The 46,304-nt window shown below is 67.2% G+C and carries 43 protein-coding genes and 1 riboswitch; of the genes, 28 read left to right on the top strand and 15 right to left on the bottom strand.

Annotation, left to right across the window (positions count from 1 at the left end):
- The first annotated feature begins 5 nt into the window (after positions 1–5).
- The 4 genes from aroE to ASD86_RS11560 all read left to right on the top strand — a co-directional run bounded on the left by aroE (position 6) and on the right by ASD86_RS11560 (position 1,945).
- The gene (gene aroE / locus ASD86_RS11575; protein WP_056110480.1) at positions 6–875 is read left to right on the top strand and encodes a shikimate dehydrogenase; all 870 of its coding nucleotides are present in this window, start codon (positions 6–8) and stop codon (positions 873–875) included.
- A 75-nt stretch (positions 876–950) separates the two neighbouring features.
- Complete coding sequence (locus ASD86_RS11570) at positions 951–1,298, top strand: hypothetical protein (RefSeq protein ID WP_157476516.1); 348 nt, start codon at positions 951–953, stop codon at positions 1,296–1,298.
- A gap of 39 nt (positions 1,299–1,337) precedes the next feature.
- Positions 1,338–1,685 carry a DUF952 domain-containing protein gene (locus ASD86_RS11565; RefSeq protein WP_056110475.1) on the top strand — a complete coding sequence of 116 codons (348 nt, stop codon included), beginning with the start codon at positions 1,338–1,340 and terminating at the stop codon, positions 1,683–1,685.
- Positions 1,682–1,945, top strand: a complete 264-nt coding sequence (locus ASD86_RS11560; RefSeq protein ID WP_036108021.1) for a YkgJ family cysteine cluster protein — start codon at positions 1,682–1,684, stop codon at positions 1,943–1,945. The genes ASD86_RS11565 and ASD86_RS11560 overlap by 4 nt, the downstream gene beginning before the upstream one ends.
- Before the next feature lie 535 nt (positions 1,946–2,480).
- Here ASD86_RS11560 and ASD86_RS11555 read toward each other — a convergent pair.
- The 8 genes from ASD86_RS11555 to ASD86_RS11520 all read right to left on the bottom strand — a co-directional run bounded on the left by ASD86_RS11555 (position 2,481) and on the right by ASD86_RS11520 (position 10,555).
- On the bottom strand, positions 2,481–3,875 hold the full coding sequence (locus ASD86_RS11555; RefSeq protein ID WP_082578273.1) for a DUF58 domain-containing protein: 1,395 nt from the start codon (positions 3,873–3,875) through the stop codon (positions 2,481–2,483).
- A gap of 10 nt (positions 3,876–3,885) precedes the next feature.
- Positions 3,886–4,875, bottom strand: a complete 990-nt coding sequence (locus ASD86_RS11550) for a MoxR family ATPase (protein WP_056110472.1) — start codon at positions 4,873–4,875, stop codon at positions 3,886–3,888.
- Positions 4,872–6,086, bottom strand: a complete 1,215-nt coding sequence (locus ASD86_RS11545) for a DUF4350 domain-containing protein (protein WP_056110470.1) — start codon at positions 6,084–6,086, stop codon at positions 4,872–4,874. The genes ASD86_RS11550 and ASD86_RS11545 overlap by 4 nt, the downstream gene beginning before the upstream one ends.
- Positions 6,083–7,741 carry a hypothetical protein gene (locus ASD86_RS11540; RefSeq protein ID WP_056110468.1) on the bottom strand — a complete coding sequence of 553 codons (1,659 nt, stop codon included), beginning with the start codon at positions 7,739–7,741 and terminating at the stop codon, positions 6,083–6,085. The genes ASD86_RS11545 and ASD86_RS11540 overlap by 4 nt, the downstream gene beginning before the upstream one ends.
- Positions 7,738–8,751 carry a stage II sporulation protein M gene (locus tag ASD86_RS11535; RefSeq protein WP_056110466.1) on the bottom strand — a complete coding sequence of 338 codons (1,014 nt, stop codon included), beginning with the start codon at positions 8,749–8,751 and terminating at the stop codon, positions 7,738–7,740. Before ASD86_RS11535 ends, ASD86_RS11540 begins: the two co-directional genes overlap by 4 nt.
- Positions 8,748–9,431 (bottom strand): RDD family protein, encoded by a 684-nt coding sequence (locus tag ASD86_RS11530; RefSeq protein WP_056110464.1) that lies wholly within the window; start codon positions 9,429–9,431, stop codon positions 8,748–8,750. The genes ASD86_RS11535 and ASD86_RS11530 overlap by 4 nt, the downstream gene beginning before the upstream one ends.
- Positions 9,431–9,943 carry an RDD family protein gene (locus ASD86_RS11525; protein ID WP_056110462.1) on the bottom strand — a complete coding sequence of 171 codons (513 nt, stop codon included), beginning with the start codon at positions 9,941–9,943 and terminating at the stop codon, positions 9,431–9,433. Before ASD86_RS11525 ends, ASD86_RS11530 begins: the two co-directional genes overlap by 1 nt.
- A gap of 69 nt (positions 9,944–10,012) precedes the next feature.
- The gene (locus ASD86_RS11520; RefSeq protein WP_056110460.1) at positions 10,013–10,555 is read right to left on the bottom strand and encodes a gamma carbonic anhydrase family protein; all 543 of its coding nucleotides are present in this window, start codon (positions 10,553–10,555) and stop codon (positions 10,013–10,015) included.
- 300 nt (positions 10,556–10,855) lie between these two features.
- Between ASD86_RS11520 and ASD86_RS11515 the strand changes: the two genes are divergently transcribed.
- From ASD86_RS11515 to xth, 5 genes are all read left to right on the top strand, one after another.
- A complete protein-coding gene (locus ASD86_RS11515; RefSeq protein WP_056110458.1) occupies positions 10,856–12,283 on the top strand; it encodes a coniferyl aldehyde dehydrogenase in 1,428 nt (475 codons plus the stop codon).
- 30 nt (positions 12,284–12,313) lie between these two features.
- Positions 12,314–12,619: a hypothetical protein gene (locus tag ASD86_RS26685; protein ID WP_157476514.1), complete on the top strand. Its 306-nt coding sequence runs from the start codon at positions 12,314–12,316 to the stop codon at positions 12,617–12,619.
- A 156-nt stretch (positions 12,620–12,775) separates the two neighbouring features.
- Complete coding sequence (locus tag ASD86_RS11510) at positions 12,776–14,038, top strand: hypothetical protein (protein ID WP_157476512.1); 1,263 nt, start codon at positions 12,776–12,778, stop codon at positions 14,036–14,038.
- Positions 14,035–15,282 (top strand): hypothetical protein, encoded by a 1,248-nt coding sequence (locus ASD86_RS11505; protein WP_056110454.1) that lies wholly within the window; start codon positions 14,035–14,037, stop codon positions 15,280–15,282. Before ASD86_RS11510 ends, ASD86_RS11505 begins: the two co-directional genes overlap by 4 nt.
- Positions 15,283–15,310: 28 nt before the next feature.
- Positions 15,311–16,081 carry an exodeoxyribonuclease III gene (gene xth, locus ASD86_RS11500; protein WP_056110452.1) on the top strand — a complete coding sequence of 257 codons (771 nt, stop codon included), beginning with the start codon at positions 15,311–15,313 and terminating at the stop codon, positions 16,079–16,081.
- A gap of 579 nt (positions 16,082–16,660) precedes the next feature.
- Here the strand turns inward: xth and ASD86_RS11495 are convergent.
- Both ASD86_RS11495 and ASD86_RS11490 read right to left on the bottom strand, forming a co-directional pair.
- Positions 16,661–16,936 carry a GlsB/YeaQ/YmgE family stress response membrane protein gene (locus tag ASD86_RS11495; protein ID WP_056110450.1) on the bottom strand — a complete coding sequence of 92 codons (276 nt, stop codon included), beginning with the start codon at positions 16,934–16,936 and terminating at the stop codon, positions 16,661–16,663.
- 307 nt (positions 16,937–17,243) lie between these two features.
- Positions 17,244–18,641 carry an AMP-binding protein gene (locus ASD86_RS11490; protein WP_082578272.1) on the bottom strand — a complete coding sequence of 466 codons (1,398 nt, stop codon included), beginning with the start codon at positions 18,639–18,641 and terminating at the stop codon, positions 17,244–17,246.
- 218 nt (positions 18,642–18,859) lie between these two features.
- On the opposite strand from ASD86_RS11490, the gene ASD86_RS11485 reads away from it, so the two are divergent.
- From ASD86_RS11485 to ASD86_RS11450, 8 genes are all read left to right on the top strand, one after another.
- Complete coding sequence (locus tag ASD86_RS11485; protein ID WP_082578271.1) at positions 18,860–19,468, top strand: 4'-phosphopantetheinyl transferase superfamily protein; 609 nt, start codon at positions 18,860–18,862, stop codon at positions 19,466–19,468.
- Positions 19,469–19,675: 207 nt separating this feature from the next.
- Complete coding sequence (gene rsmG, locus ASD86_RS11480; RefSeq protein WP_056110448.1) at positions 19,676–20,341, top strand: 16S rRNA (guanine(527)-N(7))-methyltransferase RsmG; 666 nt, start codon at positions 19,676–19,678, stop codon at positions 20,339–20,341.
- Between the two features lie 189 nt (positions 20,342–20,530).
- Positions 20,531–21,349, top strand: a complete 819-nt coding sequence (locus ASD86_RS11475) for an AAA family ATPase (RefSeq protein WP_036107979.1) — start codon at positions 20,531–20,533, stop codon at positions 21,347–21,349.
- Positions 21,346–22,263: a ParB/RepB/Spo0J family partition protein gene (locus tag ASD86_RS11470; RefSeq protein WP_056110446.1), complete on the top strand. Its 918-nt coding sequence runs from the start codon at positions 21,346–21,348 to the stop codon at positions 22,261–22,263. The genes ASD86_RS11475 and ASD86_RS11470 overlap by 4 nt, the downstream gene beginning before the upstream one ends.
- A gap of 386 nt (positions 22,264–22,649) precedes the next feature.
- Positions 22,650–23,081: a hypothetical protein gene (locus tag ASD86_RS11465; RefSeq protein ID WP_056110445.1), complete on the top strand. Its 432-nt coding sequence runs from the start codon at positions 22,650–22,652 to the stop codon at positions 23,079–23,081.
- 513 nt (positions 23,082–23,594) lie between these two features.
- Positions 23,595–24,560, top strand: a complete 966-nt coding sequence (locus ASD86_RS11460; protein WP_056110443.1) for an NAD-dependent epimerase/dehydratase family protein — start codon at positions 23,595–23,597, stop codon at positions 24,558–24,560.
- Positions 24,561–24,901: 341 nt separating this feature from the next.
- Positions 24,902–25,627, top strand: coding sequence for a glycosyltransferase family 2 protein (locus tag ASD86_RS11455; RefSeq protein WP_056110441.1), 726 nt, complete (start codon positions 24,902–24,904; stop codon positions 25,625–25,627).
- Between the two features lie 10 nt (positions 25,628–25,637).
- Entirely contained in the window at positions 25,638–25,973 is a 336-nt protein-coding gene (locus ASD86_RS11450) for a lipid-A-disaccharide synthase N-terminal domain-containing protein (protein WP_056110440.1), read from the top strand.
- Between the two features lie 17 nt (positions 25,974–25,990).
- On the opposite strand, the gene ASD86_RS11445 is transcribed toward ASD86_RS11450, so the two are convergent.
- The gene (locus tag ASD86_RS11445; RefSeq protein ID WP_056110438.1) at positions 25,991–26,386 is read right to left on the bottom strand and encodes a GFA family protein; all 396 of its coding nucleotides are present in this window, start codon (positions 26,384–26,386) and stop codon (positions 25,991–25,993) included.
- A gap of 332 nt (positions 26,387–26,718) precedes the next feature.
- Here ASD86_RS11445 and rpmB point away from each other — a divergent pair, with 332 nt between their 5' ends.
- Both rpmB and rpmG read left to right on the top strand, forming a co-directional pair.
- Positions 26,719–26,955, top strand: a complete 237-nt coding sequence (rpmB, locus tag ASD86_RS11440) for a 50S ribosomal protein L28 (protein WP_036107951.1) — start codon at positions 26,719–26,721, stop codon at positions 26,953–26,955.
- 13 nt (positions 26,956–26,968) lie between these two features.
- Complete coding sequence (gene rpmG, locus ASD86_RS11435) at positions 26,969–27,133, top strand: 50S ribosomal protein L33 (RefSeq protein ID WP_031370656.1); 165 nt, start codon at positions 26,969–26,971, stop codon at positions 27,131–27,133.
- A gap of 555 nt (positions 27,134–27,688) precedes the next feature.
- Here rpmG and ASD86_RS11430 read toward each other — a convergent pair.
- Positions 27,689–28,933, bottom strand: a complete 1,245-nt coding sequence (locus ASD86_RS11430) for a serine protease (RefSeq protein WP_056110437.1) — start codon at positions 28,931–28,933, stop codon at positions 27,689–27,691.
- A 517-nt stretch (positions 28,934–29,450) separates the two neighbouring features.
- Here ASD86_RS11430 and ASD86_RS11425 point away from each other — a divergent pair.
- The 4 genes from ASD86_RS11425 to ASD86_RS11410 all read left to right on the top strand — a co-directional run bounded on the left by ASD86_RS11425 (position 29,451) and on the right by ASD86_RS11410 (position 35,041).
- Complete coding sequence (locus ASD86_RS11425) at positions 29,451–32,948, top strand: PAS domain-containing hybrid sensor histidine kinase/response regulator (RefSeq protein ID WP_056110434.1); 3,498 nt, start codon at positions 29,451–29,453, stop codon at positions 32,946–32,948.
- A gap of 196 nt (positions 32,949–33,144) precedes the next feature.
- Positions 33,145–34,020 carry a DUF2167 domain-containing protein gene (locus tag ASD86_RS11420; RefSeq protein ID WP_056110433.1) on the top strand — a complete coding sequence of 292 codons (876 nt, stop codon included), beginning with the start codon at positions 33,145–33,147 and terminating at the stop codon, positions 34,018–34,020.
- A complete protein-coding gene (locus ASD86_RS11415; protein ID WP_056110431.1) occupies positions 34,017–34,727 on the top strand; it encodes a hypothetical protein in 711 nt (236 codons plus the stop codon). The genes ASD86_RS11420 and ASD86_RS11415 overlap by 4 nt, the downstream gene beginning before the upstream one ends.
- Entirely contained in the window at positions 34,724–35,041 is a 318-nt protein-coding gene (locus ASD86_RS11410) for a J domain-containing protein (RefSeq protein WP_056110429.1), read from the top strand. The genes ASD86_RS11415 and ASD86_RS11410 overlap by 4 nt, the downstream gene beginning before the upstream one ends.
- 85 nt (positions 35,042–35,126) lie before the next feature.
- Here ASD86_RS11410 and ASD86_RS11405 read toward each other — a convergent pair whose 3' ends face one another.
- Positions 35,127–35,795, bottom strand: a complete 669-nt coding sequence (locus tag ASD86_RS11405) for a response regulator transcription factor (protein WP_056110428.1) — start codon at positions 35,793–35,795, stop codon at positions 35,127–35,129.
- Positions 35,796–35,938: 143 nt separating this feature from the next.
- On the opposite strand from ASD86_RS11405, the gene ASD86_RS11400 reads away from it, so the two are divergent.
- Positions 35,939–36,304 carry an endonuclease domain-containing protein gene (locus ASD86_RS11400; RefSeq protein ID WP_056110426.1) on the top strand — a complete coding sequence of 122 codons (366 nt, stop codon included), beginning with the start codon at positions 35,939–35,941 and terminating at the stop codon, positions 36,302–36,304.
- Positions 36,305–36,485: 181 nt separating this feature from the next.
- On the opposite strand, the gene acs is transcribed toward ASD86_RS11400, so the two are convergent.
- Entirely contained in the window at positions 36,486–38,438 is a 1,953-nt protein-coding gene (gene acs / locus ASD86_RS11395; RefSeq protein WP_056110424.1) for an acetate--CoA ligase, read from the bottom strand.
- Between the two features lie 363 nt (positions 38,439–38,801).
- Here acs and ASD86_RS11390 point away from each other — a divergent pair, with 363 nt between their 5' ends.
- The 4 genes from ASD86_RS11390 (at position 38,802) to ASD86_RS11375 (ending at position 44,884) form a co-directional block, all read left to right on the top strand.
- Positions 38,802–40,214, top strand: a complete 1,413-nt coding sequence (locus ASD86_RS11390; RefSeq protein ID WP_235567722.1) for a DcaP family trimeric outer membrane transporter — start codon at positions 38,802–38,804, stop codon at positions 40,212–40,214.
- A gap of 217 nt (positions 40,215–40,431) precedes the next feature.
- On the top strand, positions 40,432–42,096 hold the full coding sequence (locus ASD86_RS11385) for an MFS transporter (RefSeq protein WP_056110420.1): 1,665 nt from the start codon (positions 40,432–40,434) through the stop codon (positions 42,094–42,096).
- A gap of 173 nt (positions 42,097–42,269) precedes the next feature.
- Positions 42,270–44,228, top strand: a complete 1,959-nt coding sequence (locus ASD86_RS11380) for an FG-GAP-like repeat-containing protein (protein ID WP_082578267.1) — start codon at positions 42,270–42,272, stop codon at positions 44,226–44,228.
- 74 nt (positions 44,229–44,302) lie between these two features.
- On the top strand, positions 44,303–44,884 hold the full coding sequence (locus ASD86_RS11375) for a uracil-DNA glycosylase family protein (RefSeq protein ID WP_056110416.1): 582 nt from the start codon (positions 44,303–44,305) through the stop codon (positions 44,882–44,884).
- 138 nt (positions 44,885–45,022) lie between these two features.
- Here the strand turns inward: ASD86_RS11375 and ASD86_RS11370 are convergent, their stop codons facing one another.
- Entirely contained in the window at positions 45,023–45,628 is a 606-nt protein-coding gene (locus ASD86_RS11370) for a trimeric intracellular cation channel family protein (RefSeq protein WP_056110413.1), read from the bottom strand.
- Between the two features lie 191 nt (positions 45,629–45,819).
- A riboswitch (glycine riboswitch) is annotated at positions 45,820–45,927 on the bottom strand.
- Positions 45,928–46,304: the final 377 nt, after the last annotated feature.

Below are 46,304 nucleotides of genomic sequence, written 5' to 3'. Positions count from 1 at the left end.
CCTGCATGTCGATCGATTCGAATTCGTCCAGCCCGGTCCTGCGTTACGCGGTGTTCGGCCATCCGGTCGCGCACTCGCTGTCGCCGCGCATCCATGCCGCGTTCGCGCGACAGTTCGGGATCGGGCTGGAGTACACCGCGATCGATGCCGCGCCGGAACGTTTCGACGTCGCCCTGGCCGAGTTCGCCGCTGAAGGCGGGCTGGGCGCCAACATCACCCTGCCGCTGAAGACGCGCGCGGCGAGCATCTGTTCGCAGCTGAGCGAGCGCGCCCAGCGCGCCGGCGCGGTCAACACCTTGATCCGCAGCGCCACCGGCTGGGAAGGCGACAACACCGACGGCGTCGGCCTGATCCGCGACCTCACCGAGCGCCACGGCCTGGACCTGCGCTCGCGTCGCACCCTGCTGATCGGCGCCGGCGGCGCCGCGCGCGGGGTGGCGCCGGCGCTGCTCGATGCCGGCATCGGCGATCTGTACATCGTCAATCGCACGCCCGAACGCGCCGATGCGCTGGCCGATGCGCTGGGCCTGCCGGGCCGGGTGCATCCGCGCTATCTCGCCGACGTGAACACGCTCGGCAACTTCGATCTGATCGTCAACGCGACTTCGGCCGCGCGTATCGACGCGATGCCGACCTTGCCGATGAGCCTGGCCACGCCGCGCACCGCGGCGGTGGATCTGAGCTACGGCGAAGTGGCGGTGCCGTTCCTGGCGTGGGCCAAGGTCGCCGGCGCGCACGATCGCGTCGACGGTCTGGGCATGCTGGTCGAACAGGCCGCCGAGAGTTTCGAACGCTGGCATCGCAAGCGTCCGGACACCGATCCGGTGTATGCGCAACTGCGTCAGGGCGCGTTGGCGCTGGTCACCGCCGACTGAAACCCGCTGACGCTCGCATCGTTCGGCGACGACGAACGGTCGCGTCAGCACAGCACGCCGCCTTTGGAAACCGCGATGAACTCCAACGATCTGTTCGTGGCGATGCTCGGCCCGCTGATGAGCTCGGCGCCGCACGTGCTGGTGTGCACGGTCGGTCTGGTGCTGTGCCTGGCGCGGCGAACCGCGCTGGGCACCGCCGGTACCTATGGCAGCCTGGGTTTCGCCCTGTTGATCGGCGGTTCGCTGGTCGGCCTGGCCGGTCAGGCTTGGTTTCTCTGGGGCCAACTGCACGACGCAGCCACTCCGCACTCGATCGCGATCCGCATCGGCGCATTCGGCGTCGTCACCACGGTGATGCATGCCATCGCGATGGGATTGCTGGTCGCCGCGATCATTGCGCGGCGACCGGCGCAGGCGGCATGAGCGCCGTCGCGCGCGCTGTGTCCTGCTGAGGCGATACCGATGTCGATACCAACCACACAGGCGGACGCGACGCACCCCGACACCGTCTACCACTACGCCGATCCGGCCGATTGGGCGCGCGCGCAGGCAGCCGGCGTTTACGCGCCCGATGCGCTGCATCGCGAAGGGTTCCTGCATTGCGCGACCCAGGCGCAACTGGCCGGCGTGGTCGAGCGGCATCAACGCGGCCGCGGCGCGCGGGTGTTGCTCACTCTGGACGCCGCGGCATTGGGCGACGCCCTGCGTTACGACTGGAGCGAGCGCAGCGGCGATCATTTCCCGCACGTCTACGGACCGATCCCGTTATCGGCGGTGCGTTCGGCCGAACCGTTCCTCGCGCCGCCATGAACGCGATCTGCCGCGACCGCTGCGGCGCGTGCTGCATCGCGCCGTCGATCACTTCGCCGATTCCGGGCATGCCGAACGGCAAACCGGCGGGCGTGGCCTGCGTGCAACTCGACGAGCAACTGCGTTGCCGATTGTTCGGCAAACCGGAGCGGCCGAAGTTCTGCGGGTCGCTGCAGCCTTCGTTTGAGATGTGCGGGCGCGATCGCGGCGAAGCGATGAGGGCGTTGGATGCGTTGGAGCGGATGACGGCGCCTGGCTGAGGATGGTGATTGATCCGGCCGGGTTCGTCGGCGTCTCGATCGCAACGTGCTGTGCTGTTGCCCCTTTGACAAAGGGGGCGAACGGCCACGAAGCGGACGTGGGGGATTTGCTGTTGCTGTTGCTTCTTTAGGAGCAAAAGCGAATCCCCCCTGCCCCCCTTTTACAAAGGGGGGAAAAGCAGATGCGAATGAGCTGGGATGGGCGCCGAGGTTTGAATCGGCTCCGCTCGTTCGGGTCGGCTCCGCTCGTTCGGCCAGTTCGGTCCGGTCCAGCTAGTTCGGTTCGGTTTGAACCGAAGTCGGTAAACGCCGTGCGGCCATCCAGATAAATCGCAATGGCGAGGCAGCCTCGCAGGCCTGCGTGCCGATGATCGTAGTGTCCGGCGACGCCAAGGCCCGTGCTTTTGCCCCCTTTGACAAAAGGGGCGAACGGCCGCGAAGCGGACGTGGGGGATTTGCTGTTGCTGTTGCTTGCTTCAGGAGCAAAAGCGAATCCCCCCGGTCCCCTTTTGCTAAGGAGGGAACAGCAAAAGCCTTACAGCAACCCGTCGCGCTTGACCGCCAGATACTTCTCCACCAGCGACGCGGCCAGTTGGTCGCAGCTCACGTCCAGCACCATCACGCCGTGATTGCGCAGCGCTTCGTGCGCGGCCACGCGCAGTTCCAGGTATTGCGCGGTCGAGCCGGCGCGGATCGCGCCGGACAGGTCTTCGACGTCTTCGCTCAAGGCCTGGTCCAGCGAGCCTTCGCGCAGACTCGCCACGCACACCAGATGCCGGCCGCGCAGCATGCGCACCGCGGCGAGCAGGTCGTCCATATCCTCGTCGCGCAGGTTGGTCACCAGCATCACCAGCGAACGCCGGCGCTGGCGCAGCGAAAGCTCGGTCGCCGCGGCCAGGAAGTCGGTCGCGATCGGCTGCGGCTGCAAGGCGTAACTGGCGCGCAGCAGGTTGTCGATCGCGCCGACACCACGTTGCGGCGGCACCCAGCGGCTTTCGCCGCCGCTGGCGAGCAGGCCCACGCCGTCGCCCTGGCGCAGCGCGAGATACGCCACCACCAGGGCCGCATCGAGCACATGATCGAAATGCGAGTGCTCGCCGTCGCGCGCCATCAGGCGGCGGCCGGTATCGAGCATCAGCACCAGTTGCTGGTTGCGTTCGTCCTGGTACTCGCGCGAGATCAGCCGGCGCGCGCGCGCGGTCGCTTTCCAGTCGATCTGGCGCAGGCTGTCGCCGACTCGGTACTCGCGCATCTGATGGAAGTCGGTGCCTTCGCCGCGACGGCGCTTGACGTGCGCGCCGACCAGGCGCGAGGCCTGTTCGGCGCTGAACATCGCGAACTTGGCCAGCGGCGCGAAGTTCGGAAACACGCGCACGCGCTGCAGGTCGCCGGACACCCGCGATTGCCACCACAGGCCCCACGGCGAATGCATGCGCAGTTGCACGCCGTCGAACTGGAAATCGCCGCGGGTGTTCGCGCGCAGTTCGTAGTCGAAACTCGCGCGCTCGCCGCGGCGCAGATCGAGCCGGCGCGGCAGGTTGCGCAGCGCCCAGCCGCCGGGATGCAGATCGAACGCGTCCAGAAGTTGCCGGCGCGCGCTGGTTTCGAAGCTCAGGGTGACCGGGCGTTCGACGCCGATCGCCCAGGTGTCGTGCATGCGTCGCTCGACCGTCGGGGTCGGCGCGCGCAGCAGTCGTACTAAATCGACGATCAGAATCAGCGCGATCGCCAGCGTCAGCCACTGCCACACATACGGCGCCAGCCAACCCGCGCTCGCGGCCAGGCCGACCGCCGACCACGGCACCGCCAACCAGGCCCAGCGCGGCGACGGCCGCGCCCAGCCGCGTCGCGGCAATGCGCGATCGCGCGGCACCGACAGCGCGGCGGCCGGCGAGGCGACGGGCAACGGCGGCGGCACGCCTGCTTTCATCAAGGTGCACTCATTGACGCGGCGCTTCGACCGTGGCGAGCAACGCGTGCAGCACATCGTCGGGCGACTGGCCTTCGATCTGCAGCTCCGGCGCCAACGCAATGCGATGGCGCAGCACCGGCTTGGCGATTTCGCGCACGTCGTCGGGGGTGACGAAATCGCGCTCGGACAGCACCGCCTGCGCGCGCGCCGCGCGGATCAGGCCGAGGCTGCCGCGTGGACCGGCGCCGAGCGAGATGCCGGCCCAGTCGCGGGTCTTGCCGACGATGCGCACGACGTAATCGATCACCGCCTCGTCCACCCGCACTAGCGCGGTGCCCTGCTGCATCGCCACGATCTCTTCCGGACCGAGCACGCGCCGCACCTGCGACAGATCGAAATCCGACGCGCTGCGGCCCAGGCTGACCGCGGTGACCATGCGCTTTTCGTCGGCGCGGCTGGGGTAGTCGATCAGGATCTTCAACAGAAAGCGATCGAGCTGCGCTTCGGGCAGCGGATACGTGCCTTCCTGCTCGACCGGGTTCTGCGTCGCCAGGGTCAGAAACGGTGGCGGCAGTTCGAAGCTGTGGCCTTCGATGGTCACCTGCAGTTCTTGCATCGCTTCGAGCAGGGCCGACTGGGTCTTGGCCGGGGCGCGGTTGATTTCGTCGGCCAACAGCAAGTTGGTGAAAACAGGGCCGCGACGGATATTGAAGCTCTCCGTTTTAGGGTCGTATACCGCGTGGCCGCTGATGTCGCTCGGCATCAGGTCAGGGGTGAACTGCACGCGCGCATAGCCGCAGTCCAAAGCCTTGGACAAGGCGCGCACCACCAGGGTCTTGCCCAGGCCGGGCACGCCTTCGAGCAGCGCGTGGCCGCCGGCGAGCAGCGCGATCAGGATCTGGTCGAGCACGTCGGCCTGGCCGATGAAGGCCTTGCTGACTTCGTCGCGCACGGCGGCGGCGCGTTGCGCCAGCGCGGTGCCGGTGATCGGAACGAGCGGGGCGGCGTCGAGGCTCATAAGCGGTTTCTCATGCGGATCAAAGTGGCGATGCGGGTGCGGAACGCGGCGTGGTCGCGCGTCAGCGGCTGGGTCAGGGCGTCGCCGATCGCGGCGGCGCCCAGGGTCGGGTCTTGCTTGTAGCGTTCCACCAGCAGCGCGACCTGTTCCTGGCCCTGCTGCGCGGCGGCGTAGGGATCGCGGCGGCGCAGACGCAGCAGGAAGGCGCGGCGCGCGGCTTCGTACAGGATCGCGCCGTAGCCGTAGCGGTAGATGTGTTCGCCGCTGGCGACGATGTGTTCGAGCAGCGAGCGCCGCTCCAGCGCCGGCGCGGGCCGTAGCGGGCCGAAGCGCTGGGTGCGCTGCCACAGCCAACCCAGCAGCCACAACAGCAACGGCAACCACGCCATCCAGCTGTTGAAGATCAGGGTCTTCCACAGCGACGGCACTTCCGCCGCGTAGATCAGATAGATGGTGCCGGCGCGGTAGTTCGGCGCCAGCAGCTGCCGTGCGAACGCCGCATTGGCCGGCGCGGCGATTTCGTCGGTGCCGAAATTGAACGCGCTCAGCAAGGGATTGGCATTGCCCCGATTGGACAGGAAGTCCATGTCGGCGAGCACGTCGACCGAGCCCTTGCCGCGCGGGAAGCGCGCATAGACATAGGCTTCGTCTTCATCGCCCCAGGCGTAGTCGGGATCGACATCGCTGTTGTAGTAGTAGAACCGGCGCGCGTTGCAGAACAGGCTCTGCTGCTCGAGTCCGCGTTCGTACAGGCCGACGCAGTCGTTGCGCTGGTCCTGCGGGTTGCTGTCCTCGGCGTCGAGCAAGGTCAGGCCGAGCGTATCGAGCACCGGCACCGGCGATTCGCCGAGCTTGTCGCGCAGCGGCGGCGTGCGCACGATCAGATGACCGCCGCGTTCGACCCAGCCGAGCAGTTCGTCGGCATCGGCCTTCGACAGCGTGCGAGGGTCGCGATAGATCAGCACCGTGTCGCGCGGCTGCAGCGGGTGCAGGGCCAGCGCCAGGCGCTGACGCGCGTCGACCTTGACCGCGTCGTTGCGCAAGGCCAGCTTGAGGATGTACAGCGGGTTGCTGGCCGCTTCGCCGCTGCGCGGCTCGTCGATCTCTTCCTCGACCTTGACGTAGTTGCTGCGCCACAGCGAAACGCCGAGCAGCAACGCGGCGATCAGCACCACCGCGCCGACGATGGTGAACACCAGATTGCGGTTCATACCGCCCACCCGAAGCGCTGGCTGAGCTGGCCGACCAGATCGTCGAAGTCCTGCGACTCGGGCAGGCTTTCGGCGTAGGCCGCGTACTGCCAGGTGCGCACGGCGCGCGCGAACACGTCGCGATCCTCGGCCGAGCCGAGTTTGCGCGAGGCGCGCAGGCACTGCGCCTCGGTCGCGCCGGGCACCAGCACGATGTCGGCGCGCTTGGCCATCGACTCGACCGCCGCGCGGTACATCAATGCGAGCGCATCGCGATGGCGGCCGGCCTGCCACAGGCGGCGGATCGCGGTGGGAAGATTGTCGGGCAGTGGTTCGGGTTCGCTATGCACCGCGGTGCGCACGCCGGGCAGCACCTGCTCCTCTTCGCTGGCGCCGCCGCGGAACCAGCCCAGCCAGCGGCCGAGGCTGAACAACAGCAGGCCGACGATCACCGCCAACACCGCCCACATCAGCACTTTCGCCACCGCGGCCAGTCCGCCGCCGAGGCCTTCGAACTTGGACGGATCGACCGGCTTGGGCTCGTCTTTCTTTTTCCTGGCTTCGTGCTTGGGCTTCCACACCATCTGCTTGCGCTTGGGCGCGACCGTGGGGTCCTTCATCGCCTTGGCGACCGCATCGCGCATGGCGCGGTCGTCGCTGCGCTGCTCGCCGTAGATCTCGTTCAAGGTCGACGGCAGGCGCTTGGCTTTCTTGCCGTCGACCAGGCCACGGATCGGCGCGCTGGTGGGTTCGTACTGTTCTTCGTCGCTTTCTTCATCGTCGCCGCTCGCCTGCGCGGACGGCGCCTGCTCCGACGGTGCCTGCATCGCGGATGCGTCGGGCGATGCCGGCTCCTGCGCCTGCGCATCGGTCAACCAGCCGAAGGTCAGGCACAGCGCCAGAAAACTCGGCGCCGCCGCCGCGGCCAGGCGCGCGCGCAGGCGGCGGAACACGATCTCGATGTCCCAGCCTTCGATATCGGTGCGGCGATTGAGGTACAGGCCGAAACCGGCGCCGACGTAGAACGGCTCGATCACGCTGACCGCGATCCAGGCCACCAGGTTCAACATCGCGTTGAACCACTGCGACTGTTCGGTGAACGACTCCAGCAAGGCCTTGAAGGTGTCGGGCAGGTAGTCGAACGGGATGAACATCATCGCGCCGAGCAAGGTGCCGATCACCAGCAGGATTTCGAAATGCACGCACACCAGCGTCAGCAGCGCGCACATGCCGTAGACCGGCGCGCCCAACGCCGCGCGGCGCTGGCGCGCCTCGCTGCCGCTGCCGCCTTCGAGCAAATCCACCGGCAGGTACAGCGAACGCGCCGGGCCGAGCCGGCGCCAGGTCAGGTACGGCAGCCACCAACGCGCGCCCCAGCGGAACTGGGCGCGCACGGTCTGCTGCGTGCTTGGGGTTTCGCCGAACACCGCGCGCGAGATCACGAACAACGGGATGCGGTCGAACCACGGCTTGAGCCACCACATCAGCAGGCCCGACAGCCACAGCAGGTCCAGCGCCCAGCCGGCCGCGTTGAGCAGCACCAAGATCGGCACGGTCACCAGCAGCCAGGGTTTCCAGATCGCGCCGGCGTGGCGGCGCACCAGGGCCATGCCGAGTTCGGCGGCTTCCCAGGAGGTGCGCGGACGCAGGGTGACGGTGAGCGCTTCGAGTTTCATGCGGCGTCTTCGTCGTCGCGATGGATCGCGTTGCGGCCGCCGCGCAGCAGCCAGACGAACACCAGCACCCACAGCACCGCGCCGACCGCGTACTTGACCGGCGCCGGGATGCTGGAAATCGACGACCAGAACGCCTCGACGAAAGCCGCGAACACCAGCATCGCGAACACGCCGATGCAGATCTTGGCGCCGCGCCGGCCGCCATGGATCAGCGAATCGATGCGCCGGCGCTGGCCCGGCGCGATCAGGCTCAGACCCAGACGCAGGCCGGCGCCGCCGGAGATCACGATCGCGGTGAGTTCGGGCGCCGAATGGCCGGCGACGAAACGCCAGAACGGATCGCCGTGGCCGACCGCCTGCAGGTGGCCGGCGACGCCGCCGATCATGATGCCGTTGAAGATCAGCACGAACACCGTGCCCAGCCCGGCCAGCAGGCCGCTGGCGAAGGTCTGGAAACCGATGCCGACGTTGTTGCCGATGTAGTGGGCGAACATCTGCAGATCGTCTTCGTTGGTGCGGCCCAGGTCGCCCTTGCCGGCCGGGTCGTACATCTGCTCGAAGTTGGCCAGGCTCTGCGCGTCGAACAGGCCGGCGGCGAGGTCGGGCTTGATCTGGATGGCGATGAAGATGCTCACCAGCGGCACCACGAACAACAGCGTCGCGGCCAGCATGCAGCGCGCCTCGGCGCGCACCAGCCGCGGAAAGCCGGCCAGCAGGAATTCGACCGCGCGCCGCCAATGCACCGGCTTGGTCTGGTACAGCACGCTGTGGCCGCGCTGCATCAACTGCTGCAGGCGGTCGGTGACCACCGCGCTGTAGCCGCGCCGCCGCGCCAGCGCGAGCTGCTGGCACAGCCGGCGATGGCGCGCGGGCAGTTCGTCGTCGGCGATGCCGGTCCATTCGCGCCGATGGCGGCGCGCATCGCGCGCGCTGACCGCGCGTTTTTCCAGCCACAGCTCGAAATCGCGCCATTCGGCCTGGTGGCGTTCGACGAAGCGTTCCTGTCTCATCGGCGGCCCAGCAACCAGTTGGCGATGCCGTACAGGCGCACGACCGCGGCCTGGCCGCGCGACAAGGTCAGCGGTTCGACCAGCTCGGCCAGTTCGGCTTGGCGCGCGGCGGTCAAGCGCGGCGCGCGTTCGGCGAAGGCGACCACGGCCGCCTGTTCGTGCTGCAGCAGGACGATGGTCGGCGCGAGCGCGGGCGCGACCTGCGCTTCGTACAAAGTCTGCTGGCGCGCGGCGTGGACGACCAACGTGCCGGCGACCATGTCGCCCAGGCGCCTGCCCCACGGATCGATCAGGCTGGTCACCAGGCCGACCGCGTAACCGACCGGCAGTGCATCGACCACGCGCAGCAGATTGCGGGTGAACGAGGCCATCCAGCCGACCGGAGCGCCGTCGGCGGCGACCACGCGCAGGCCCAGCGCCCACTTGCCGGGCGTGCGGCCCTGCATCAGCACTTCGAACAGGACCATGTAGAACCAGCTCAGCACGAAGGTCACCAGCATCAGGATCGCGTAGCCGGCGCCGCCGAACAGCGCGGTCAGGACCTGATACAGCGCCAGGTAGATCGCGATGCGCGCGATCAGGTCGAGCACGTAGGCGAGCGCGCGCGGCAACGGCCCGGCCGCGCGCAGGTGCAGCGCCACGCCCTCGGGCGTCACCACATGGCGATAGGTGTCGAGCATCAGACGATGACGACCTTGGTGTCGGCGAGCAGGTCGTGCAGGCAGCGGCTTTCCTCGCCGAAGATCCAGCACACGTTGACGATGGCGAAGATCAGGCCGACGCACGGCACCTGTTCGAGCAGACCGACCACCAGCATGCGCAGGCCGAAGATGCGGCCGAAGCTGGCATCGGTGCCGTCGTTGCGCACGATCTTGATCCGCATCCAGCGCTTGCCGAGGGTCTGCGAGGACTGCGCCAGCAACACCAGTTGATAGATGAACAAGCCGACCATCGCCACCGGAACGATCAGCATGATCGCCATCTGCACCGGCGAGGGCTCCTTGCTGTGCGGGTCCACCGCCACCGCGATCAGCATCGGCAGCATGCAGACCATCATCAGGCCGCCGTCGATCAGGCGCGCGACCAGGCGAATCCACGGATCGGCCTTGATGGTGCGGTCGTCCACCCACGCATGGGCCGGCAACGGCGGCGGCGCGCTCGGCGCGGCGTACGGATTCTGCAAGTCTTCCATGCGTTACCGAGTCCTGAGTCCTGCTTTTTTTCCCCTGCCGCGACTGTAAACGCGGCCACCGGGCCATGGCTAGCCCGGCGTCATGCCCAGGTAACGGTCCTTCAGGCGCACATAGTGCTGCGCGCTGTATTGCAATTGCTCGATCTCGCGCTCGCTGAGCGTGCGCGCCAGCCGGGCCGGATTGCCCACCCACAGCTCGCCCTCGCCGACCACCTTGCCCGGCGCGATCACCGCGCCGGCGCCGACGAAGCCGAAGCGCGAGACACGGGCGCCGTCGAGGATCTTCGCGCCCATGCCGATCAGGGCGAACTCGTCGATGGTGCAGGCGTGGACGATGGCGCCGTGGCCGATGGTCACATCGTTGGCGATCACCGTCGGCAGGCCGCCGGGACGGGTGAACGGCCCTTCGTGGGTGACATGCACGATGGTGCCGTCCTGCACATTGGTGCGCGCGCCGATTGAAATCGAATTGACGTCGCCGCGGACCACGCAGCCGGGCCAGATCGACACATCGTCGCCCAGAGTGACCGCGCCGATGACGGTCGCGGCGGGATCGACGTAGACGCGTTCGCCCAGGCTGGGGAAGGTATCGAGATAAGGACGTAGGCTCATGCCGCTTAGTGTAAGCGGTGAGGCGCGATGCGCGTCGCCGCGAACGGCAGCCGACACGCAGGGCAAGCCGGCCGCGTCGGCCGATCTCCGCACATCGATCCGGCCCGTGGTGAAACCCGCGTTTTTCTGAAGGTGGCATCGGCCCGACTTCATCCGCGCCGATCGCGGCCCGGCATCGCCCCATCCAAGACCGACACCGACCCACCACCCGCACAACGGCCGCCGCGCCCCCCACGCCTGACCTCTGCCGCCCCACCGCGGGCACACTTCCGTGCGGCGCGGACGACTACACTGCGGCGTATGGATATCCTCGCCGACACGCCCGTGACCGACCTGCCCGCGATCCGCGAACGCCTGCGCACCGCCTGGCAGGCCCGCAAGCCCGACCTCGCCCAGCGCCGCGCCGACCTGATCCGCCTGCGCGACGCGTTCCGCGCCCGCGTGCCGCAGATGGACGCGGCGATCCGCGCCGACTTCGGCCATCGCTCCAGCCACGAGAATCTGCTGTCCGAAGCGATGATCACCCTGGCCGAGATCGACCACGCGATCAGCCATCTGCGCCGCTGGACGCGTCCGCGCGGCGCTTCGGTCGGCTGGCGCTTCTGGCCGGCGCGCGCGGAAATCCGGCCCGAGCCGGTCGGCGTGGTCGGCATCCTGTCGCCGTGGAATTACCCGGTGAACCTCGCCTTGGTGCCGGTGGTCTCGGCGATCGCCGCCGGCAATCACGTCTTTCTCAAGCCGTCCGAACACACCCCGCGCACCTCGCAGTTCCTGCGCGAACTGCTGGCCGAGGTGTTTCCCGAGGATCGCGTCGCGGTCGCGCTCGGCGGGCCGGAGGTCGGGGCGGCGTTCTCCGCTTTGCCGTTCGACCACCTGCTGTTCACCGGCTCGACCGCGGTCGGCCGCAAGGTCATGGCCGCGGCCGCGCCGCACCTGACCCCGGTGACCCTGGAACTGGGCGGTAAGGCGCCGGCGCTGATCTGCGCCGACTATCCGATCGAGCTGGCCGCCGCGCGCATCGCCAGCGGCAAATGGTTCAACGCCGGCCAGACCTGCATCGGCGTGGACTATGTGCTGGTCGACGCCGCGCGCCGCGACGAACTGGTCGCCGCGTTGCAGAAGCAACTGCACGAGCGTTACGGCGACCTGCGCGCGCCGCAGGACTACACCCGCATCATCAACGCCAGCCAGTACGCGCGCCTGTCGGGCTATCTGGACGACGCGCGCAGCCGCGGCGCGCAGGTGATCGAGCCGTTCGCCGATCCGGCCCTGCGCGAACAGCGCCAAGCCGAACGCATCTTCCCGCCGACGCTGGTGATCGACCCCGATCCCGAATCGCAGGTCATGCAGCATGAAATCTTCGGCCCGATCCTGCCGGTGCTGTCCTATCGCACGCTCGACGAAGCCATCGCCCGCATCAACGCGCTCGACCGGCCGCTGGCGCTGTACCCGTTCGGCAACGACCGCGCGCAGATCGAGAAGATCCTCGCCAACACCTTGTCCGGCGGCGTCACCGTCAACGACACCCTGCTGCATTTCGGCGTCCACGACCTGCCGTTCGGCGGCATCGGCCCCAGCGGCATCGGCGCGATCCACGGCCGCAACGGCTTCGACACCTTCAGCAAACTGCTGCCGGTGTTCCATCAGCGCCGGCTGGTCGCCAGCGATCTGCTCAAGCCGCCGTACACGGGCACGATCGACAAGATGATTCGCTGGCTGGCGAAATAATCGCCGCGATTCGAACGGCATCGAGCGCGCGTGGCGATGCCCGCGCGCGATCGGACGATCCACCGCAGCGGCCCGAGCGATGCCGCGCGGATGCAAGCCACAAAACCGCCGCGCGACCCGACCTGCATCGCGCCACGCAGCACGGCGCATCGGGCTTTTGCCCACTTTGACAAAGGGGGCAGCATTCGCGCAGCGAATGCGGGGGATTTGCTTTTGCTTTTGATCTTGCCGCGACAGATCACGCCCGCAAAAAACCGCTATCTCCACTATTTTTCAGCCAGCACAACCGCAACGGCCGAAGCCCCACGCTTCAATCCACGTGAATCGATGCGATGATCCCCCGGCCGGCCGCAACGCCGGCCACCGACACCGCACGAGACGCACGCCATGGCCGGCCCACCCTCGCTTCCACCAGAATCGCCCGTACCAGAGCCGCTTTCACAACAGCCGCCGCAACCCGCGCCCTTGCCCGCGGCGCGATCGGACTGGCGCGTGTTCTGGTACTCGCTGGCGGTCTACCCGATCGCCGCGGCGCTGTGGCTGCTGTGGATCACCCTGACCTACGGCACCGCCGAGGCCGAAGTCTTCGATTACGTCGATGCGGTCCTGGTCAGCCTCGCCGTGGCCGCGGCGCTGCCGGTGCCGGTGCTGATCTGGGGCGCGTACATGCGCAAACCGCTGCAAGCGCTGGCCGGCCTGGCATTCGGCGCGATCGCGGCGGTGATCGCGTTGCCGCTCAGCATGGAATTGGTCGGCAGCCGCCGCTACGGCCAGTTCGAACACGACAAGGCCCAGTTCGCCGCATTCGAACAGACCGTGCGCGGCGGCGATCGCGCGCGCATCCGCGCGCAGCTGCGCGCGTTGCCGGGCGGCTTCAGCGCGCCGCGCGCGCTGTGCGGGCTCGGCGGCGGCGCCACCTACACCTTCGAACGCTGGCTGTGGTTCAACGATCACGCCTACGGCGAAGCGCTGCCGAGCAAGGATCTGCACACCGCGGCGACCGCGGTGGTCGAAGGCGACTGGCCGCGCGCGGAGAAACAGGCCGCGTTGCTGACCGTGCTGCGCTACCTGCTCGATCGCGAGGAAACCGCGCGGTTTCCGGCGTGGGCGCGGCTGTGGCGAGCGACCCTGGAGCAGCCCGATGCGCCGGGCGCGATGCTGACCGCCCCGGATTTCGAAGGCGATTACGGCGGCTGTGATCTCGGCGACCCGGCCGGTCCGGTGTTCCGGCGCTGGCACGACGAGGGCTTGCGCATGTGGATGCAGGCCGGCTTCGTTTTCGCCGACGATCAGCATCGTCCGGCGCTGCGCGCGGTGCGTTCCAAGGCCATGCTCGACGCCTTATTCGCCGCCGATCCGACCTTCGCGAAGTTGCTCGGCGACGAGCATTACCTCGGCCAGGAAGCGCTGTCGGCGCAGGTCGACGAGCTGTCCGCACGGCTGGATCGCAGCGAACATCCGGGCGAATTGGCCGATCTGGTCGAAGCATTGGCGAAGGCCAGCGTCGATCCGACCCGTTCGGTATCCGGCGTATCGCCGTGCCGGCGCTTCGACCAGACCGAGGCGCAGCGCGACACGATCAAGGACGCGCCGCAACGCCGCGCGGCCGCCGAGCGCATCCGCACCGCGTTGTGTCCGGCCGGTTCGAAGCGTTCGATCGCGCCGGCCAGGCAACCCGAAGCCAAGGCCGAATCGGCCGCGACGCCAGGCGACGCAACGCAGCCGGCACCAACACAGCCCGCACCGCAGCCATGAATCAGACCACTCCGCCCGCCGCCACGCCGCTGTTGAAACTCACCGGCAAGCAAGTCTTCGCGCTGTGCCTGATCGTCGTCGCGATCGGCAGTTGGGTCGTGCTCGAACTGCTCGCCGACGCCGACTACCCCGCCGGCCAGCAGCGTTTCATGAGCGTGCTGTGCATCGCCGGCAGCGCGTTCACGGCCCTGGTGACCGGCGTGTTGGCGCGAAGCATCGGCGCGGCGCTGCTGGGCTGGGCGCTCGGGCTACTGCTCGGCGTCGCCAGCCACGCCCTCGTCGTGCAGATGCAGGCGCAGTCGGCGCAGGAGCTGCAAACCGCGCGACGCGATGCGATCGAGCATCTGCTGCGCGACGCCGCGGCCAAGCGCGAACCGGCCGCGCTCGGCGCGAGCATGAAGAACCTGCCGTTGTCGCTGCCCGGCGTGTTCTGCGTGTTGGCCGATCTCGACCGCAGCGAGGCCGCCCAGGCCTACGCGCCGGCCGAACCGGTATCGACCGACACGCTGATGCACCTGGGCGCCAGCATGGCCGCGGCCGGCGATCGCGCCGCGACCTTGGCGCAGCGACAACTGGCGCTGCGCTATCTGCTGTCGGTGCTGATCGATCGCAACGAACCCGCGCGCCTGCCGCAATGGTTGGAGCTGTGGCGGCGCAACCAGCCCGGCGGTCGCGCCGACGCGGTCGAACTGGTAGACAACGTAGGCTGGGATTCGCCTGAAAACTGCCCGAACAACACCGGCGCCGACGAACTGGGCGACGTGTTCCGCGCCTGGGGCATCGACGGCCTGCGCAGCTGGCGCCAGGCCGGCTTCCGCTTCACCGCCCGGCAGCAATACCAGTTGCTCGAATATGTGGTCGATGCACAGTCGCTGGACCAGCTCGTCGCCGCCGGCATCGACGTCAACGCCTCGCCCTACCCCGGCGCCGGGCCAGTGGCGCAGAACGCGTTGCTGTGGCACGCCGAACAACTCGGACAGCGTCTGGCCGCGGCCGAACCGGATATGGCGTTCGCCATGGACCTCGACCTGATCGCCGCATTCGTGCGCCATGGCGCGGACCTGCGCTCGCGCGACGAGCACGGCCGCGACGCCTGCGCGCTGTTGAAGGAAGGCCTGACGTCCGCGCCCGAGCGCGTGCCCGTGCACCCGCAGTTCGCGCAGGCGCAGGCGCTGCTGTGCCGCGCGCCGGCCAATGCGTCTATCAAGCCGCCGGCCAAAACGCCCGGCGCGTCCCCGCCATGACGGCGCTTCGCCGGCTACACTCACGCCCATGAAAATCGTCAGCTGGAACGTCAACTCCCTCAACGTGCGCCTGCCGCACCTGGAACAGTGGCTGGCCGGGTTCGCGCCGGACATCGTCGCGCTGCAGGAAACCAAGCTCGAGGACCCGCGCTTTCCCGATACCGCGCTGAGCGCGGCCGGTTATCGTAGCGTGTTCGCCGGGCAGAAGACCTATAACGGCGTGGCCATCGTCTCGCGCGAAAATGCGCAGGACGTGCAGATCGGCATCCCCGGGTTCGAGGACGAACAAAAGCGCGTGATCGCCGCCACCGTCGGCGGCGTGCGCATCGTCAACCTGTACGTGGTCAACGGCCAGGACGTGGGCACCGACAAATACGCCTACAAGCTGCGCTGGCTGGACGCGGTGCATGCGTGGATCGAACAGGAGATCCGCCAGTACCCGGACCTGATCGTGCTCGGCGATTTCAACATCGCCCCGGAAGCGCGCGATACCCACGACCCGGCGGTGTGGAACGAAAACCACATCCTGACCTCGACCGCCGAACGCGACGCCTTGCAGCGCTTGCTGTCGCTGGGGCTGCACGACGCTTATCGATTGCACCACCAGGAAGAGGGCCAGTTCTCGTGGTGGGATTACCGCCAGGCCGGCTTCCGCCGCAACCTGGGCCTGCGCATCGACCTGACCCTGATTTCCGAATCCCTGCGTGGCCGCTGCGTGGCCGCCGGCATCGACCGCGAACCGCGCACTTGGGATCGGCCGAGCGATCATGCGCCGGCTTGGGTGGAGTTGGCGGGGTAATACGCGCGGCGTGTTGATGCCGTTCAACTCGGACTGGATTCGGTAGCCGCGGCCTGAATATTTTGTCTTTGCTCGTCATTCCCGCGAAGGCGGGAATCCAGTGCCTTTCGTGCGAGAACGCTTGAAGTCGCTGGATTCCCGCTTTCGCGGGAATGACGACCTGGAGAGATGACGCTGAAGTCTCTGGATGTTCGGCTTCGCCGAAGTAAAGCGGAGCCCGCCTTCGCGGGAATGACGTTCTGGAGACATGACGCTGAAGTCTCTGGATGTTCGGCTTCGCCGAAGTAAAGCGGAGCCCGCTTTCGCGGGAATGACGGTCTGGAGAGGTGACGCTGAAGCCTCTGGATGTTCGGCTTCGCCGAAGTAAAGCGGAGCCCGCCTTCGCGGGAATGACGATCTGGTGAGATGTCGCTGAAGTCTCTGGATGTTCGGCTTCGCCGAAGTACCGCAGAGCCCGCCTTCGCGGGAATAACATCCATGAAGAATTTCGCGATCCCAGAAACGTAAAAGGCCCGGCAATCGCCGGGCCTTTTACGTTCACTCGTTCAACAACGCAAACCGTTGGAGCGCTTGGTGCGCTCAGCGCACCCGACCGCGACGGAACAGGTTCACGATCGCCAGCAGCACTACCGCGCCGACCAGCGACAGCACCAGGCCGCCGAGGTTGAAGGCGCCGCTGTTGATGGTTCCCGCGCCGATGCCGAGCACGCCGCCGAGCCAACCGCCCAGGAACGCGCCGACGATGCCGACGATGATGTTGAGGAACACGCCCTGCTGACCATCGGTCCTCATGATCATGCTGGCGATCCAACCGATGACGCCGCCTACGACCAGCCAAATGATGATACCGAGCATGTGCGTCCTCCTGGCAATTCGATGATGTCGAAACGTCGCGCGGCTAAGCGCGTCGTCTTGCCCTGACAGGGCGAGCGCAGTCTGGATCGCGCTGCGTGACGACAGCGTAAGAAAAACCCCGGATTGCAGGATGAATCAGTCACGATCCGCCGCCGTACGCGCGACGCATGCGCGGCGCACGCACAACGTGCTCACACAACGCGTGACCAGGCGTTCGCTTCTTGGATGCACGGGTTTTGCGTTGGCGACGACGCCGTGAAGAGACGATGCCGTGAAGAAACCGTCGCGCGAAATCCGCCGCGGCGCTTTACTCGACGGTTGAGTCGGCGGCGTGCAGCATCGCTTCGAGCGCATGCCGCGGTAGCTTGCCGGTCTCGTTGCGCGGCAATGCGCTCACCCGACGCAACGGCCGCGGCAGAAACACCGGATCGATGCTCTGGCGCAGCGCATGGACGATCTGCGGCTCGCTCAGCGTCGGCGCGACCACCAACGCGGCGATGCGGCGCACGCCGAACGCATCGGCGGCATCGAGCTGGAACACCACGCCGTCGACGACGCCATCGATCGCCAGCAGCTTGCGGGTCAGATCGCCGAGCGAGGCGCGCTTGCCGGCGATTTCCAGCAGATCCGCGCTGCGTCCGCGCAGCACGAAACGGCCGTCGGCCTCGACTTCCATCAGATCGGCCAGCACCACCGGTTCGGGCAGATGCGGCGCGTGGATCGCAGTGCCGTCGGGTTGCGGGCATACGCGCACGCCCGGCAACGGCGTCCACGCGCTTTCGCGCGCGGTGCGGCGGCGCGCGAACACGCAGGTTTCGGTGGAACCGAACACTTCGCGCACTTCGCAGCGATAACGCGCTTCGGCGGCTTGCGCGAGTTCGGCCGGCAACGGCGCGGTCGCCGAGACGATGCCGGCCAACGCCGGCAGTTCGATCCCGGATTCGACCAGCGCGCGCAGATGCACCGGCGTGGTCACCAACAGCGGCGGCGTCGGCGCATCGCTCAAGGCGCGCGCGACATCGCCGGGGAAAAACGGGCGCTGCGCGTGGACCGCGACCGGTCCGAGCAAGGGCAGCAGCACCGACATCTCCATGCCGTACATATGCTGCGGCGGCACGGTCGCGACCAGGAAGGTGACCTCATCGGCGCGCAGCAGATCGCCGAGCGCGGTCAGGTTCTGCGCGGTGCTGGTGCGGAACGCCTGCCAGGTCTTCGGGTTCGGCTTGGGCTGGCCGGTGCTGCCGGAGGTGAAGCCGATCGCCAACAGCGCCCGCGCATCGACCTGCAAGAGTTCGCCGTCGAGTTCGGCCAAGCTGGACGGCAATTGCAGATAACGCGGCGGCGCCGGGTCCAGCGCTTCGTCGCCGATGCAGTAACTGTCGGCGTAGCGCGCCAGCACGTCCTCGACCACCGCCGGCGCGCGCGAGGACGGCAACAGATTGGTCTGACCGCGCAAGGCCACCGCGCACAGCGCGACCAGGAAGCGATAACGGTTTTCGCACAGGTTCACCGCGTGCTGCGCCTGCGGCAGCGTGGCCGCCAGCGCGCGCACTTCACGTTCGAAACGGGCCCGCTCGACGATGCCGTCGGCGCCGAACGCGAGCGCGCGATGCGAAGCGCCGGCCACGAGGGCGAAGACGTCGGCCTCGGACGAGGCAAGATCCTGGCTGAGCGCGTTCTGGCTCGGATCGAAAACCGCTGACATCAAGTGTTTGTCCCGCGGCTATGGCCGCTTGTCGTGTACGCAACTTGCTCCGGTCCAGCTGAATCGCACGCTGACGGCCGATGGCCGCCCGAGCCTGCGCGATGCCCACGCCGCCGCGCCCCCGCGCTGCGTTCGTGGCCTGATCGCGTATCAACCAACCCGCCCCAAGGGTTTAGCTTACGCTGAGCGGCCCGGCGCCCGCCAAGAATCGCTCGTTCATGTCCCTGTCCGGCCGTTCACCTTTCCCCATCGATGCGATCCACCAATCCGACGATGGCGCGGTGCGCTGGACCGGCCTGGCGCATGCGCACGGGCAGCCGGCCGAACCCGAAGCCCGGCGCTGGCTGGCCGCGCAGCTGCGCGATCCGGACCTGTCGCTGTGGCGCGACGAACGTCAGCGCCCGCACCTGAGCCCGCCGCACCAGGACTACGACTGCAACTGGAGCCACAGCGGCGAACGCCTGCTGGTCGCGCTGGCGCCGCGGGCGCGGGTCGGGGTCGATCTGGAGCGATTGCAGCGCCGGCCGCGCGCGATCCAGATCGCGCGGCGCTATTTCACCGACGCAGAAACCGCGTGGCTGGCGACCCACCCCGACCTGGACCGCGCCTTCTTGCGTCTGTGGTGCGCCAAGGAAGCGGTGCTCAAGGCGCATGGCCACGGGCTGTCGTTCGGCCTGGAAAAACTGCGTTTCGCCGAACACGACGGTGCCCTGCGCCTGATCGAATGCGACCCGGCCCTGGGCGAACCGGCGCAGTGGCGGCTGAGCGAAATCGCGCCCGAGCCCGGTTACCTGGGCGCCCTCGCGTGGCGTCCCCACACGTCTTAGCGCAACGTCGATGCGCCCCTGTAGGAGCGGCGTCCTACTGGATTTCCTTCGGTCACAAGCCGCGACCGCGAACCCGCAACTACCGCGCAAACCCGGGACGACGGCGACACTCGCAATCGAAAAACACCCGCGCGCCACGCCGCTCCACACCCGCCATCGCTCTCGCCCCCAGCGAATCGCCCTTACGCGATCAGCGATAATCCCCGCATGACCGCTCCTATCCCCCTGCCGCCCGCACTACGCGCCGACCTCGAATCCGGCCTGACCGCGCTCGCGCTCGACCCGGCCCTGGCCGCGCCGCTGCTGGACTACCTGGCCCTGCTCGCGCGCTGGAACCGCACCTACAACCTCACCGCCGTGCGCGACCCGCACGAGATGGTCGGCAAGCACCTGCTCGATTCGCTGGCCATGCACCGCTACGTCGACAGCCTGGCCCAACGCGGCGGCGCGCTGGCCGACCTGGGCACCGGCGCCGGCCTGCCGGGCATTCCGCTGTCGATCGTCAAACCCGGCCTGCGCGTGACCCTGGTCGAGAGCAACGGCAAGAAGGCCCGCTTCATGCGCGAAGCACTGCGCCAGCTCGGGTTGAAGGACGCGCGGGTGGCCGAATCGCGGATCGAAGCGTTCGCCGAGCCCGGCGCCTATGACGCCATCACCGCGCGCGCGCTGGCGACCTTGCCGCTGATCCTCGAACTCGGCGGCCACCTGCTCAAGCCCGGCGGGGTGCTGCTGGCGATGAAAGGCCAGCGCCCGGACGAGGAAATCGCCGCGCTGCCGGACGGCTGGGAAGTGCGCGCGGTCGAAGCGCTGCAGGTGCCCGGGCTGGTCGGCGAGCGCCACATGGTGACCGTGGGCCGCCGCGGCGAAGGCTGATCGGGGCGTTCGCGCCGGGCGAGTACCATACGGCGACCCGTCCGAGCGTCTGTCGCCGGGCGTCTTGACGGCCCACCGCCTCCTGCGCAAGCGCGGGGCAGCCGGCGCGGGCATAATCCCCAGTCCGGCCGGCGCCAGGCGCCGTCCGCTTTCTTTCGTCATCACACCGAACAGCAGGGGACGAGCCGCATGGCCCGCATCATCGCCGTCGCCAACCAAAAGGGCGGGGTCGGCAAGACCACCACCGCGGTCAATCTGGCCGCCGCGCTCGCACGTACGCCCAAGAAGGTGCTGCTCGTCGACCTGGACCCGCAGGGCAACGCGACCATGGGCAGCGGCATCGACAAGCGCCAGCTGGAGAATTCGGTGTGCGACGTGCTGCTCGGCGAAGCCGACGCGGCCGCGACGATCGTGCGCACGCAGGAGGATTTCGACCTGCTGCCCGGCAACATCGACCTGACCGCGGCCGAAATCAGCCTGATGAACCAGGACGAGCGCGAGCAGCGGCTCAAGCGCGCGCTGGCGCCGCTGCGCGGCAGCTACGACTACATCCTGATCGACTGCCCGCCGGCGCTGTCGCTGCTGACCTTGAACGCGCTGACCGCGGCCGACTCGATCATCGTGCCGATGCAGTGCGAGTACTACGCCCTGGAAGGCCTGAGCGCGCTGGTCGACACGATCGAGGCGCTCAAGGCCAATCTGAATCCGTCACTGGAAATCGAAGGCGTGCTGCGCACCATGTTCGACGTGCGCAACAACCTCGCCAACGCCGTGTCGGCCGACCTGACCACCCACTTCGGCGACCGCGTGTTCCGCACCATCGTGCCGCGCAACGTGCGCCTGGCCGAAGCGCCGAGCTACGGCCAGAGCATCGTCGGTTACGACAAGGCCAGCCGCGGCGGCATCGCCTACATGGGCCTGGCCGGCGAAGTGCTGCGCCGCCAGCGCGAACGCGACCAGGCCGCCAAGGCCGGCGCGCGCCCCGCCAGCGCGGAGACCGCGGCATGAGCAATCCCGCCAAGAAGCGCGGCCTGGGCCGCGGCCTGGAAGCCCTGCTTGGCCCGAAGGCCGCCGCCGAGGCGCCGGCCCTGGTCGAGGCCCAGCCCGGCGACCTGCTGCGCAACCTGCCGGTCGATTCGCTGAGCGCGGGCAAGTACCAGCCGCGCAAGCACTGGGACGAAGCCAAGCTGGCCGAGCTGGCCGAGTCGATCAAGGCCCAGGGCGTGATCCAGCCCATCGTGGTGCGCGAGATCGGCGAACGCGGCGGCAAGACCTACGAAATCATCGCCGGCGAACGCCGCTGGCGCGCCTCGCGCCTGGCCGGGCTGAGCACGATCCCCGTGGTGATCCGCGAAGTCGACGACCGCACCGTGGTCGCGATGGCGCTGATCGAGAACATCCAGCGCGAAGACCTCAACCCGCTGGAAGAAGCGCAGGCGCTCAGCCGCCTGATCGACGAATTCGACCTGACCCACGCCCAGGCCGCCGAAGCGGTCGGCCGTTCGCGCGCGGCGGTGTCCAACCTGCTGCGCCTGCTGGAACTGCCGGCCGAGATCCGGGTGCTGGTGGAAACCCGCGCGCTGGAAATGGGCCATGCGCGCGCGCTGCTGACCCTGGCGCCGCAGGCCGCGATCGCGGTCGCGCGCCAGGCCGCCGAGGCGGGCTGGTCGGTGCGCGAAGTCGAGCACCGGGTACAGCAACTGGCCGCCGGCAAGATCCCGGTCGCCGGCAAGCCCAAGCCGGTCAAGGCCAAGCCGCAGGCCGACATCGCCACGCTTGAGCGCGAGCTGTCCGAATCGCTGAACACCAAGGTCAACGTGCTGCACGGCCGCGCCGGCAAGGGCCGGCTGGTGATCCATTACAGCGACCTGGATTCGCTCGAAGGCGTGCTGGAAAAACTGCGCGGCAAAGCGGTCGACTGAGTCCGCTCGAGGCTTCGATGCGGCCGGGACCAGCGCGTCGCGGCCGAAGCCCCACACCATCGTGATCTTGCGCGGCGACCATGTGCCTGCCCGTCGCTGGCACTCTCGGCGGTCATTCGCGGGCGCGGCTCTAACCGTGAGGCGCTCTGATCGGCCGTTCTCGCCGCGAGTCCAGAGCACCGGCTCGACTGATCCGCACTAGCCTGTCCTCGCCCGCCCTGCGCGGGTCGCCCGGAGCCGTCCTGTGACGTCCCGCCCGGGTGCTTGGGGATAATCCACTAAACTGACGCATTCGATCTCGTTAATGACGCCTGCCGGACTTGCTCCGGCCGGGCGCGAAACGTTGTCGCCGCAAACGATCCACACCACCGATAAGGAGATTGCACATGAAATGGTTGGCCGCCGCCGCATTGATGCTGGCACCGGTTATGGCTTTGGCGCAGACCGGGTCCTGCCCGGAACTGAAGAATCCGGAGTTGAAGTGGAGCCAGCGCCAGGGCGCGAACTACACGATCTGCTACCTGGAGCTGCCGTCCAGCCTGGGCTCGGGCAGCGGGTTCGGGGTCTACCTGGGCAATCGCACCTTCAAGCCGAACAAGAAGGCGCGCGCCGAGAAGGGCACCGTCGGCAGCCAGCAGGTGCAGTGGTTCAAGAAGCAGACCGTCAACAACGCGCGCCCCTACTCGCGCGAAGCGCTGGTCAACCTGCCGGGCGACAAGCCCAAGAGCAAGCTCCGGATCTACACCTGGATCGACGCGGCCACCGCCGAGCAGTTGGACGAGGCCTTCGGCCTGGCACGCCAGGTCGCGGTGCAGTAAGTCGGTACGCAGTAAACCGGCATGCAGTAAACCGGCATGCAGTAAATCGGTCGAGCGGCGACGGGCGCACCATGCGGGCCGTCGCCGCGGCCCGCCGAGTCGCACCAGCCCGGCCGGCGGATAGGGAAATCCCCGAATAATCAAAGCCCTGCTGCCGAGCGTCGTGCTGGAAGCGGCGCCTTCGCCGCCGCTTCCGCCGATGTGTCCCGGCGAGGTGAGCCATCGCCCGCCGCTGCCGGAACCGTCGTACCCGTCGGTTCCGGACACCCTGATCGATGTCCCGCGGCAGCCCGGGCCGGATGATCCGCTGTAGCGCCAGCCCGTCGCCGAGGGCGCCATCGACGGCCGCCCGGCGCGTTGGTTCCAGACCCGCGACGACGGCGCGTAGGCCCGCGAAACCCTGTTCTCGCCGCGATCCGCGCGCTACCCGTGGACCGTGCATCTGCGGATCGATGCAGCCAATGCAAACGAACTGAGCGACACTTTGCGCATCGTCAGCCAACTTCCCCTCGAATGACCCTGCTAGTCACCGGCGCGGCCGGCTTCATCGGCGCCAACGTCTGCCGCGCCCTACGCGCGCAGGGTCGCGACGTCGTCGGCCTCGACAACTACAACGATTACTACGATCCCCAGCTCAAGCGCGATCGCGTGCAGGCGCTGTGCGCGGACGTCGACATCCGCGCGCTCGACCTGGGCGATCGCGACGGCCTGGCCGCGCTGTTCGACGAATTCGCCTTCGAACGGGTCGTCCACCTGGCCGCGCAGGCCGGCGTGCGCTATTCGCTGAGCAACCCGCATGCCTACGTCGACAGCAACCTGGTCGGCTTCGTCAACCTGCTCGAACTGTGCCGCCATCGCGGCGTGCAGCACCTGGCCTACGCCAGTTCCTCGTCGGTGTACGGCGACTCGGCCAAGCCGCCGTTCTCGGAAGACCAGCGCATCGACCAGCCGCGCTCGCTGTACGCGGCGACCAAGGCCGCCAACGAGCTGATGGCGCACACCTACGCGCACCTGTACGGCCTGCGTTCGACCGGCCTGCGCTTCTTCACCGTCTACGGCCCCTGGGGCCGGCCGGACATGGCGCCGCTGCTGTTCTCGCGCGCGGTGCTCGCCGGCCGCCCGATCGAAGTGTTCAACCACGGCAGGATGCGCCGCGACTTCACCTACATCGACGACATCGTCGCCGGGGTGATCGGCGCGCTGGACCATCCGCCCGAGCAGGACCCGCCGCACCGGGTGTTCAACCTGGGCAACCACACCCCGGTCGAACTGGAACGCTTCATCCAGGTCATCGCCGACGCCGCCGGCCGCCCGGCCGAAAAGATCTACAAGCCGATGCAGCCCGGCGACATGATCGAAACCATGGCCGACACCTCGCGCGCCCGGGCCGCGTTCGGATTCGAGCCGGCGACCGCGATCGAACTGGGCCTGCCGCGGGTGGTCGCTTGGTGCCGCGACTATTTCGGCGACGATGCCTGACATTCACTGCCATTACAGCGAAGTATCCCGATCCTGATCCCGCCCGAACCCGCCCGTCGAGGCCATCGCGTGCCGTCGGGCACCGCCAAGCCACGATGTCGGCGAGCACGCGGCGACCGCCGCCGATGTCCGCGTTTTCATGATCGCCGGCCGAATGCCGGAGCCCCGGCCGTTCACGTCAGCGCGGCCGGGGCTTAAGCTGCCGGTGTTTTTCGCCGACGACGGCCCATCCTCGCCGGCGAACCTGACGTCCACTGCCCCGGGTCCGCCACGCCGGCATCCATCACTCCACGCCGACCACGCCCCGGGCTGAAATACCCGCACCCTCGCGAATCCCATCGATGACCCAATCCCCACACCTCTCCGTCGTCGTGCCTGTGTTCAACGAACAGGACAACGTCGCGCCGCTGATCCAGGAAATCGTCACCGCGCTGCGCGGGGTGACCGATTTCGAGATCGTCTACGTGGACGACCATTCGCGCGATGGCACCCTGGCGGCACTCGAAGCGCTCAAGGCCGGCGTGCCCGAGCTGCGCGTGCTGCACCACGTGACCCAGAGCGGCCAGAGCACCGCGGTGCGCAACGGGGTCAAGGCCGCGCGTGGCGCCTGGATCGCGACCCTCGACGGCGACGGCCAGAACGACCCGGCCGACATCCCCAAGCTGCTGGCCAAGCGCGCCGAATCCGCCAGCGACGTGCGCCTGTTCGCCGGCTGGCGGGTCAACCGCCAGGACTCGGGCAGCAAGCGCTGGGCGTCGAAATGGGCCAATGCGATCCGCCGCCGCATGCTGCGCGACGACACCCCCGACACCGGCTGCGGCATCAAGTTGTTCGAACGCGCCGCGTTCCTGGAACTGCCGTATTTCAATCACATGCACCGCTACCTGCCGGCGCTGATGCAGCGCGCCGGCTGGAAAACCCTGAGCGTGCCGGTGAATCACCGCCAGCGCAGCACCGGTGTGTCCAAGTACAACAACCTCAACCGGGCCCTGGTGGGCATCAGCGATTTGCGCGGGGTGGCCTGGCTGATCCGTCGCGGCAAGCTGACCCAGATCGTCGAACGCTGAGGTCGTCGCCATGGACTTCATGAATTCGCCGATCGAATGGCTGACCTGGACCGGTCTGCACATGTCGCCGTGGAAGCTGATCGGCCTGGTCGGCGCGCTGATGTTCGGCGGCCGCTGGCTGGTCCAGTTCGTCGCCAGCAAGCGCCAGGGCAAGCCGGTGATCCCGCGCGCGTTCTGGTACATGAGCCTGGTCGGCAGCGTCATGACCCTGAGCTACTTCGTGTTCTCGCAAAAGCAGGACTCGGTCGGGGTGATCCAGAACCTGTTCCCAGCCTTCACCGCCGCCTACAGCCTGTACCTGGACATCAAGCACCGCGGCTGGCACCGCGACCGCGCCAGTCACTGAGGCGTGGGCCGGCCGGGTCAGTCGATGATCTCGCAGCCCCGCGGCATCTGGATCCAGCCCGAGCGCCTGCCGTCGTAGACCGATACCCCCGGCGGCGGAAAATCCGGATCGGCGAAGGCGCCGACCGCGACGGTGACGAACGCTTCCAACCCCTCGGCCCGCCAGTAGACGGTCGACGCGCAGACCGGGCAGAAGCCGAACCGGGCCGAACTGCCGCTGTCGCCTCGTCGCACGTATTCGCGCGACTCGCCCTCGATGGTCACCGCTTCGCGCGGAAACCGCGCTTGCCAGCCGAACGCGCTGCCGGTACGGCGTCGGCAGGCCAGGCAGTGACAGACCGAGACACGCACCGGCTCGCCTTCGCAGATCAGGCTTAACTGGCCACAGTCGCAAGATGCGGCGCGACGGCTCATGCGGGTCTCCTTGCTGAGGCGGGGCGTGGATGCGGGATGGGATAAGGCGCTTGCGGCCCGGCCCGGGAGAGTATCGCGCCTTGGCCGCCGCCCCTCGCGATCGTGATCGCCAAGTGCTTGTTCCGGCTTGAATTTACCGGCATAATTCGCGGCTCGCTGCGTCCGGCTGCCCTTAGGGGCATCACCGGGCGGCCCCGGAAGCGCGATTCCGGACCGCCACGTGCGGCGTGAATTCCTTACCTGTATCGCGCGGTGCCCGGCTTCGAAAGAGCGCGGTGCCGGGGCCGCCGCCTCCCTGGCCAAGGGAAGCAAGACTCCTCTCGAGGTGCGTAATGTCCCGCGTATGCCAAGTAACGGGCAAGCGAACGACGACTGGCAACAACGTCTCGCATGCCATGAACAAGACCCGCCGCCGTTTCATGCCCAACCTGCACGAGCGCCGCTTCTGGGTCGCCAGTGAGAACCGTTGGGTGAAGCTGCGTGTTTCCGCCAATGCCCTGCGCACCATCGACAAGAACGGTATCGATTCCGTCCTCGCCGAACTCCGCGCACGCGGCGAAAAGATCTGAGGAGGATCGAACCATGGCTTCCAAGCGCGACAAGATCCGCCTGATCTCGACGGCGAACACCGGTCACTTCTACACGACCGACAAGAACAAGAAGAACACCCCGGCGAAGATGGAGGTCAAGAAGTACGACCCCGTCGTCCGCAAGCACGTGATCTACAAGGAAGGCAAGATCAAGTGATGCAATGGCGCGTTCGCGCATAGCGCAAACGCCTTTGCCATTGCTTCATCCCCGCGAAAGCGGGGATCCAGAGCCTTCAAAAGCGAACCCGCCTACATGGCGGGTTTTCTTTTGCGCGAGGTTTTTACCAAGGATCGACGCGAAGCCGCCCGCCTGGCCGAGCGAACATGCGCGCCAACCATGCCCACTTTGCAAAAGGGGGCGAGCGCCCGGCACAGGCTCGAAGTCGAATCGAAACCGCAGCGCGGGGGATTCGCTTTTAGCGCACGCACGTAGAGCACGAGCAAACGCCTCGCGCATTTCGTGGGCAGGCGACGAAAGTCGCTGGATTCCCGCGTTCGCGGGAATGACGAGCCTGAGGTGAGCCGACCTGCCTAGCGCATCGTGCTTTCGTGCTTCGATATTTTCCGAAGTAACACCACCACAAATTCAAACATCCCCTCAAGACCGTCATCCCCGCGAACGCGGGGATCCAGCGACTTTTCCTTAGCGTCCCCAAACAACAAGCCCGCCAATCGGCGGGCCTGTCGTCGCAACAAAACAACCCTCAAGACCTCAGGGAATCACACCGCCGAAATACGTAGACACCTGCGGCCAGATCAGCGAAATCTTCGCGCCCGAATTGAAGCAGCCGCCGAAGTGATGCAGCGCCAGCACCTTGCCGCTGGAACGCGCGAGCACCGGCGAACCCGAGCTGCCGCCCTCGGTGTCGCAGTAATAGCCGACATCGCTGTTGGCCGCGTTGCCGGTCACGCTCGGCGCATCGACGCGGCATTTGCCGCCACTGTTCTGGGTGTCGGCGACGCTGAGCTCCTTCATCCGCCCACCGGGATGGCCGGCGATGAAGATGCCTTCGTTGGCCACCGCCGCGCGCGGATCCAGGCCGAGAAAGCCGAAGCTGGAAATGTTGGCGAAGTTCTTCACCGTGAACAGGGTGTAGTCCAGCGTGGTGTTGGTCTTGAGCATCTGGTCGCCCGCGACCTTGGTCACCGTCGCCTGCGCGCCGGTGCAGGTGCTGCGCTGGTAGTTGAACCAGAACTCCGCGCCGGCCACGCCCGCGGCGGTGCTGATGCAGTGGTTGTTGGTGAACATGCGGTTGCTAGAACTCACCCGCCACGCGGTGCACAGGCTGCCGCCGCTCATGACCGCGCGCGCGACCGGCTTGGAACCGTTGAACGCTTGAGTGTCGCTGGTCGCATAGCAGGCCGCGGCCTGCTTGTTGTCGGTGCCGCAGATCGATTTGCCGCCGACCTGGGTGCCCAGCAGTCCTTCGTTCTGCAACTGCGGCAGCATCTCCTCCGGATAGCCTTCCAGATAACGCGACACCTTCACGCCATGGCCCGCGCGCCACGGCTCGCGCGCGGTGCCGACCAGACGCAACACCGCGACCGGGCCGGAGATCGACATCGCCGAGAAGCTGGTCTTACCGTCCTGGCCGAGATCGGCGGCGACGGTGTGCGGGTCGAGCTGCTGCGCGCTGTAGCGATACACCTCGCGGCCATCGGGACTGGCGACTTCCAAGGTCACGCCCGCGGGCAGCGAGAAATGATCGAAATGCACCTTGATGAAAGACGCATCAGGGGTGCGGATCTCGACCTGCTTGCGGCCGGCGTCGACGCCGGCGCGACCGACCCGGCCGGGCTGCTCGCCCAGTTGCAGATCGATGCTGCGCTGATCGGCGATCTTCAACGGCACGGGCGCGCCCGGTTCGGTCTGGGCGACGGCGGTGGCCGGCAATGCCAGACACAAAGCGCTGGCCAGCAGCGCGGGCATCAACAACTTCGACGGTCCATGGTTCATTCGCTGTTCCCTCCTGGGATCGAGACGGCGACCGGCCATCGAACAAACGCGCGCGCGTCCGCGCGCCGCATCTGCGGCGACGACGGGCGTGGCGATGGCTGCGCCGGAGTGTGGGTTTGAGTTGATGCGCGAGAACCGAGGGTTCTGCGCGCGGCCGACACTGGCAAATGCCCGCCGGGCAAACCGTGACCGCAGTGGGTTCCGCGCCGCGGCGGTGCGGAAGCTTGATCGGCCGCTCAGCGCGATTGTGCGGGGCGTGGGCGATGTTCAGGCGTGGCTGTTGCCGATGGCGCGGGGCAGCAAGCGGCTGCGCGACGCCGGCTCGTCTGCCCTCATCCGCCCTGCGGGCACCTTCTCCCGCAAGCGGGAGAAGGGACAAGCGAAGCCCCTCTCCCGTGTACGGGAGAGGGGTTGGGGTGAGGGCCGCATCCCCATCCAAAGTCGCATCCCCACCCAGACCCGAGCCAATCGCCAAGGCCGTACACTTCACGCCACTCGTCCTCGCGAATCCGCGCCCTTGATCCCAGGCTGGATCCTGCTGCTGGTATCGGCCGGTTACGTCGGCCTGCTGTTCGCGGTCGCCTACTACGGCGACCAGCGCGAACGCACGCCGCGCGCGCGCTGGCTGCGCACCGCGGTCTATTCGTTGGCGCTGGCGGTGTATTGCTCCTCGTGGACCTTCTACGGCGCGGTCGGCACCGCCGCGCGCACCGGGCTGGGGTTTCTGCCGATCTATCTCGGCCCGCTGCTGATGCTGGCCTTCGGCTGGCGCATTCTCGAACGCCTGGTACTGATCTCCGGCGAACAGCGCATCGTCTCGATCGCCGACTTCCTGTCCTCGCGCTACGGCCGCGCGCCGGGCCTGGCCGCCTTGGTCGCAACCGTCGCGCTGACCGCCGCGGTGCCCTACGTCGCGCTGCAGTTCAAGGCCGTGGCGATGAGCGTGGAAGTGCTGGCCGGGGTGCCGTCCGACAGCGGCCTGCTCGCCGATCCGGCGTTCTACGTGGCGATGATGCTAGCGGTGTTCGCGATCCTGTTCGGCACCCGCCAGGTCGATGCGACCGAACACCACCACGGCATGGTCCTCGCGGTCGCGCTGGAATCGCTGGTCAAGCTGGTCGCGTTCGTCGCCATCGGCGTGTTCGCGCTGATCCACCTGCCCGGCCTGGGCAGCTACCCCGAACGCGTCGAACAGGCCGCGCGCGTGGTGATGCAACCGGGCCTGCCGGCCGGCTTCATCACCCAGACCCTGCTCGCGTTCACCGCGATCGTGTGCTTGCCGCGCCAGTTCCACGTCGCCGTGGTCGAATGCCAGGACCCCAACGACCTGCGTTCGGCGCGCTGGCTGTTCGGCGGCTATCTGATTCTGATCAGCCTGCTGGTGGTGCCGATCACCCTGACCGGCCAGGCCGTGCTCGGCGGCAGCGGCGTATCGCCCGACACCTACGTGCTCGCGCTGCCGTTGCAGTTCGACCAGCGCGCATTGGCGCTGATGGTCTACATCGGCGGCTTCTCGGCCGCGACCGGCATGGTCATCGTCTCGTCGGTGGCGTTGTCGACCATGGTCAGCAACGACCTGGTCATGCCGCTGTTGCTGCGCACCGGCGCGCTGCACGAAGGCGCGCCGCATCAAAGCCCCGGCATCGATCGCCAAGTGCTGTGGGTGCGCCGCGTCACCATCGTGTTGCTCGCGTTGATGGCCTACACCTATCACCGCGGTTCGCTCGGCGCGAACGGCCTGGCCCAGCACGGCCTGCTCGCCTTCGCCGCGGTCGCACAGTTCGCGCCTGCGCTGATCGGCGGCCTGTACTGGCGTGGCGCGAGCCGCGCGGGCGCATTCACCGGCCTGTTCGCCGGCACCGTGGTGTGGACCTACACCCTGCTGCTGCCGGCGCTCGCGCGCGGCGGCTGGATCGGCGACGACTGGGTCGCAACCGGCCCGCTCGCCATTACCTGGCTGCGGCCCGAGCAATTGTTCGGGCTGGTCGGCTGGGACGCGCTGACCCACGGCACGTTCTGGTCGCTGTTGGTGAATATCGGCGCGTTCCTGTTCGTCTCGGTGCGGCAACGTCCGCGCCTGCAGGACCAGTTGCTGGCCGCGCCGTTCCTCGATCCGTATGTGCGCCGGCCCGCGCTCGGCCCGGGCGGCTGGGCCGGCAGCGTGCGCGGCGGCGAACTGCTGGCGCTGGCCGAACGCATCGTCGGCGAGCGTCACGCGCGCCGCGCGTTCGAGGACTACGCGCACCAGCAAGGCCGCGAATGGCAGCCCGAACAACCCGCCGACCGCGCCCTGGCGCAATTCACCGAACGCCTGCTCGCCGCGGCGATCGGCGCGGCGTCTGCGCGCCTGACCCTGACCAGCGCGCTGCGCGGTTCGGGCATGGAACTGGGCGAAGTGGTCGCGCTGCTCGACGAAGCCAACCAGGAACTGCGCTTCAATCGTCAGGTGCTGTCGACCACGCTGGAAAACATCAGCCAGGGCGTCAGCGTGGTCGATCCGGCGATGCGTCTGGTCGCGTGGAATCGCCGTTATCAGGAATTGTTCGATTACCCCGACGGCATGCTCTACGTCGGCCGCCCAGTCAGCGATCTGATCCGCTGGAACGCCGAGCGCGGCGAAATGGGCCCCGGCCCGTACGACGATTACAGCCTCGATGAAACCCGCATCGACGAAATCGTGCGCCGTCGCCTCGCGCATCTGCGCGCGGGCGCGCCGCACGTGTTCGAGCGCGTGCGCGCGAACGGCCAGGTGATCGAAATGGTCGGGCGGCCGCTGATCGGCGGCGGCTACGTGACCAGCTACAGCGACGTCACCGATTACAAACGCGCCGAACAGGCCTTGCGCGAAGCCAACGAAAACCTGGAACAACGGGTCGAACAGCGCACCCAGGAAGCCGAATCGGCGCAGCAGTCCAAGACCCGCTTTCTCGCCGCGGTCAGCCACGACGTGCTGCAACCGCTCAATGCCGCGCGCCTGTTCACCACCGCGCTGCGCGAAAGCGACGATGTGCACGAACAACGTCGCCTGGCCGAACGCGTCGATGCCTCGTTGCGCGCGGCCGAGGACTTGCTCGACGGCCTGCTCGACATCTCGCGCCTGGATGCCGGCGCGCTGCGCCCGGAACTCGACGACCTGGACGCGGGCGAATTGCTGCGCGAACTCGCCGCCCAATACGCGCCCAGTGCCGCCGGCCGCGGCCTGCACTTGCGCGTGCGGGTGCCGTCGATGCCGCTGTCGATCCGCAGCGACCGCCGCCTGTTGCGCCGCGCCTTGCAGAACTTCCTCGCCAACGCGCTGCGCTACACCCGCGAAGGCGGCGTGCTGATGGCGGCGCGCGCACGTCCGCATTCGCGCCAGATCGAATTGCAGGTGTGGGACACCGGCCCGGGCATTCCCGAGCATCACCTGGAGCAGATCTTCGACGAGTTCCGCCGCTTCGACCAACCCGGCAGCGGCGGCGAACGCGGCCTGGGCCTGGGCCTGTCGATCTGCCAACGCATCTCGCGCACCCTCGATCATCCGCTGCGGGTGCGTTCGCAGATCGGCCGCGGCAGCGTGTTCTCGATCGCGGTGCCGCTCGGCGAACCGCTGCGCGAGCTGCCGCCGCCGGAAGCCGCCTCGCCGACGCTCGGCGATTCGCTGGCCGGGCTGCGCGTGCTGTGCATCGACAACGATCGCGAAATCCTCGACGGCATGCGCGCCCTGCTCGACCGCTGGGGCGCGACCGCGCTGCTGGCGGCGACCGTGGACGATGCGCTGGCGTTGCTCGATCAACGCCCCGACGTCGCCCTGGTCGACTACCACCTGCACGACCGTCTCGACGGCCTGGCGACCATCGACGTGCTGCGCGAACGCATCGGCAGCGCATTGCCGGCCGCGCTGCTGACCGGCGACGGCAGCGACGCGCTCAAGCATGCCGCGCGCGAACACGGTTGCCGGGTGCTGACCAAGCCGATCAAGCCGGCCTCGCTGCGGGCGTTCCTGGCCGCGCAAAGGTCGAACCCGCGCGCCTGAAATCCGGTGCTCATGCGGCCACCCGGACCGTCGCTCGCAGCGGCGTACTGAATAAAACTTCGTTGCTTCCGTGATGCCCGACACACTAAGCTTGCCGGGCCCGCACCTATCCAAGGACGCGATAGCGGGCCGGGCGTGGGGAACGTCCGCCAGCGTCTCATCACAGACGTCATCGAATCGAACAAGGGGATACTTCATGCGGAAGCGCCTGCTTTCCGTCCTGACCGCGCTCGCGCTGGTCGGCACCCTCGCGCCCGCCGCCGCCCAGGACAACGGCGCGCAAGCGCTGGCCAACCTGGCTTGGCAGGTCGGACCGACCAACGGCAAGATCGCCGACAAGGCCAGCATCCGCGTGCCCGAGGGCTACGCGTTCCTGGATGCCGCGAGCACGCGCAAGCTCAACGAAATCCTGCACAACCCGCCCACCGGCACCGACGAGTACACCCTCGCGCCGAAGGACATGAACTGGTTTTCGTTCTTCCACTACAGCGACGTGGGTTATGTGAAAGACGAAGAGTCGCTCGATGCCGACGCGATTCTCGACTCGATCCGCGAAGGCACCGAGGAAGGCAACGAGGAACGCCGCAAGCGCGGTTGGGAAACCATGAAGATCGAGGGCTGGAGCTTCAAGCCCCAGTACGACAAGTCCACCCACAATCTGGAATGGGCGGTGCTGGCCTCGAGCGAAGGTTCGACCGAGAAGTTCGCCAACTACAACACCCGCCTGCTCGGCCGCCACGGCGTTACCGAGGTGATCCTGGTCGCCGACCAGACCGACCTCGACGGCGCGATCGGCCAGTTCAAGCAACTGGTGCCGGGTTATTCGTTCAACGACGGCGAGAAGTACAGCGAGTTCAAGCCCGGCGATCACGTCGCCGAGTTCGGCCTGGCCGCGCTGATCACTGGCGGCGCGGCCGCGGTGGCGAGTAAGAAGGGCGTGTTCGCCGCGATCGGCCTGTTCCTGGTCAAGGCGTGGAAGCTGGTGCTGGTCGGCTTCGTCGCCATCGGCGCGGCGATCGGCAAGTTGTTCGGTCGCAACAAAGACAAGCCGAAAGACGACACGCAGGAATGACGCTGGCGCCGGTCGAGCTGCTGCTGGTGCTCGGCGTGGTCGGGTTCTACCTGCTCGACGCGCTGATGCTGCTGCACTACGACGAGATCGTCGTGGTGCGGCACGGCGGGCGTTGGCGCGCGTCGACCGGTTCGGGCACGCAGTGGCGCGGTCGCTATCTGTATCTGCCCGATCCGCTGCGGCCCGCGGCGCCGCTGTGGCGCTGCGGCTGGCTCGGCGATCCGGCGCAATCGTCCGCGGAGCATTGGGCCGGGCTGGACCACTTCGTCCAGGCGCTTTACGGCTTCGGTACGGCCTGCCGATTGCTGTGGATCTTGCTGCTGGTCGCGCTGCCGCTGCTGCTGTGGCGGTTTCCGCATCCGCTGGCGATGCTGACGCTGGCGGTATCGATCTACGCCACCGTGTTGGTCATGGGCCTGCGTATCTGGCGCCACCGGCGCGTGCTGGAGCTGAGCAGTCGACAGGCCTTGTCGCTGTCGTTCGAACTGCTGTGCTGCCCACCACACGCGTTGAACGTGGTGCGTCGCCTGTGCGCGCGACGCGGCCTGCACGGCAACGCCATCGATGCGGCGCGGCGTTTGCTGCCCGCGGCCGAGCGTCGGCTGTTGGCCGACGCCATCGCCGAGCGCGCCGACATGGCCATCGATTTCCATGGCGACGACGCGCGTCTGCTGGGCGCGAAACAACGACTGGAGCAATTGCGATGACCTCGACCGAAGTGCTGGTGATCGTCGGCGGCGTGGCGTTGGGTTACTGGCTGGTCGCGGTGGTATGGCCATTGCTGAGCGGTCGCGACAACGCATCATCGCCTTCGGCCGACGGCGAGCGGCCATGGCACGAAGTGCTCGGCGTGCCCGCCAACGCCGACCGCGCGATGATCGACGCCGCGCATAGAAACAAACGCGCCGAACACCTGCCCGAACGCATCGCCCACCTGAGCGCGGAAGCACGCGCGCAGGCGCAGCGTAGCCGCATGCAGATCGATCGCGCGTATGCGCAGGCGATGCGGCAGTTCGACTAGCGCGGTTGCGTAACGTTTTTGCGCGGCGTCGCGCGCGGCGCGAGGTCGTAGCGGTCCGACCGGATGGCTTCGTCGGTCGCTTTAGTCAGTCGGCCTCTTCCGGCGGCGGCACGATCGCGCCCGGATCGAGCGCGAGGCGGCCGGCGATCAACACCGCCTGGGTGCGGTTGTTGGCGCCGAGCTTGCGCAGGATCGCGGTGACGTGGGCCTTGACCGTCGCCTCCGACACGCCCAGTTCGTAGCCGATCTGCTTGTTCAACAGGCCCGAGCCGAGCATCTGCAGCACCCGGAACTGCTGCGGGGTGAGGTCGCGCAAGCGCCGCGCGGCGTCGTGTTCCTCGGCATTGGCGGCCGGCGCGGCGAACGCGGCGGCGGGCGCCCAGCGATCGCCGTCGAGCACGGTGGTCAGGGCCTCGCCCAGGGTCACCGCATCGGCGGATTTGGGGATGAAACCGACCGCGCCGTGATCGAGCGCGCGGCGCATCGTCGCCGGTTCCTCGCGCGCGGACACCACCACGATCGGCAACTGCGGATGCAGCGCGCGCAGGTGCACCAGCGCGCTGAAGCCTTGCGCGCCGGGCATGTTGAGATCGAGCAGCAGCAGGTCGGCGTCGGATTCGGCCTCGACCAGCGCGTACAGCGCATCGACGCTGTCGGCTTCGCGCAGGGCCGCATCCGGCAGCACCCGCGCGACCGCGCCGCGCAGGGCTTCGCGGAACAGCGGGTGGTCGTCGGCGATCAGCAGGGTCGGCATGGGGGACCTCGGGTACTGCGTTGCGGCGGGTGTTGCGGCGGCGGACGCCATGCGTGGGCCGGACTTGCTGTCAGGGGAATCTTACGACCAGCAGGGGTGTGGCCCGCTATTGGACGATGGGTGAAGGTGGGTGAAATGTGCGCATGCGCCCTTATGCACAAAGTCTCAAATATCGTTCGCGCGATCTGCGTGGCGGCATGAGCGCGGCGGAGGCGCGGCTGTGGTTTCTGCTGCGACGCAAGCAGATCTTGAACGTGCCGTTCTATCGGCAGAAGCCGCTGCTGACGTATGTCGTGGATTTCTTCGCGCCCGCGGCCGGACTGGTGATCGAGGTCGACGGTTCGCAGCACCTGAGCGAAGAAGGGCTTGCGGCGGATGCGCGGCGCACTTTGGCGCTTGAGTCGCTTGGGCTCAAGGTTATGCGGTTCGACAATCGGCAGGTGTTGATGGAGACGGCCGCGGTTATGGAAGTGATTTATTGGATCGTTTCCGAGCGGATACGCAGCTGAGAGCAAATCCCCCCTACCCCCCTTTTTTAAAGGGGGGAACAGCAAAGGCAAAGGCGGCGATTGAGGCCTTTCGCCGTGCTCAGTCGGAACGCCCGCCCATCCGGCAACCATCATTTCGAGTCCCCCTTTGAAAAAGGGGGGCCAGGGGGGATTTGCTCTTACCGCCAGCCCCCACGTCCTCTCACTTCCCAAGCCGCTCATTAACCAGACTATCCACCACCGACGGATCGGCCAGCGTGCTCGTATCGCCCAGTTGGTCCGGCGCGTTCTCGGCGATCTTGCGCAGGATGCGGCGCATGATCTTGCCCGAGCGGGTCTTCGGCAGGCCCGGTGCCCATTGCAGGTGGTCGGGCGTGGCGATCGGGCCGATTTCCTTGCGCACCCAGGCCACCAGTTCCTTGCGCAGGTCCTCGCCCGGCGCTTCGCCGGCGATCAGGGTCACGTAGGCGTAGATGCCCTGGCCCTTGAGGTCGTGCGGGAACCCGACCACCGCCGCTTCGGCCACCTTCGGATGCGAGACCAGCGCGCTTTCGACCTCGGCCGTGCCGATGCGATGGCCGCTGACATTGATCACGTCGTCGACGCGGCCGGTGATCCAGTAATACCCATCCGCGTCGCGGCGGCAGCCGTCGCCGGTGAAGTAGGTACCCGGATACGTGCGGAAATACGTTTCGATGAAACGCGGATGATCGCCATAGACCGTGCGCATCTGCCCCGGCCAGGAATCCTTCAGCACCAGATTGCCTTCGGCCTCGCCGTCGAGTTCGCCGCCGTTGGCGTCGACCAGCGCCGGCTGCACGCCGAAGAACGGCTGGGTCGCCGAACCGGGCTTGAGGTCGATCGCGCCCGCGAGCGGGCTGATCAGGATGCCGCCGGTCTCGGTCTGCCACCAGGTGTCGACGATCGGGCAACGCGAATCGCCGACGACTTCGTAATACCAGCGCCAGGCTTCGGGATTGATCGGCTCGCCGACCGTGCCGAGCAGGCGCAGCGAGGAACGCGAGGTCTTCTTGACCGGCTCGTCGCCGTCGCGCATCAACGCGCGGATCGCGGTCGGCGCGGTGTAGAAGATCGTGACCTGGTGCTTGTCGATCACGTTCCAGAACCGCGACACGTCCGGATAGTTCGGCACGCCTTCGAACACCAGCGCGGTCGCGCCGTTGGCGAGCGGGCCGTAGACGATGTAGCTGTGGCCGGTGACCCAGCCGACGTCGGCGGTGCACCAGTAGATGTCGTCCTCGCGCAGGTCGAACACCGCTTCGTGGGTGAACGCGGCGTAGGTCAGGTAACCGCCGGTGGTGTGCAGCACGCCCTTGGGCTTGCCTGTGCTGCCGGAGGTGTAGAGGATGAACAACGGGTCTTCCGCGTTCATGCGCTCGGGTTCGCAGGTGTCGGGCTGGCCTTCGATCACCGCGTCGTACCAGCGGTCGCGCGGCATCTGCATGTCGACCGCGGCGCCGGTGTGGCGCACCACCAGCACGGTTTCGACCGAGTTGGTGCCCGGCAGTTTCAGCGCCGCATCGACGTTGGCCTTGAGCGCGATCTTCTTGCCGCCACGCAGGCCTTCATCGGCGGTGATGACCAGTTTGCTGGTGCAGTCGGCGATGCGGTCGGCGATCGAATTGGGCGCGAAACCGCCGAACACCACCGAGTGGATCGCGCCGACCCGCGCGCAGGCCAGCATCGCGACCACCGCTTCGGGAATCATCGGCAGGTAGATGGTGATGCGATCGCCCTTCTTGACCCCGAGATTGCGCAGCGCATTGGCCAGCCGGCATACGCGCGCATGCAGCTCGCGGTAGGTGATGGGCTCGGCCGGCAGGTTCGGATCGTCGTGCTCGAACAACAGCGCGGTCTTGTCGCCGCGCGTGGCCAAGTGCCGGTCCAGGCAATTGACGCTGGCGTTGAGCTCGCCGTCCTCGTACCACTTGATGCGGAAATCGCGCAGGTCGTAGCTGACGTTCTTGATCTTGGTCGGGGCCTTGAACCACTCCAGCCGCTGCGCGACGCGGCCCCAGAACGCATCGGGATCGCTGATCGATTCGGCGTACAGGCGTTGGTAATCCTCGCGCCGGTAACGCGACTGAGCGGCGAAAGCCTCGTCGACGGGATAGACGCTGGCGGGGTGACTCATTGGGGGCTCCTGCATGGGGCGGGATTCGGGGTTGGAGATTCGGGATTCGGACGCCGGCCACGATGACGCCGCGGCGAATCTCGAACCCTCACTCTCGGCACCCAAGTGTGCCGCAATGCAGCAAGCGCTGCTGAGTTGGGGACCTTTAGACCTTGGTCTAAAGGCCGGGATTGGGGATTCGGTAAAGGCTCTGCTTGACCAATCCCGAATCCCCAATCTCGAATCCCGGCCTCATAGACCTTGGTCGTAAACCGCGCATACAGGTGCGCTTTTTACGACCAATGGCGAATGGTGAGCCATCGGAGCCGCGCGCAGGCTGGCCGCGGCCGCACCGTTCGGGCGGCATTCTTCGGGAGGGGAATCATGACTGTCACTCGCGTGATGACACGCAACGCCGCGCCGCGCGCAACGATCCGACGGCGGCCGCTGGCCGCGGCCTTGCTGGTCGCACTGGCCCTGCCCGGGCTGGCCTTCGCCCAGACCGCGAAGGAAAAGGAACTCGAAGCGCGCGTCGCCGACCTGGAACGCATGGTCCAGCAACTGGTGTCGCAACAGCAGCAGGTCCAGACCCAGGTCACCGAGGTCAAGGCCGCGCAGGCCAGCGCGCCTGTCGCCGCGGTCGCCGCGCCCGGCAAGCCGAGCCTGCAGACCGCGCCGATCAACCCCGGCGCGAATCCCGGCACGCGTTTCAGCTACGGCGGCTTCATCAAGCTCGACGCCTCGGTCACCTCGACCAACGACGGCGACATCGCCGACGGTTCGGTCGGTCGTCTGTTCTACGTGCCCAAGGCGATTCCGGTCGGCGGCGGCGGCAATCGCGAGGGCAGCGCCGACACCGACATGGGCGCGAACTTCTCGCGCTTCTGGTTCGCCACCGACACCGACCTGGAAAGCGGCGACAAGCTCAAGGGTTATCTCGAATTCGATCTGTTCGGCGGCGGCACCACCGCGTTCACCGGCAACGAGATCGCCACCAACACCTATGCGCTGACCTTGCGCCAGGCTTATGTGAGCTGGAACAAGTGGCTGGCCGGTCAGACCTGGTCGAACTTCCAGGACACCGCGGCGCTGCCGGACACGGTCGACTTCCTCGGCCCCACCGAAGGCACGGTGTTCGTGCGTCAGGCGCAGTTGCGCTACACCAGCGGGCCGTGGTCGTTCTCGATCGAAAACCCGGAGACGGTGTACACGCCGTTCCGCGGCAACATGGCCCAGGTCGCCGGCGACGACGGCGCGGTCCCCGACGTCACCGCGCGCTACACGGCCAAGGGCGACTGGGGTCATTTCAGCGTCGGCGCCTTGGCGCGTCAGCTCAAGTACCAGACCGGCCGGATCAACGACAGCAACACTGGTTACGGCGTCAGCGTTTCGGGCAAGTGGAACCTCGGCGCCAAGGACGATCTGCGTTACATGGTCACCGCCGGCAGCGGCATCGGCCGTTACGTCGGTCTGGCGCTCAACAACGACGCGGTGCTCGACGCGAACGGCGATCTGGAAAACATCGACGTGATCTCCGGCTTCGTCGGCTGGCGCCACGTGTTCACCCCGAAGCTGCGCGGCAACCTGTTCTATTCGCGCGCGCAATACGACCAGGACACCGCGTTGACCGGGACCGGCATCACCCACTCGGCGCAGTCGGCGCACATCAACCTGATCTACACCCCGATTCCGAAGCTCGACGTGGGCGCGGAATACATCTGGGGCCAGCGCGAGATCGAAACCGGCGACAAGGGCGAGATCAATCGTTTGCAGACGCATGTGAAGTACAGCTTCTGATGATGCGTTCCGATCGCGGCGCTCTCTCCTGCCGTCATTCCCGCGAACGCGGGAATCCAGCGACTTTCGTGCCGCTGCGATTAAAGACACTGGATTCCCGCGAACGCGGGAATGACGTTGGGAGAGATTCGCGCGCTGCGATCAAACACCGTTTCTGACACAGAAAACCCCGGCGGGCCCCCAAGCCCGCTCCTTCCCACTGTTCGGGGGAACAGACATGTCCAGCACCGCCGCAAACGCGCCGCCGTCCACCGCGCCGCTGACCAAGGGTCATAAGAAAGTCATTTTCGCTTCAAGCCTCGGCACCGTATTCGAGTGGTACGACTTCTATCTGTACGGCTCGCTCGCGGTCATCATCGGCAAGCAGTTCTTCGGCGGCCTCAACGAGACCAGCCAGTTCATCTTCGCCCTGCTCGCGTTCGCCGCCGGCTTCGCGGTGCGTCCATTCGGCGCGCTGGTGTTCGGCCGGCTCGGCGACATGATCGGACGCAAATACACCTTCCTCATCACCATCGTGTTGATGGGCATATCGACCTTCCTGGTCGGCATCCTGCCCAGTTACGCCACCATGGGCATCGCCGCGCCGGTGATCCTGATCGTGCTGCGCTTGCTGCAGGGCCTCGCGCTCGGCGGCGAGTACGGCGGCGCGGCCACCTATGTCGCCGAGCACGCCCCCAACGGCAAGCGCGGTCTGTATACGAGCTTCATCCAGACCACCGCGACCATCGGCCTGTTCCTGTCGCTGCTGGTGATCTGGAGCTGCCGCAACTGGTTGGGCAAGGACGACTTCGAAGCCTGGGGCTGGCGCATCCCGTTCTGGTTCTCGGTGATCCTGCTCGGCGTGTCGGTGTGGATCCGCATGCAGTTGGCCGAATCGCCGCTGTTCCAGCAGATGAAGGCCGAAGGCAAGACCTCCAAGGCGCCGATCACCGAGAGCTTCTTCTCCAAGAACGGCAAGATCGCGTTGCTCGCCCTGCTCGGCGCGACCGCGGGCCAGGCGGTGGTGTGGTACGGCGGCCAGTTCTACTCGCTGTTCTTCCTGACCAAGACCCTCGGCATGGATCCAAACCAAGCCGACATCCTGATCGCAATCGCGCTCGCGCTGGCCACCGGCGGATTCATCCTGTTCGGCTGGCTGTCGGACAAGATCGGGCGCAAGAAGATCGTGCTGGCCGGCTGCCTGATCGCGGTGTTCACCTACTTCCCGGTGTTCAAGGCGCTCACCCACAACGTCAATCCGGCGCTGGAAGCCGCGGTCGCCGCTTCGCCGGTCACCGTCACCGCCGATCCGGAACGTTGCGCGTTCCAGTTCGATCCGGTCGGCAAGGCCGCGTTCAAGCAGTCGTGCGACGTGATCAAGTCGGCGTTGGCCAAGAAGGGCATCCCCTACATCAACGCGGCCGGTCCGGCCGGCAGTCTGGCGACGGTGAGCATCGGCGGCGCGAGCTTGAACAGCTTCGAGGGCGAAGCGCTCGACAGCGCGACGTTCAAGGCGCAGTCCGAAGCGTTCGGCAAGGAGCTCAGCGCGGCATTGACCACCGCCGGCTATCCGGCCAAGGCCGATCCGGCGCAGATCAACAAGCCGATGGTGATCGCGCTGCTGACCTTCCTGGTGCTGTTGGTGACCATGGTCTACGGCCCGATCGCGGCATGGCTGGTCGAATTGTTCCCGACCCGCATCCGCTACACCTCGATGTCGCTGCCGTACCACATCGGCAACGGCTGGTTCGGTGGCTTCCTGCCGTTCACCGCCTTCGCCATCGTCGCCGCCACCGGCGATATCTACAGCGGCCTGTGGTATCCGATCATCGTCGCGTCGATGACCGTGGTGATCGGCGCGCTGTTCCTGCCGGAAACCAAGGATCGCGATATCACCTTGTAACCTCTCACACTAAATGCGCATCAAAAAACAATGCCGGCACTATTGCCGGCATTGTTTTTATATATGTCGCTACGCCTTGGACCACACGTCTTTCTCAGCACTCTGCGCGCGCGAATGAAACATGTTGATTCTCCCGCCGCAGATGACTGCGATCAGACCAAAGGACCGGCACGATGCGATTTTCGATACGACCTCGCCGTGATTCTCACCCGGCCGCAACGACGATACGCGCCGGTGCGCAAGCGGTCATCCTGATCGTCGCGGCCACCGCGGCATCCGCCGCGTCGGCGGTCAATCGCGACGGATTCGTCGCCGAATACCCGAGCGGGCAACCGGGATTGACCTTGCCGCAGGTGATCGGCGACAACCTGCCGAAGGGCTACATCGTATTTACCTATGACGACGGCATGGACGAGCACAGCGTCGCGCTGGCGCGCTACCTGCAGGGACGCAATATCCGCGCCACGTTCTTCGTCAACGGCTGCCGGTTCACCGGACGCGGCGCGGGCGAGCCTTGTTCGCAGCTCAAGCAATACCCTTTGAGCACACTGGAACAACTCGTATCGGCCGATCAACAGGTCGGCAACCATACCGAACTGCACTACGCGCTCGACAGCAACTTCAATGCGGTGGGGCCGGTCAAGATCCGGCAAGACGTACTTTTGACCCAGGCGCTGATCGCCCCCTACCAACGCGACGGCTATTCCTTCTTTCGCGCGCCTTCCAACAACTGGGGCCAAGCCCCGTACGACCTGTTGCGCGACGAACCGGCGTTGAAAGATGTCGCCGGACCGATTCTCTACGACTACCTGGGCGCGGACTGGCCGTGCAACGACACGCGCTACAACGATCCGATCCAGAGTCCGGAAACCTGCGCGGACCGACTCTATGGGACCGATCCGACGCATAACAGCTACTCGCGCAGCATGCGTGGCGGCGTCGCCAAGAGCGGCATCGTGCAGATGCACGATCGCAGTCCCAATGCGGTGGGAAGCGACTACGCGTTCCGAATGACCAGGCGATTGATAGAACTGATCAAGAGCGATCCGGACACCAAGTACGTCTTCACCTCGCTCGACGCCATTCCCGGAATGGTCGGGACCGACAGCCGGCTGACGATCGACACCTACTCGACGCAGTTCTCCGACGCCTCCGGCACCGCTCAGATCGCCGGCCACTATCGCTCGATCCGAATGGGCGATGTCGACGGCGACGGCGTCCCCGACGTATGCGGAAAGCGGGTGGACGGCATCTACTGCATCGACGGAAGATCCCGCGCGAGCAGCAAATGGCGCGATCTTCCGGACAATCAGGGCTGGTCGGAAGCGAAGTACACGGCGACCACGCGACTGATCGACATGGACAACGACGGACGGGCGGACTTGTGCGTGCGTGGCGCCGCGGGAATTTACTGCATGCGCTCACTCGGCAATGCTTTCGCCGCGACCGTCACCTGGGCGACCGGCGCGGTGTTCTCCGATGCCGCCGGCTGGGGTGCGAGCGAGTCCATGTACGCATCGATCCAGATGGGCGATATCGACGGCGACCATCATCCAGATGTATGCGGACACGACGCCAACGGCATCGTTTGCCAGTTGTTCAACGGCGCGTCGTTCTCGGCCGCGCAGCGCTGGCTCAGCGGCGGATTCGACGACGCCAACGCATGGAATCATCGCGAGTACGCCGCAACCCTGCGCTTGGGCGACATCAACGGCGACGGTCGCGCCGATTTATGCGGGCGAGCAAGTTACGGCATCATCTGTTCGCTGTCGCAAGGCAGTGCGTTTTCCGCGCCGACCTGGTGGAGCAGCGCTTTCGCCGACCAGGAGCAATGGAATATTCCGGCGACATCGGGCGACGAGCGCGTGTATTTCCAGACCCTGTCCTTGGCCGATATCAACAACGACGGCAAGGCCGACATCTGCGGCCAGTATACGACCGGGGTGGCGTGCGCGTTCTCCGATGGGACCCGGTTCAGCGCTTACCATCACATCGACAACCGATGGATGACCGGCGCCAACGGCTACGGCAAACCGGCCTACGCACTGCCGTTGATGATCGGCGATACCGACGGCGATCAACGCAAGGAGATTTGCACCCGCGGCACGCAAGGCATTCGCTGCCTGCGCTGAACCGATCCGTCGCCATCCGGGCGCGCGCTCGCGCGCCTATCGACGCCGCTCCCGGCAGGGCCTAGCATCGCGCCATGTCCTCCCTGCCGACCCTGCTGGACGAGGTGCGCGCCTGCACCCGTTGCGAAGCGCACCTGCCGCACGGGCCGCGGCCGGTGGTGCAGGTGGGCGCGAGCGCGCGGATCCTGATCGCCGGGCAGGCGCCGGGACGCAAGGTCCACGAAAGCGGCATTCCGTTCGACGATGCCAGCGGCGAACGTCTGCGCGCGTGGCTGGGGTTGTCGCGCGAACTGTTTTACGACGCCGAGCGGGTCGCGATCCTGCCGATGGGGTTCTGCTTTCCCGGCACCGGCCGCGCCGGCGATCTGCCGCCGCGGCCGGAATGCGCGCCGACCTGGCGCGCGCGGCTGATGTCGCGCTTGAATCATCTGCAACTGACCCTGGTGGTGGGCCAGTACGCGCAGGCCTATCACCTGCCCGATGCGGGCGCCTCGTTGACCCAGGCCGTGCTGGCATGGCGCGACACCTGGCCCACCGTGGTCGCGCTGCCGCATCCGAGCCCGCGCAACAATCTGTGGCTCAAGCGCAATGCCTGGTTCGAACGCGAACTGGTGCCGCTGCTGCGCGAGCGGGTCGCGCAAGTGCTTGCCGATTGATCAAGCCAATGACGCCGAATCGATTGGCGCGCAACTGAGTCAGAAGTAGCGGGGCCGCGCGTGAGCGCCTGGATCGATCCGATCGCCGCCGCATCGTGCAGGCTCGTCGTTCGCGCTCGGATCATGCCGCCGCCGCGATCACTGATAAACGAACTTCGGCATTTCCCATTCGTAACGGATCGCCAGCAGGCGCAGCGCGAAGCCGCCGCCGAGGCATAGCAGCACGCTTGCATTTTCGGCCACCCCGAGGCGCAACAGCAGCAGATAGGCCACGCCGGTCAACAGCGAAATCACCGCGTACAACTCGCGCTGGAACACCAGCGGAATCTCGTTGCAGAGCACATCGCGCAACACCCCGCCGAACGCGCCGGTCAGCATGCCGGCGATCACCACGATCGCGGGCTGATGGCCGGCCTCGCGCGCCACCGCGCAGCCGATCAGGGTGAACGCGATCAGGCCAAGCGCGTCCAGCCACAGGAAGGTGCGACGCAGGTAATGCAGTTTCTTGGCCAGGAACGTGGCCGCGATGGCCGCGCCGATGGTGTAGCCCAGGTACTCGGGATGGCGCACCCAGCCCAGCGGGTAGTGACCAAGCACGATGTCGCGCAGCGAACCGCCGCCGAGCGCGGTGACGCAGGCGATGATGACCACGCCGAACAAATCCATGCGCCGCCGACCGGCGGACAGCGCGCCGGTCATGGCTTCGGCGCTGATGGCGATGAGGTAGATGATCTGCAACAACATGGCGGTGCTCCGTCGGACGATGCGGGAGAACCGTGGCCATGCGACGCAAACACAACGCGTGATGCGATGCCTCGCATGCGACCACCGACCGTGGCGGCGCGCGCGAAGCGACGCTGCGCGGCGGCGGGCCGCGCATCGTGCATGCACTCATGAATTTGCGCGGCATCATCGAAAGACGAAGGCCACGGCGCCGCTCCCGCTGTCCTTTTACCTGAGAGTTTGGGCGGCCCGGCGCATCCGCGTCGGCCCGCTTGCCCCTTCGGTGGGCCGCGTGGCGGCCTCTCTCCAGATCGGCGATGGTGTCCGCAGTGTTTCGGCCGAACGGCCGAGCCTGAGCGATTATGGGAGCCTGCGCCTTCGGCGGGCATCGGCCGCGGGGCCGGCGCCACTCTTCTGCGAACGGGGCGGATGGTAGCAGGTGCTGGTGCGGCCGATGGTTGCGCGGGCTGTCGCCTTGTCGCCGCGGTAAATCCCCCGGCATGGCTCTGTTGCTGTGGCTGTTGCTGTTCCCCCCTTTGCAAAAGGGGGGCAGGGGGGATTCGCTTTTGCTTTTTGGCTTTATCAATCAAAGCGACAGCCAAAGCCAAAGCCAAAGCGAATCCCCCCTGCCCCCCCTTTTGCAAAGGGGGGAACAGCAAAAGCGCAATCGCGATCTCGGCAGCACCCTGTAGGAGCG

The organism is Lysobacter sp. Root690, assembly GCF_001427785.1.
Classification (GTDB): Bacteria; Pseudomonadota; Gammaproteobacteria; order Xanthomonadales; family Xanthomonadaceae; genus Lysobacter.
Note: the sequence above shows the minus strand (reverse complement) of the source record. Positions and strands in the feature narration are given on the sequence as shown.

Bases quoted from the DNA above. Each gene is read 5' to 3' on its own strand.
- aroE (WP_056110480.1), top strand. From the start codon at position 6: ATGTCGATCGATTCGAATTCGTCCAGCCCGGTCCTGCGTTACGCGGTG.
- ASD86_RS11570 (WP_157476516.1), top strand. From the start codon at position 951: ATGAACTCCAACGATCTGTTCGTGGCGATGCTCGGCCCGCTGATGAGC.
- ASD86_RS11565 (WP_056110475.1), top strand. From the start codon at position 1,338: ATGTCGATACCAACCACACAGGCGGACGCGACGCACCCCGACACCGTC.
- ASD86_RS11560 (WP_036108021.1), top strand. From the start codon at position 1,682: ATGAACGCGATCTGCCGCGACCGCTGCGGCGCGTGCTGCATCGCGCCG.
- ASD86_RS11555 (WP_082578273.1), bottom strand. From the start codon at position 3,875: ATGAAAGCAGGCGTGCCGCCGCCGTTGCCCGTCGCCTCGCCGGCCGCC.
- ASD86_RS11550 (WP_056110472.1), bottom strand. From the start codon at position 4,875: ATGAGCCTCGACGCCGCCCCGCTCGTTCCGATCACCGGCACCGCGCTG.
- ASD86_RS11545 (WP_056110470.1), bottom strand. From the start codon at position 6,086: ATGAACCGCAATCTGGTGTTCACCATCGTCGGCGCGGTGGTGCTGATC.
- ASD86_RS11540 (WP_056110468.1), bottom strand. From the start codon at position 7,741: ATGAAACTCGAAGCGCTCACCGTCACCCTGCGTCCGCGCACCTCCTGG.
- ASD86_RS11535 (WP_056110466.1), bottom strand. From the start codon at position 8,751: ATGAGACAGGAACGCTTCGTCGAACGCCACCAGGCCGAATGGCGCGAT.
- ASD86_RS11530 (WP_056110464.1), bottom strand. From the start codon at position 9,431: ATGCTCGACACCTATCGCCATGTGGTGACGCCCGAGGGCGTGGCGCTG.
- ASD86_RS11525 (WP_056110462.1), bottom strand. From the start codon at position 9,943: ATGGAAGACTTGCAGAATCCGTACGCCGCGCCGAGCGCGCCGCCGCCG.
- ASD86_RS11520 (WP_056110460.1), bottom strand. From the start codon at position 10,555: ATGAGCCTACGTCCTTATCTCGATACCTTCCCCAGCCTGGGCGAACGC.
- ASD86_RS11515 (WP_056110458.1), top strand. From the start codon at position 10,856: ATGGATATCCTCGCCGACACGCCCGTGACCGACCTGCCCGCGATCCGC.
- ASD86_RS11505 (WP_056110454.1), top strand. From the start codon at position 14,035: ATGAATCAGACCACTCCGCCCGCCGCCACGCCGCTGTTGAAACTCACC.
- xth (WP_056110452.1), top strand. From the start codon at position 15,311: ATGAAAATCGTCAGCTGGAACGTCAACTCCCTCAACGTGCGCCTGCCG.
- ASD86_RS11495 (WP_056110450.1), bottom strand. From the start codon at position 16,936: ATGCTCGGTATCATCATTTGGCTGGTCGTAGGCGGCGTCATCGGTTGG.
- ASD86_RS11490 (WP_082578272.1), bottom strand. From the start codon at position 18,641: ATGTCAGCGGTTTTCGATCCGAGCCAGAACGCGCTCAGCCAGGATCTT.
- ASD86_RS11485 (WP_082578271.1), top strand. From the start codon at position 18,860: ATGTCCCTGTCCGGCCGTTCACCTTTCCCCATCGATGCGATCCACCAA.
- rsmG (WP_056110448.1), top strand. From the start codon at position 19,676: ATGACCGCTCCTATCCCCCTGCCGCCCGCACTACGCGCCGACCTCGAA.
- ASD86_RS11475 (WP_036107979.1), top strand. From the start codon at position 20,531: ATGGCCCGCATCATCGCCGTCGCCAACCAAAAGGGCGGGGTCGGCAAG.
- ASD86_RS11470 (WP_056110446.1), top strand. From the start codon at position 21,346: ATGAGCAATCCCGCCAAGAAGCGCGGCCTGGGCCGCGGCCTGGAAGCC.
- ASD86_RS11465 (WP_056110445.1), top strand. From the start codon at position 22,650: ATGAAATGGTTGGCCGCCGCCGCATTGATGCTGGCACCGGTTATGGCT.
- ASD86_RS11460 (WP_056110443.1), top strand. From the start codon at position 23,595: ATGACCCTGCTAGTCACCGGCGCGGCCGGCTTCATCGGCGCCAACGTC.
- ASD86_RS11455 (WP_056110441.1), top strand. From the start codon at position 24,902: ATGACCCAATCCCCACACCTCTCCGTCGTCGTGCCTGTGTTCAACGAA.
- ASD86_RS11450 (WP_056110440.1), top strand. From the start codon at position 25,638: ATGGACTTCATGAATTCGCCGATCGAATGGCTGACCTGGACCGGTCTG.
- ASD86_RS11445 (WP_056110438.1), bottom strand. From the start codon at position 26,386: ATGAGCCGTCGCGCCGCATCTTGCGACTGTGGCCAGTTAAGCCTGATC.
- rpmB (WP_036107951.1), top strand. From the start codon at position 26,719: ATGTCCCGCGTATGCCAAGTAACGGGCAAGCGAACGACGACTGGCAAC.
- rpmG (WP_031370656.1), top strand. From the start codon at position 26,969: ATGGCTTCCAAGCGCGACAAGATCCGCCTGATCTCGACGGCGAACACC.
- ASD86_RS11430 (WP_056110437.1), bottom strand. From the start codon at position 28,933: ATGAACCATGGACCGTCGAAGTTGTTGATGCCCGCGCTGCTGGCCAGC.
- ASD86_RS11420 (WP_056110433.1), top strand. From the start codon at position 33,145: ATGCGGAAGCGCCTGCTTTCCGTCCTGACCGCGCTCGCGCTGGTCGGC.
- ASD86_RS11415 (WP_056110431.1), top strand. From the start codon at position 34,017: ATGACGCTGGCGCCGGTCGAGCTGCTGCTGGTGCTCGGCGTGGTCGGG.
- ASD86_RS11410 (WP_056110429.1), top strand. From the start codon at position 34,724: ATGACCTCGACCGAAGTGCTGGTGATCGTCGGCGGCGTGGCGTTGGGT.
- ASD86_RS11405 (WP_056110428.1), bottom strand. From the start codon at position 35,795: ATGCCGACCCTGCTGATCGCCGACGACCACCCGCTGTTCCGCGAAGCC.
- ASD86_RS11400 (WP_056110426.1), top strand. From the start codon at position 35,939: ATGCGCCCTTATGCACAAAGTCTCAAATATCGTTCGCGCGATCTGCGT.
- acs (WP_056110424.1), bottom strand. From the start codon at position 38,438: ATGAGTCACCCCGCCAGCGTCTATCCCGTCGACGAGGCTTTCGCCGCT.
- ASD86_RS11390 (WP_235567722.1), top strand. From the start codon at position 38,802: ATGACTGTCACTCGCGTGATGACACGCAACGCCGCGCCGCGCGCAACG.
- ASD86_RS11385 (WP_056110420.1), top strand. From the start codon at position 40,432: ATGTCCAGCACCGCCGCAAACGCGCCGCCGTCCACCGCGCCGCTGACC.
- ASD86_RS11380 (WP_082578267.1), top strand. From the start codon at position 42,270: ATGCGATTTTCGATACGACCTCGCCGTGATTCTCACCCGGCCGCAACG.
- ASD86_RS11375 (WP_056110416.1), top strand. From the start codon at position 44,303: ATGTCCTCCCTGCCGACCCTGCTGGACGAGGTGCGCGCCTGCACCCGT.
- ASD86_RS11370 (WP_056110413.1), bottom strand. From the start codon at position 45,628: ATGTTGTTGCAGATCATCTACCTCATCGCCATCAGCGCCGAAGCCATG.